The 44982-nt window shown below is 53.4% G+C and carries 38 protein-coding genes; 17 read left to right on the forward strand and 21 right to left on the reverse strand.

The features are described 5' to 3' along the window. Window positions 1-47: 47 nt before the first annotated feature. The 3 genes from dinG (at window position 48) to JSN25_RS12620 (ending at window position 4489) form a co-directional block, all read left to right on the forward strand. Window positions 48-2198, forward strand: a complete 2151-nt coding sequence (dinG, locus tag JSN25_RS12610) for an ATP-dependent DNA helicase DinG (protein WP_204524982.1) — start codon at window positions 48-50, stop codon at window positions 2196-2198. Window positions 2199-2226: 28 nt separating this feature from the next. Beyond that, complete coding sequence (gene ybiB, locus JSN25_RS12615) at window positions 2227-3195, forward strand: DNA-binding protein YbiB (protein WP_204524983.1); 969 nt, start codon at window positions 2227-2229, stop codon at window positions 3193-3195. Window positions 3196-3358: 163 nt separating this feature from the next. Beyond that, entirely contained in the window at window positions 3359-4489 is a 1131-nt protein-coding gene (locus JSN25_RS12620; RefSeq protein ID WP_204524984.1) for a malate/lactate/ureidoglycolate dehydrogenase, read from the forward strand. Between the two features lie 52 nt (window positions 4490-4541). Here JSN25_RS12620 and ybiJ read toward each other — a convergent pair whose 3' ends face one another. The 3 genes from ybiJ to mcbA all read right to left on the reverse strand — a co-directional run bounded on the left by ybiJ (window position 4542) and on the right by mcbA (window position 5774). Next, a complete protein-coding gene (gene ybiJ / locus JSN25_RS12625) occupies window positions 4542-4802 on the reverse strand; it encodes a DUF1471 family protein YbiJ (protein ID WP_006685371.1) in 261 nt (86 codons plus the stop codon). Window positions 4803-5103: 301 nt separating this feature from the next. Beyond that, entirely contained in the window at window positions 5104-5370 is a 267-nt protein-coding gene (locus JSN25_RS12630) for a DksA/TraR family C4-type zinc finger protein (protein WP_150344823.1), read from the reverse strand. A gap of 143 nt (window positions 5371-5513) precedes the next feature. Then, a complete protein-coding gene (gene mcbA, locus JSN25_RS12635; RefSeq protein ID WP_069323210.1) occupies window positions 5514-5774 on the reverse strand; it encodes a DUF1471 family periplasmic protein McbA in 261 nt (86 codons plus the stop codon). A 211-nt stretch (window positions 5775-5985) separates the two neighbouring features. On the opposite strand from mcbA, the gene rlmF reads away from it, so the two are divergent. Next, window positions 5986-6912, forward strand: a complete 927-nt coding sequence (gene rlmF / locus JSN25_RS12640; RefSeq protein WP_087857593.1) for a 23S rRNA (adenine(1618)-N(6))-methyltransferase RlmF — start codon at window positions 5986-5988, stop codon at window positions 6910-6912. Here the strand turns inward: rlmF and ybiO are convergent. The 6 genes from ybiO to rhtA all read right to left on the reverse strand — a co-directional run bounded on the left by ybiO (window position 6909) and on the right by rhtA (window position 13585). Further along, window positions 6909-9146: a mechanosensitive channel protein gene (ybiO, locus tag JSN25_RS12645; RefSeq protein WP_038639109.1), complete on the reverse strand. Its 2238-nt coding sequence runs from the start codon at window positions 9144-9146 to the stop codon at window positions 6909-6911. The two genes, rlmF and ybiO, sit on opposite strands and share 4 nt — an antisense overlap. 117 nt (window positions 9147-9263) lie before the next feature. Continuing rightward, window positions 9264-9986 carry a glutamine ABC transporter ATP-binding protein GlnQ gene (gene glnQ, locus JSN25_RS12650; RefSeq protein WP_042309588.1) on the reverse strand — a complete coding sequence of 241 codons (723 nt, stop codon included), beginning with the start codon at window positions 9984-9986 and terminating at the stop codon, window positions 9264-9266. After that, a complete protein-coding gene (gene glnP / locus JSN25_RS12655; RefSeq protein WP_006685364.1) occupies window positions 9983-10642 on the reverse strand; it encodes a glutamine ABC transporter permease GlnP in 660 nt (219 codons plus the stop codon). The genes glnQ and glnP overlap by 4 nt, the downstream gene beginning before the upstream one ends. A 136-nt stretch (window positions 10643-10778) precedes the next feature. Beyond that, a complete protein-coding gene (gene glnH / locus JSN25_RS12660) occupies window positions 10779-11525 on the reverse strand; it encodes a glutamine ABC transporter substrate-binding protein GlnH (protein ID WP_038639115.1) in 747 nt (248 codons plus the stop codon). Between the two features lie 365 nt (window positions 11526-11890). Beyond that, window positions 11891-12394 (reverse strand): DNA starvation/stationary phase protection protein Dps, encoded by a 504-nt coding sequence (gene dps, locus JSN25_RS12665; protein ID WP_038639118.1) that lies wholly within the window; start codon window positions 12392-12394, stop codon window positions 11891-11893. 303 nt (window positions 12395-12697) lie between these two features. Further along, on the reverse strand, window positions 12698-13585 hold the full coding sequence (gene rhtA, locus JSN25_RS12670; protein ID WP_042309586.1) for a threonine/homoserine exporter RhtA: 888 nt from the start codon (window positions 13583-13585) through the stop codon (window positions 12698-12700). 399 nt (window positions 13586-13984) lie between these two features. On the opposite strand from rhtA, the gene ompX reads away from it, so the two are divergent. Beyond that, the gene (gene ompX / locus JSN25_RS12675; RefSeq protein WP_003035257.1) at window positions 13985-14500 is read left to right on the forward strand and encodes an outer membrane protein OmpX; all 516 of its coding nucleotides are present in this window, start codon (window positions 13985-13987) and stop codon (window positions 14498-14500) included. Between the two features lie 63 nt (window positions 14501-14563). On the opposite strand, the gene JSN25_RS12680 is transcribed toward ompX, so the two are convergent. Both JSN25_RS12680 and mntS read right to left on the reverse strand, forming a co-directional pair. Continuing rightward, entirely contained in the window at window positions 14564-16150 is a 1587-nt protein-coding gene (locus JSN25_RS12680; RefSeq protein WP_085047461.1) for a phosphoethanolamine transferase, read from the reverse strand. Between the two features lie 276 nt (window positions 16151-16426). Beyond that, on the reverse strand, window positions 16427-16555 hold the full coding sequence (mntS, locus tag JSN25_RS12685) for a manganase accumulation protein MntS (RefSeq protein WP_003831584.1): 129 nt from the start codon (window positions 16553-16555) through the stop codon (window positions 16427-16429). Between the two features lie 186 nt (window positions 16556-16741). Here mntS and mntR point away from each other — a divergent pair, with 186 nt between their 5' ends. Together mntR and JSN25_RS12695 are read left to right on the forward strand one after the other, a co-directional pair. Continuing rightward, the gene (gene mntR, locus JSN25_RS12690) at window positions 16742-17215 is read left to right on the forward strand and encodes a manganese-binding transcriptional regulator MntR (RefSeq protein WP_038639127.1); all 474 of its coding nucleotides are present in this window, start codon (window positions 16742-16744) and stop codon (window positions 17213-17215) included. Further along, window positions 17212-18321 carry an anion transporter gene (locus JSN25_RS12695; protein WP_085047460.1) on the forward strand — a complete coding sequence of 370 codons (1110 nt, stop codon included), beginning with the start codon at window positions 17212-17214 and terminating at the stop codon, window positions 18319-18321. Before mntR ends, JSN25_RS12695 begins: the two co-directional genes overlap by 4 nt. Window positions 18322-18415: 94 nt before the next feature. Here JSN25_RS12695 and ldtB read toward each other — a convergent pair whose 3' ends face one another. Further along, window positions 18416-19336, reverse strand: coding sequence for a L,D-transpeptidase (gene ldtB / locus JSN25_RS12700; protein ID WP_038643088.1), 921 nt, complete (start codon window positions 19334-19336; stop codon window positions 18416-18418). A 232-nt stretch (window positions 19337-19568) separates the two neighbouring features. Between ldtB and JSN25_RS12705 the strand changes: the two genes are divergently transcribed. Continuing rightward, window positions 19569-21164, forward strand: coding sequence for an ABC-F family ATPase (locus JSN25_RS12705; RefSeq protein ID WP_038639134.1), 1596 nt, complete (start codon window positions 19569-19571; stop codon window positions 21162-21164). Between the two features lie 187 nt (window positions 21165-21351). On the opposite strand, the gene JSN25_RS12710 is transcribed toward JSN25_RS12705, so the two are convergent. Both JSN25_RS12710 and JSN25_RS12715 read right to left on the reverse strand, forming a co-directional pair. Further along, on the reverse strand, window positions 21352-23715 hold the full coding sequence (locus tag JSN25_RS12710; RefSeq protein ID WP_204524985.1) for a glycoside hydrolase family 31 protein: 2364 nt from the start codon (window positions 23713-23715) through the stop codon (window positions 21352-21354). Window positions 23716-23732: 17 nt separating this feature from the next. Next, the gene (locus tag JSN25_RS12715) at window positions 23733-25034 is read right to left on the reverse strand and encodes an MFS transporter (RefSeq protein ID WP_121528808.1); all 1302 of its coding nucleotides are present in this window, start codon (window positions 25032-25034) and stop codon (window positions 23733-23735) included. 288 nt (window positions 25035-25322) lie between these two features. Here JSN25_RS12715 and JSN25_RS12720 point away from each other — a divergent pair, with 288 nt between their 5' ends. Further along, on the forward strand, window positions 25323-26396 hold the full coding sequence (locus JSN25_RS12720) for a LacI family DNA-binding transcriptional regulator (protein WP_137347385.1): 1074 nt from the start codon (window positions 25323-25325) through the stop codon (window positions 26394-26396). Here the strand turns inward: JSN25_RS12720 and JSN25_RS12725 are convergent. From JSN25_RS12725 to JSN25_RS12740, 4 genes are all read right to left on the reverse strand, one after another. Next, window positions 26393-27655, reverse strand: coding sequence for a DUF1479 domain-containing protein (locus JSN25_RS12725; protein WP_204524986.1), 1263 nt, complete (start codon window positions 27653-27655; stop codon window positions 26393-26395). The two genes, JSN25_RS12720 and JSN25_RS12725, sit on opposite strands and share 4 nt — an antisense overlap. 154 nt (window positions 27656-27809) lie before the next feature. Beyond that, complete coding sequence (locus JSN25_RS12730; protein ID WP_199951422.1) at window positions 27810-28622, reverse strand: Cof-type HAD-IIB family hydrolase; 813 nt, start codon at window positions 28620-28622, stop codon at window positions 27810-27812. A gap of 222 nt (window positions 28623-28844) precedes the next feature. Then, on the reverse strand, window positions 28845-31277 hold the full coding sequence (locus JSN25_RS12735; RefSeq protein WP_204524987.1) for a glycyl radical protein: 2433 nt from the start codon (window positions 31275-31277) through the stop codon (window positions 28845-28847). A gap of 5 nt (window positions 31278-31282) precedes the next feature. After that, complete coding sequence (locus tag JSN25_RS12740) at window positions 31283-32182, reverse strand: glycyl-radical enzyme activating protein (protein WP_204524988.1); 900 nt, start codon at window positions 32180-32182, stop codon at window positions 31283-31285. 132 nt (window positions 32183-32314) lie between these two features. Here JSN25_RS12740 and fsa point away from each other — a divergent pair, with 132 nt between their 5' ends. Continuing rightward, on the forward strand, window positions 32315-32977 hold the full coding sequence (gene fsa / locus JSN25_RS12745) for a fructose-6-phosphate aldolase (protein WP_087857587.1): 663 nt from the start codon (window positions 32315-32317) through the stop codon (window positions 32975-32977). 174 nt (window positions 32978-33151) lie between these two features. Next, entirely contained in the window at window positions 33152-34081 is a 930-nt protein-coding gene (locus JSN25_RS12750) for an Rpn family recombination-promoting nuclease/putative transposase (protein ID WP_204524989.1), read from the forward strand. Between the two features lie 48 nt (window positions 34082-34129). On the opposite strand, the gene moeB is transcribed toward JSN25_RS12750, so the two are convergent. Continuing rightward, complete coding sequence (gene moeB / locus JSN25_RS12755; protein WP_204524990.1) at window positions 34130-34879, reverse strand: molybdopterin-synthase adenylyltransferase MoeB; 750 nt, start codon at window positions 34877-34879, stop codon at window positions 34130-34132. Next, on the reverse strand, window positions 34879-36114 hold the full coding sequence (gene moeA, locus JSN25_RS12760) for a molybdopterin molybdotransferase MoeA (protein WP_085047453.1): 1236 nt from the start codon (window positions 36112-36114) through the stop codon (window positions 34879-34881). Before moeA ends, moeB begins: the two co-directional genes overlap by 1 nt. A gap of 175 nt (window positions 36115-36289) precedes the next feature. Between moeA and JSN25_RS12765 the strand changes: the two genes are divergently transcribed. From JSN25_RS12765 to gsiD, 6 genes are all read left to right on the forward strand, one after another. After that, window positions 36290-37078, forward strand: a complete 789-nt coding sequence (locus JSN25_RS12765) for an aminoglycoside adenylyltransferase family protein (protein ID WP_085047452.1) — start codon at window positions 36290-36292, stop codon at window positions 37076-37078. A gap of 189 nt (window positions 37079-37267) precedes the next feature. Continuing rightward, window positions 37268-38233, forward strand: a complete 966-nt coding sequence (gene iaaA, locus JSN25_RS12770; protein WP_069323360.1) for a beta-aspartyl-peptidase — start codon at window positions 37268-37270, stop codon at window positions 38231-38233. Continuing rightward, window positions 38220-40091, forward strand: a complete 1872-nt coding sequence (gsiA, locus tag JSN25_RS12775) for a glutathione ABC transporter ATP-binding protein GsiA (RefSeq protein ID WP_204524991.1) — start codon at window positions 38220-38222, stop codon at window positions 40089-40091. The genes iaaA and gsiA overlap by 14 nt, the downstream gene beginning before the upstream one ends. A gap of 28 nt (window positions 40092-40119) precedes the next feature. Next, a complete protein-coding gene (gsiB, locus tag JSN25_RS12780) occupies window positions 40120-41658 on the forward strand; it encodes a glutathione ABC transporter substrate-binding protein GsiB (RefSeq protein ID WP_150344831.1) in 1539 nt (512 codons plus the stop codon). Between the two features lie 46 nt (window positions 41659-41704). Next, window positions 41705-42625 (forward strand): glutathione ABC transporter permease GsiC, encoded by a 921-nt coding sequence (gene gsiC / locus JSN25_RS12785; protein ID WP_069323225.1) that lies wholly within the window; start codon window positions 41705-41707, stop codon window positions 42623-42625. Between the two features lie 2 nt (window positions 42626-42627). Continuing rightward, window positions 42628-43539: a glutathione ABC transporter permease GsiD gene (gene gsiD / locus JSN25_RS12790; protein ID WP_069323226.1), complete on the forward strand. Its 912-nt coding sequence runs from the start codon at window positions 42628-42630 to the stop codon at window positions 43537-43539. Between the two features lie 54 nt (window positions 43540-43593). Here gsiD and rimO read toward each other — a convergent pair whose 3' ends face one another. After that, window positions 43594-44901, reverse strand: coding sequence for a 30S ribosomal protein S12 methylthiotransferase RimO (gene rimO, locus JSN25_RS12795; protein WP_204524992.1), 1308 nt, complete (start codon window positions 44899-44901; stop codon window positions 43594-43596). Window positions 44902-44982: the final 81 nt, after the last annotated feature.

The raw sequence follows: 44982 nt of genomic DNA on the forward strand, positions 1-44982 counted from the left end.
GAAAGTGCCACAATAGTGGCTGTTTATACAGTATTTCAGGTTTTCTCATGGCACTTACGGCTGCGCTGAAAGCGCAAATTGCCGCCTGGTACAAGGCGCTTCAGGAACAGATCCCCGACTTTATCCCCCGCGCACCGCAGCGGCAGATGATTGCTGACGTTGCGAAAACGCTCTCCGGGGAAGAAGGGCGGCATCTGGCGATTGAAGCGCCGACTGGGGTGGGGAAAACCCTGTCCTATTTAATTCCGGGAATCGCCATTGCCCGGGAAGAACAAAAAACGCTGGTGGTGAGTACCGCCAACGTCGCCTTGCAGGATCAGATCTACAGCAAAGATCTGCCGTTACTGCGCAAAATTATTCCTGACCTGCGTTTTACCGCCGCGTTCGGTCGTGGGCGCTATGTCTGCCCGCGTAACTTAGCGGCGCTTGCCAGTACCGAACCTAATCAGCAGGATCTGCTGGCTTTTCTCGACGATGACCTGACGCCAAATAACCAGGAAGAGCAAAAGCGCTGCGCCAGGCTGAAAGGCGACCTCGACACCTATAAATGGGACGGGCTGCGCGATCACACGGATATCGCTATTGATGACGGACTTTGGCAACGCCTGAGCACCGATAAGGCCAGCTGTCTGAATCGTAATTGTCACTATTATCGTGAATGTCCTTTTTTTGTCGCCCGCCGTGAGATTCAGGAAGCCGAAGTGGTGGTTGCCAACCATGCGCTGGTGATGGCCGCCATGGAAAGTGAAGCTGTTTTGCCGGAGCCGAAAAACCTGCTGCTGGTGCTTGATGAAGGACACCACTTGCCGGACGTTGCGCGCGATGCGCTGGAGATGAGTGCGGAAATCAGCGCCCCCTGGTATCGACTGCAGTTGGATCTGTTTTGTAAGTTAGTGGCTACCTGCCTTGAGCAGTTTCGCCCCAAAACCACGCCGCCGTTGGCAAATGCCGAGCGTCTGAACGGCCACTGCGAAGAACTGTATGAACTGATTTCTTCACTTAACAATATTCTTAATCTGTATATGCCTGCCACCCAGGAAGCAGAACACCGTTTTGCGATGGGTGAACTGCCAGCGGAAGTAATGGAGATATGTCAGCGCCTGGCGAAGCTCACAGAAATGCTGCGCGGTCTGGCTGAACTGTTCCTCAACGATCTCAGCGAAAAAACCGGCACTCACGATATTGTGCGTCTGCATCGGGTTATTTTGCAGATGAACCGGGCGCTGGGTATGTTCGAAGCGCAAAGCAAGCTGTGGCGGCTGGCCTCGCTGGCGCAGTCGTCAGGCGCTCCGGTGAGTAAATGGGCGACGCGTGAAGTGCGTGACGGGCAGAGCCACGTCTGGTTCCACTGCGTGGGGATCCGCGTGAGCGATCAACTGGAAAGACTGCTGTGGCGCAGCGTACCACATATTATCGTTACCTCCGCCACGCTGCGCTCGCTCAACAGCTTTTCGCGTCTACAGGAGATGAGCGGCCTCAAAGAAAAGGCCGGTGACCGCTTCGTCGCGCTGGATTCTCCGTTTAATCATGTTGAGCAAGGCAAAATTGTTATTCCTCAGATGCGCTACGAACCGTTGATAGAGAACGAAGAGCAGCATATTGCGGAAATGGCTGCCTATTTCCGCGAACAGCTGGAAAGCAAAAAGCATCAGGGCATGCTGGTGCTGTTTGCCAGCGGTCGGGCGATGCAGCGTTTTCTTGAGCACGTCGCCGATCTACGTCTGCTGTTGCTGGTCCAGGGCGATCAGCCGCGCTATCGTCTGGTGGAGCTACACCGCAAACGGGTACAAAACGGTGAGCGTAGCGTGCTGGTGGGTCTGCAATCTTTTGCCGAAGGTCTGGATTTGAAAGGCGACCTGCTGACGCAGGTGCATATTCATAAAATCGCCTTTCCGCCAATCGACAGCCCGGTAGTGATCACCGAGGGTGAGTGGCTGAAAAGCCTGAATCGTTATCCTTTCGAAGTGCAGAGTTTACCGGCCGCATCGTTTAATTTAATCCAGCAGGTCGGGCGACTCATCCGTAGCCACGGCTGCTGGGGGGAAGTCGTTATTTATGACAAGCGTTTATTGACCAAAAACTACGGCAAGCGTTTACTGAATGCGTTACCCATATTTGCGATAGAGCAACCTGCTGTGCCAGACGTTATAGTAAAACCAAAAGAAAAAGCGAAACCCACGCGCCGCCGCAGGCGTTAACGATGTGAGCAACAGCAAGGAGTTATCGATGGATTACCGCAAAATCATCAAAGAGATTGGGCGAGGGAAAAATCACGCGCGTGACCTGGATAAGGATACTGCTCGCGGACTGTATACCCATATGCTGAACGGCGATGTACCGGAGCTTGAGATGGGCGGCGTACTGATTGCGCTACGTATTAAAGGCGAGGGTGAAGCGGAGATGCTGGGCTTTTACGAAGCGATGCAGAATCATACTATTCGCTTGACGCCGCCGGTTGCTAAACCCATGCCCATTGTTATTCCCAGCTATAATGGCGCACGCAAGCAGGCGAATCTGACTCCGTTGCTGGCAATTTTACTGCACAAGCTGGGCTTCCCGGTAGTGGTGCACGGCGTCAGTGAAGATTCAACCCGCGTGCTGACAGAAACCATTTTCGAACTGATGGGCATTACGCCAACGCGGCATGCGGGGCAGGCACAGGCAAAACTCGATGGTCATGAGCCGGTGTTTATCCCGGTGAGCGCGCTGTGTCCTCCGCTGGAGAAACAGCTGGCGATGCGCTGGAGAATGGGCGTGCGTAACAGCGCGCATACGCTGGCTAAACTCGCCACGCCGTTTGCTGAAGATGCCGCGCTGCGTCTTGCCAGCGTGTCGCATCCGGAATATGTATCGCGCGTGGCGAAATTCTTTAGCGACATCGGTGGCCGTGGCCTGTTGATGCACGGTACAGAAGGCGAGGTGTATGCCAACCCGCAGCGCTGTCCGCAGATAAGCCTGATCGATTCATCCGCTGTGCGAGTGTTGCAGGAGCGTCAGAGTGAGATGCCCGACGAGCCGGTACCGCTGCCAGTGGCAAAAGATCCGGAAACTACCGCGCGCTGGATTGAACGTTGTCTGGCCGGTAGCGAGCCTGTTCCGGCCTCGTTGAAAATTCAGATGGCCTGCTGCCTGGTCGCAACCGGCGAATCTTCCTCGCTGGCTGAAGGCCTTGCTCGCGTCGGGCAAAGCTTCTAATTTTCTTGTTCCCCCCGACAGGTCATTTACCAGGCCTGTCGGTTCATCCTTTGCATCAACGTGAAATTTCTGCACGTTTATTGATCTCCTGACTGCCGTGGCGCAGCATAGTTTGTTGAAAAATAAGAAACACAACAAACACGCGACACAACAGGAGATAACAATGAACAGTGGACATCGCTTCCATGTGCCAACGCTGCACGCCTTTATTCAGGCCGTTTTTCACCAGATGGGGAGTAACGAGCAGGAAGCGCGGCTGGTGGCCGATCATCTGATTGCCTCTAACCTCGCCGGGCACGACTCCCACGGCATCGGCATGATCCCAAGCTATATTCGCTCCTTCTCGCAGGGACATCTGCAGATCAACCGTCATGCCAAAGTGGTTAAAGATGCGGGGGCGGTGATTACGCTTGATGGCGATTGCGCATTTGGTCAGGTGGCGGCGCACGAGGCAATGACGCTTGGGATTGAAAAAGCGCGCCAGTACGGTATCGCCGCCGTGGCGTTACACAATTCGCACCATATCGGACGCATTGGTTACTGGGCGGAACAATGTGCGGCGGCAGGTTTTGTCTCGGTACACTTTGTGAATGTGGTGGGCATACCGATGATCGCGCCGTTCCACGGCCACGATAGCCGTTTTGGCACCAACCCTTTCTGCGTCGTTTTTCCGCGTAAAGATACTTTCCCGTTGTTGTTGGACTATGCAACCAGCGCCATCGCTTTTGGCAAAACCCGCGTGGCATGGCATAAGGGGGAACCGGTGGCTCCGGGATGTCTGATTGATGCCGAAGGAGCGCCGACCACCGATCCTGCTGTGATGCAGGTCTCTCCGCTGGGGTCGTTGCTGACCTTCGCTCAACACAAGGGTTATGCGTTGGCGGCGATGTGCGAAATTATGGGCGGCGCGCTTTCTGGTGGTAAAACCACACATGAGGAGAGCCTGCAGACCAGTGCGGACGCCATCATTAACTGTATGACCACCCTTATTATTAACCCGGAACTGTTCGGCGCGCCGGATTGCGATAACCAGGTCGCGGCATTTACTGAGTGGGTAAAAGCGTCCCCACATGCCGATGACGCCCCGATCCTGTTGCCAGGTGAGTGGGAGGTGAATACTCGTGAGGAAAGGCTGGAACAAGGTATTCCGCTGGATGCCGGAAGCTGGCAGGCAATCTGCGAGGCGGCGTTGCAAATAGGGATGCCCGACACCGTGTTACAGGAATTCCGTCAACGGCTGAAGCACCAGGCAAAAAAAAGCCCGTCCAGTGGCGGACGGGCAAACAAAGGGTAACAAACAGGGTCAATGAGGGTTGGAGCATTGGGTCGTACAGGTAATCTTTCGGTTATTTATAGATAACCGCGGTGCCGCTCATTTTGTCGTTGCCGACAGCAGAGGTGATGTTGTAGCCCGTTGCGCCGGCAGCGGCGGCTTTCTCAGCCAGTTTTGCTTCCAGACCGTCCAGCGTGGTGGCGCCATCAGCAGATACCACACCAATTTTATTCATGCTTTGTGCCTGAGTGGAGGAAACCGGCTCGGCAGCGAAAACGCCAAATGACAGGGTAGAAAGGGCGATGGCGGCAACGGCAAATTTAATATTTTTCATGATTAATCTCTCGCAGGTTTGTTCTGTTAGTCAGTGTTCTGGTAAGAAGACGTTGTTTCGTCGATGTGAGAAGTATCACGTTTTTTTATGCGAGAGAAAATCGAATAGAATTGACGGCGTCAATCAAAAAAATTGAATGACAAATAACTTATTGAATATTAATAAATTCGAAAGAGGGATTTACAGTTCTTGTCACTGCGCTTTACAGTGAAAGCGACAACGGCACATTTTGCTACACAGCATGCGAAAAAGCGTGCTCGTAAAGGAAATTATCTGCGCTGAAACGTTTGGTAAAGATAAGTCAACGTAGCTGGCTGTCTTTCGAACCTCTGCGATTATATCCTGAAAATGCTGAGCTATGTGAATCTTTATCCTGCTGACAGGCTATGCATAAGCGTACGCCTGGCACTGCCTCACGTCTGGCCTGCGGGATAGGATTACCGCACTCTTCGCATTCATACAGACTTTCCCCGGTCGGTAATTCACCACGTGCGCGGGCAACAGCATCTTCAATAGTATTGTTGATCTGCTCGTTAACTGCGTCGTCATTTGCCCATCCGGATGCCATATGTACCTCCTGTTATTGTCTACAGAATAAGTATAGCGAATATGATGGCTGAAAAACGACCACACACCAGCGGTATCAGATTTCAGACCATTCGCGCAGGAAACTGCATTCGTGATGAATGCAGTTGGGCTGAAGTGGAGGGGTTACTTATAGATAGTGGCGCTACCGTACATCTGGTTTTTACCGCCCGCAGAGTTAACGACAAAGCCTTTTGCGCCTTGTTCTTTTGCTTTCTCTGCCAGCTTGTCTTCGAGATCGCTCAGGTTAGTGGCGCCGGTAGCGAATACTGTACCTGAGGCCTGGAGCTGACCGGTTGCTGGGCTGGTGTTGGGCTGTGCGGCAAAGGACGCAAACGTCATACCGGTTAGTACGGTAGCGGCAAGTAATGTGAGGCATTTCTTCATGGTGATATCCTCTGAGAAACAACAGGTGGTGCCTGATAAGTTTAGGCCGCCAGCGGAAGACATTAACCGCAAAAAACTGGTGATAACATGTCTGTTTTTTGAACAATCGGTAAGGCAACGTACAGGCATAAAAAATCAAATATCCTTGTTGTGTGTGTTTACCGCGTGGCGTTATGCGGGTATCTTACGCCGCTGTTAAAAGGAGAATGCTATGTCCCCCCAGAAACCGGGATTACACCCGCGTAACCGCCACAATGGCCGTTATGATCTTGCGACTTTATGCCAGGTTACACCCGAGTTGACGCAATTTCTCACCCTCACGCCCGGCGGCGAGCAGAGCGTTAACTTCGCCAATCCGCAGGCAGTGAAGGCGCTCAATAAAGCACTGCTGGCGCATTTTTATGCGGTGAAAAACTGGGATATTCCAGACGGTTTTCTGTGTCCGCCAGTTCCTGGTCGTGCGGACTACATTCACCATCTGGCCGACCTGTTAGGTGAAACGACAGGAACTATTCCGGTAAATGCGAGCGTGCTGGATGTAGGGGTTGGGGCAAACTGCATTTATCCGCTGATTGGCGTGCATGAATACGGCTGGCGATTCACCGGTAGCGAAACCAGTAGCGAAGCGTTTAACAGCGCTCAGGCGATTGTTAACGCCAATCCGGGGTTGACTCGCGCAATTCGTTTGCGCCGGCAAAAAGATGCAGCGTCAATCTTCACCGGTATCATTCATAAAAATGAGCAGTATGAAGCCACAGTATGCAACCCGCCATTCCATGATTCTGCGGCCTCAGCCCGCGCCGGAAGCGAACGTAAGCGTCGTAATCTGGGTCAGGACAAAGATGATGCGCTGAACTTTGGCGGACAGCAGCAGGAGCTGTGGTGTGAAGGCGGCGAAGTGGCGTTCATCAAGAAAATGATCGCCGAAAGCCAGGCCTTTGGCCGTCAGGTGATGTGGTTTACCACGCTGGTTTCGCGCGGTGAGAATTTACCTCCGCTGTATCACGCATTAACGGATGCGGGCGCGGTGAAAGTGGTTAAGAAAGAGATGGCCCAGGGGCAAAAGCAGAGCCGCTTTATTGCCTGGACCTTTATGGATAATGATCAGCGTCGTCGTTTTATGGCGCGTAAACGCTAGAGCGTTGGCTCCCCTGGCGGCAGTTGTTCGCTTGCCGCCGACGGAGGGCCATTCACCGGTGCAGGCAAGACCTGATACGTCTGTACCGGGGCGCGTACGTTGGCCAGATCGAAGTGTTTTTTCACCTGGCTGTCGAGCGCGAAACGTACCGTCCACTGTTTCAGCGGCAGGGTCGTAAATGAGACCCGTAGCGTGAAAGCCGTATTGGTTAACCCCACGATCCCGGCAAACGACGGCTCGCCGATAATAAGCCCGCGAATATCGTCCTTTTCCATCAGCTCAGCGACAGCGTCTTTCAACGCCTGATTGGCTTTATCCGCATCTTCATGACGGTCGACATCGTAATTGGCGACGACTGAGCCAATGCCACGCACAAAGTTGGCGAAGGTGGTTATCGATGACCAGGGAATGATATGGTACGCCCCGGTATCCTGACGCACCCCCACAGAACGAATGGACATCCTTTCAACCGTACCGGTGAGTGGACCGATAGTGACTAAATCCCCGGTGTTCATACCATTTTCGAACTGAATGAAGATCCCGGTGATAATGTCTTTTACCAGCGTTTGCGAGCCAAAAGAGATCGCCAGCCCCAGCGCCCCGGCCCCGGCCAGCAAGGGGGCGATGTTGACGCCAATTTCGGACAGCACAATCATGATAGTAATAGTGCTGATAATCACCGCCAGCGCATTGCGGAACAGCGTTAACAGCGTGCGGGTACGGGCACTGGGCAATGGGCGACCGTGTATATCGGAAGCCAGACGATTTTCAATCAGGCTGGCAAGGATCGTCCAGCCAATGGCGGAGAAGAAAAGAATCAGCGCGATACGAATCAGGATATCCACCGTTTTCTCTCCGGCGCCGTAATGCAGCCAGTTCCAGAAGTCGAACAATCCCCAGGCATTGAGCAGCAGCATCACCGCGACGCACACCGTCAGGATCCGGGCCACGCTTAACGCCGTCGACAGCCAGCCATTCAGCCGTTTTTGTAATTCCGGGTAGCTGCGCTGGGTATGTGGCGACAGGGTAATCGTTTTGGCTATCCAACGCGAAAGCATGCCGGAAACAAAGGCGGCAATGCCGATAATCACCAGGCTGCGTAACGTTGCGCCCATCATGAATTTCAGACTGTTGCCAGGGTCAAACAGCGAGAAGAAAAACAGCACAATGAAGTAAGCGCTGGCCAGCCAATGCCATACCAGCGCGAAGGCGCGGATAAACAGGCTGAAAAAGGCTAGCGATCTTTCCGCCAGATTGAGCAAATGCTGCGTGATCTCTTTCTTATTTCTGAAAATCAGATACAGCGCCCATAGCGTGATACACAGCATGATGATGACGTTTGCCATCGCACCGACCTGCACGTTGACCTGATTTGAGATAATAGGAACGGCAACAATCAGTCCGTAACCAATCAGGCTGCTTAATGAACTCAAACGGCGATTCCAGTAGCGCGCGCCGTCATCCTGAATGTTAAACGGGCGTAGCTCCGCTACCGTCGGGCAAAATATCAGACGTAAAATCGCTTTGAAGAACTCAATCAGCGCAAAGGCATTGAGGAACAGACTTTGCTGGAAAGCGATGGTGCGGCTCCCGGCGTTCATTCGATCGCTCAGAATCTGCCCTATAAACAACGTCAGCGCCAGCAGTAATAAATCGATAATAAATGCGCCGACGATCATCGCCGGAAGCTGTAGCCAGTTGCTGCGTTCGCGGTTTTTCCGTCGCGCCCATTGCCCCATTTTGCGATACAGCGGCAGCGCGCACAGGCGGATCAGCCAGTAAAACCCAAACACTGACGCTGCCAGCATTAAAAAATGGGTCAGGGCATTGGTGAAGGTTTGCGGGTTAAAGGTTTTATGCGGGGCGTCGGTGATGTTGCGGTAAAGCTGGGCAAAGCGGTCGGAAAGAACTTCACTATAGTGACGACTGACATCTGTCACGTTTTCCAACACCGTTTTTTCTTCAGTTAGCGTGGGGGGTACAATCACCGGCACGGGTTCGGGAGGAGGCGTTGCCGCGACTTTGCGCAATTGACCAATCAACTCCTGGCGCGATGCTTCATTGTCCAGTACGTCAGCCAGCGCGGCGTAAGCGGCTTTCTTTTGCTCAACATCAGGCTCTTTTGCGGGGGTGGCTTGCGGGTCGGCTGAAGTCGATGTTGTGACGCCGGGTATCGTCACCGCGTGAGACGGTATGCTCAGCAGACAAAAGAAGACCAACAGGATCCAGCGCATGACTCCTCCCATGAGAAAATAAATTCAAAAGGATAAGTATAGATGCCAGAGCGTAAGAGAATGGAAATGAGAGGATTCTGGTGAAAACCTCCCTTCGGGCGAAGGGAGGTCAATGCATCAGGAGACGTGCTGCAAGAATTCCTGTAAACGCTGGCTGGGTGGATTTTCAATCAGGGCTTGCGGATTACCGTCTTCGGCAATACGTCCCTTATCAATGAAAATCAGACGTGAGGCCACTTTTTCGGCAAAGCCGATTTCGTGGGTCACAATCACCATGGTCATTCCTTCTTCCGCCAGATCCTGCATGACTTTCAGAACTTCGTGACGCAGTTCAGGGTCAAGCGCCGAGGTTGGCTCATCAAACAGCATCATTTTCGGCTTTACTGCCAGTGCACGGGCAATAGCCACACGCTGTTGTTGACCGCCGGACAGTTCAGAAGGGTAGTGATGCGCGCGCTCGGCCAGGCCGACCTTCGCCAGCAATTCTTTCGCCAACTTCTCTGCCTGTTCTTTATTCGCCCCGCGTACGCGCTGCGGCCCAAACATGACGTTTTCCAGCGCCGTCAGGTGGGGAAACAGGTAGAACTGCTGAAACACCATCCCGGCTTCCTGGCGAATTAACCGCTCATCGACCTTGGGATCGTTGACTTTCAGACCGTCGACGATCAGATCGCCAGAGGTTATCTCTTCCAGCTTGTTAATGCAGCGCAGCAGAGTAGATTTACCGGAACCGGACGGCCCGATGATGACCACGACTTCGCCCTGCTTAATGTTCAGATCAATATTGTGCAGCACCTGGGTAGGACCAAAGTGCTTAGAAACGTTTTTAAATTCAATCACAGGATTTTCATCCTTCTTTCCAGACGACGCAGAATGAAGCTCAGCACCAGCGTAATGATCAGATAGAACACCGCAACGGCGCTCCAGATTTCCAGTGCGCGGAAGTTACCGGCAATGATTTCCTGGCCCTGGCGGGTCAGTTCAGCGACGCCAATGACGATAAACAGCGAGGTATCTTTAATGCTGATGATCCACTGGTTGCCCAGCGGCGGCAGCATACGACGCAGCGCGAGAGGCAAAATAACGTGACGGATAGTCTCTGTACGTGAAAGTCCAAGCGCCAGTCCGGCTTCACTGAATCCTTTATGGATTGAGAGCACCGCGCCGCGGGTGATTTCCGCAATATAGGCACCGGAGTTGATCATAATGGTGACAACGGCGGCGCTAAAGGGGTCAATACGTAAATCGTTAAACGCCATTGGCAGGGCGAAGTAGATAAACATCACTTGCACAACGATTGGTGTACCGCGAATGACTTCGATAAACACCAGCGCTACGTGGTTGGCTATCCAACCGCCGAAAGTACGCGCAAACCCTGCTGCAAGCCCGATTACCAGGCCGCCAGCCAGACCGAGGATCGAGATCCATAAGGTCATTTTGGCGCCTTCAATCAAAAGCGGGATGGCGGGCCAGATGGCACTCCAGTCAAACTGCATATGTCGTTCCTGTTACCGTGGTGTAAATATTCAAATGCCCGTTTTGCCAGATACGCTGTGCTTATCCGGTTACAGGTCTCAAAAATCCTGGGAAAGGCCCGGTATGCATCGCGCCACCGGGCATCACTGCCAGTTATTATTTAGGTTCAGTACCGAACCATTTTTTGTAGATCTCGTTATAAGTACCGTTCTCTTTCAGCGTTTTCAGCGCGCCGTTCACTTTCTCACGCAGGTCATTGCTGCCTTTCGGGAAGGCGATACCGTACTGCTGAGCTTCCAGCGAGTCACCTACGGCTTTGAACTGGCCGTTACCCGCGGTTTTGATGAAATAAAGAATGTTTGGCGTGTCATGCAGCACGGCGTCTGCGCGGTTGGTACCCAGTTCCATATAGGCGTTATCGATATTTGGGAACTGACGCAGGTCTTTGGTTTTGATGTTAGCTTTTGCGTAATCAACGGAACCGGTGCCGCTCTTCACAGCAACGACTTTACCATCCAGGTCTTTCACGCTTTTAACGTCGTTATTATTCGCTTTGACCATCACTAACAGACCGCTTTTGTAGTAGCCGTCAGAGAAGTCGATCGCTTTTTTACGCTCGTCGGTGATGGTGATACCCGCCAGTGCCAGGTCGACGTTTTTGGTTTGCAGAGCCGGGATGATGCCGCTGAAATCCATTGGTTTCAGTTCATAATCCAGCTTCAATTCTTTGGCGACGGCAGCCCACAGATCCACATCAAATCCAACGTATTTGTCACCCTGTTTGAATTCAAATGGAACAAACGCGGTGTCAGTTGCGACAACCAGTTTCTTATCTGCGGCATGGGAGGACACCGCAAAAGCCAGGGTAAGTGCAGCCAGTGAAACTTTTAATACAGACTTCATAGGATTTCCTTTTATATCCACGGGGCGATCCCCTGCGAGAACATATGGCTTAATGAAAAAATCGTGCCACTTTTGCAACTCATTGTTTTAAAAAGAAGGTATTTCTTTTCTCTGCACAATAAGTAGGGCAAAGCGGAGAATCTGCACTATTTTGGGGCACTCATTTGGTGCGTACCTGACACGGTGCAAACGGTATGACTATTTAGCGTAAAAATTGTTGATAAAACAATCTTTCGTTAACGATTGTGTGAGGTGATTATTACAATTAATTTACTTTGGAGTGACGAATGATCAATGTTATGCACCATAGATGTGCAAAACCCCCGCCGGAGCGAGGGTTTTATAGGTAATTCTTATGCCTACAGTTATTCAATGTTGGCTTCGATAAACCACAGGAATTTGTCGAGATCGCGTGACGCAGCGGTGAAGATATCCGCTGTATCTTCGTCTTTTGCTTCGCTAATGGCTTTACGTACGCTGTTGGCGACCACTGCATAACGATCGGCCAGCTCTTTTAAGTGGTCCTGTACGCTATGGATATCCAGCGGATAGCTTTTCAGCGGCGTTTTGCTGTTAATGACCTGGGTTGTACCCAATGCCACACCACCTAACTGTACGGCGCGCTCAGCCATGGTATCGAGATGATCGGTCAGGGCAGTACGGAAGCCATCCAGCATTTCATGGACAGCAATAAAGTTCGCGCCGCGCATGTTCCAGTGAGCCTGTTTAGTGATCAACGACAGGTCGATGAACTGGATCACTTGCTGATTCAGCAGTTCTACCGTTGCTTTCTTTTCGCTGTCTGTCACATCGTTGCGAGTATAAACGAGGGCGGATGCTTTTGTTTTTACCAGTTTTGCGGTACTCATATTTTCATATCCTCTTGATATTTATGTCCCAACTCTTCAACGGAAATAAGTATAGCGCTAATTTTGGATTTATTTTTCCGGTGTTACCTATTACTTTAATAGCGAAGAGATGAGCGGATAATAAAAATATATTGAAATCATGAGGATACATGGTTTGATTGTCATTCAATGTTATTTTTATGTTAATGTGGAAATTAAAAGAAATAGGCGAATGAGAAAAATCTATTTATTAGAAAAATTATCACGCAGATTTACAATTGGATATTCTGCATGATTATGCAAACCATGCAGAATATTAAGGGGTTAATTCACGTCAACTTGCTTAATTTGCGGTTCTTTGCGAATAGTGAGTGTAGAACCCATTGATGCGGCAATAATCGCCCCCAGGGCCAGCGTCTGGATAAGCGTTAGGGTTTCACCGAGGAAGATCATTCCCGAAACCGCAGCCAGCGCGGGTTCCATGCTCATTAACGTACCAAAAGTCCGCGTTGGCAATCGCGTTAGTGCGATCATCTCTAATGAGTAGGGGAGCGCGGTGGAGAGTACGGCCACAGCCAGGCCCAACGGCAGTATTGACCAGTGCCACAGGGCATCGCCGGCCTGAATTGCGCCAATGGGAACAAAAATCAGCGCGGCGATTAATGAACCCACCGCTACGGTTGCCGGACCGTGTTCCGCGCCGGCACGCTGCCCGGTGAGAATATAAACGGCCCAACAGGCGCCAGCTCCCAGCGCCAGCGCTGCGCCGGTTAAATCCACATGAGAAACGTCCTGGCCAAGCGGTAACAGGAACCAAAGCCCAAGAACGGCCAGCGCGACCCAAATAAAATCTACAGGGCGTCGGGATGAAAACAGCGCCACTGCAAGCGGGCCGGTAAACTCCAGCGCCACGGCAATTCCCAGCGGGACAGTCTGAATAGACAGATAAAAGAGGTAGTTCATCCCGCCAAGAGACAGACCATAAAACAGCAGCGGCAGGCGCTGTTCTTTGGCAAAACGTAAACGCCAGGGTTTAAAGAAGGCGATAAGGATGAGTGTGCCCAGTGCGAGGCGCAGCGCGGTAACGCCAGGCGCACCGACGAGAGGGAACAGCGATTTTGCCAGAGATGCTCCGCTTTGAATGGAGGACATAGCAATAAGCAAAACTAAAATAGGTAACCAAACTGGCGCTTTTCGTAACGACCCCGGCATCCTTTCTCCTGACAAATGATGGTACATCTCTTCATCTGCGCGGCGTTACGACGCGGATGGCAAAATGTATAGAAAAGTAAAACAGCGAGTGTAATGGAAATACACTCAACTGGTTGAGTATTGGTTGAAAAAAAAATTCTTCAGATCCGTACAATGGTACGAAATTGGTGGATTAATAATCTGCGTGATTAGGAATTATCTGGATGAATGTGTCGTATTGTGCGCGCAATAATGGCTCATTAGATTAAAAAAGTGGTGTAAATTGAAAGGTATAGCTGGCTTGTGAAATGTTTTGTTACATGAAAGAGCCCGTTAGACACCGCGAATCGCAAAGAGTTTCCCATTAATTTTTGTTATATTTAAAACTTAGGATTTACTTGAAGCACATTTGAGGTGGTTATGAAAAAAATTGCATGTCTTTCAGCACTGGCCGCTGTTCTGGCTTTCTCCGCAGGTACTGCTGTAGCTGCTACTTCTACCGTTACTGGTGGTTACGCTCAGAGTGATGCTCAGGGCGCAGCGAACAAAATGAACGGTTTCAACCTGAAGTATCGCTACGAGCAGGACAACAACCCGCTGGGTGTAATCGGTTCCTTCACTTACACTGAAAAAGACCGTACCGATGCTTCTGGCGACTACAACAAAACCCAGTACTACGGCATCACTGCGGGTCCGGCTTACCGTCTGAACGACTGGGCAAGCATCTACGGTGTAGTGGGTGTTGGTTACGGTAAATTCCAGAACGCAGCATCTCCGGCTGACAACCACACCACCAGCGACTACGGTTTCTCTTACGGTGCTGGTCTGCAGTTCAACCCGATCGAAAACGTTGCTCTGGACTTCTCCTATGAGCAGAGCCGTATTCGTAGCGTTGACGTTGGCACCTGGATCGCTGGCGTGGGTTACCGCTTCTAATCACTTCGGTGATATAAAAAATCCGCCTTTTGAGGCGGATTTTTTTTGCGTGTAATTTAGAGATTAACGAGATTTGGTCTCAAAGATATCGGTACCCAGATGGTTGTAATCCACCTTCTGCAGTTTGAAGTTGGTGATATACACCGGTCCGGCTTTCTTCTCTGAGATAAAACGGTAGCTGTTGGTAATTTCCTTCGCGCTGATCCCCGTCCATTGAGAGAAAAAGCTGAGGAAATCATTGGCAGAGCGACGGGCTTTGATCACCCGATGCGCTTTATCATCGCTCGACAGCACCATAAAAGGCACCTGGAAATTCTGCTGGAACCGATCGTCATGCGCCAGGTACTGCACCTCTTTTCCCCGCTCTTTAAAGGCGAGGCCATGATCGGAGAAATAGACCATCGAGAAGCTATTGCCGCTGTTACGTAATTGCTCGTAAAGCTGGCGCAGCAGGTCATCCGTCTGCGTCATGGTGTACAGATAACAAGATGTCTCTTTTGACTGAACGAAGGTCTCGTATTTTCCTTGCGTACGGTCGCAGGCCTGGGGATGTGAACCCATTAAATGCAGCACGATGAGCTGCGGCTGAGTGCGCTCGGTTGCCAGCACCTGGGCGGTCATCTTTAAAAGTTCTTCGTCACGGGTATTTTTATCCGCTTCGAAATCACCATTTTTGAGGAAGTGCACTTCATCAGCCCGCTTTGCGATACTGGCGATAGCCGTATCGTATTCACCAATCTGCCCCTGATTGGAAAACCACCACGTCTGGAATCCCGCGCGGTTAGCCAGAGTGACAAAGTTATCCTGGAACTGCGGCTTATTATCAACGACCCGATTAAGCGTTAAGCCAAGCGATTTTTGCGTTGAACCGCTTGCGGCAATGTAATCTGCGAACAGATAGCCGTTAACGGAACTGGCAAACGGGGTGTTATCCCAGTGACCACCAAACGCGCCTAATGCATCGCGGCGGGCGCTTTCACCAATGACCACGACATAGGTGTGATACTTTGGCTTCACGGCGGTTACTGTCCAGCTGTCTTTCACACTCGACAGCTTCGCCATGCGCTCCTGTTCATCGAGCACTTCGTTATTATTGACGATCACGTCTTTGGCGAAGCGGAAAACCGGATAACCGGTGTCCTTAAGCTTGAACACGCCGCCCCAGGCCAGGTTTTGTACCGGGGTAACAAAAAACGCGATGACGCTAAACAACAAACACAGACTGTCGTACTTATTCCAACTGCGCTTCTGCGCTTCTTTTTTACGGCGTACGGCGATAACGCCGAGGGCAAAAATAAATACCCCAACCAGATAATTGTACCAGGGGAAGATGGTCAGGATCTCGGTGGACTCTTCCATATTGGTTGAATGCAGCGCCAGCAACGTATTGAAGTTAGGCGAACCGTAAGCCTGACCAAACGGAAAGTACATTGCCGCAATAAGTGAGCAAATGCCGATCAGCACTTTCTGCGCGCGCGGCGCGCTGCGCCACAGCAGTATTAATATACAGGTGAAAGCAACGCTGTAGAGCAAGCTAAGCGGATAGCCCAACGCCAGGTTGATCAGCATAGACTGTAAGAAATAGAGGCCAGTCCACGGACTAATGGCCCGGCTACGAGCAATGATTGAATCTTTGAGGGTTAAATTCATACGCCACTAATGCAAAAACGCCATGTGCTTACCCTGGCGTTAAGGGTCATTGCCTGCCTGAGAGAGCGAGAAGAGGGATAGGGTCCGCATCCGCGAGCCGCAATATACGCAGGGCTGCGAAAAGATAGAGTGTGCATGAGAGAAGGTCAACTACTACAAGGAAATTGTTTTGCGAGAGAGGTGGCAAAACTGACAAAAAGCAGGGTTATTGGGACGAAAAACACTACTGTACCCAGATGACAGCAGGGAAAGGAAGCGGCGTACCGCGACGCCGCATTATTTTTCTGAAGGTTTATCCTGCTCTGGTTTGCTGTTGATCATGTCACACAGCATAGAGATCAGCATCAACCGTACTTTAAAGGGAGAATGGCTAAACACGCGTATACACCTCTTAAATTCATTCATATAAACCTCCTGACTTCACGATCCCATCAGTCCTTGAGGGATGTCTTTATTATATACAGATATAGCACAGGCTATATTATATAGCTATTGCTAAAACGTTAATTTTTTGTGCCCACGCAACTCTGGTTTACAATGAGCGCTCTCTAATCAGATGCCGTTAACGCGTCACAGTAACGAGGAAGCAGAATGAGTCGTCGCGCAGGTACGCCAACAACAAAAAAAGTGACGCAATTGGTGAATGTCGAAGAACACGTTGAAGGATTTCGTCAGGTCCGGGAGGCGCATCGCCGCGAGCTGATTGATGACTACGTAGAGCTGATTTCCGATCTCATTATTGAGGTGGGTGAAGCGCGCCAGGTTGACATGGCTGCCCGACTCGGGGTTTCCCAGCCGACGGTTGCCAAAATGTTGAAGCGCCTTGCTTCCGTCGGGTTGATTGAAATGATCCCCTGGCGCGGTGTGTTTTTAACCGCAGAAGGCGAACGTCTGGCCCAGGAGAGCCGGGAGCGTCATCAGATTGTGGAAAATTTCCTGTTGATGTTAGGTATCAGCCCGGAAATTGCCCGCCGTGACGCAGAGGGAATGGAGCACCACGTCAGTAAGGAAACGCTGGAGGCTTTTAGCCGTTTTACGCAACAGCAAGGATCTGGCTCTGAATGAGTTTTCCTTTACTACGCGCCTTGCAGCGCGATCGTTTTTTCCAGCTGTTAATCATCGTCGGGGTTGTACTGAGCGTGTTCACGCCATTTACGCCCCGTTCCTGGCCTGGAGCGATTGACTGGCACACCATTATTACGCTTAGCGGCCTGATGTTACTGACCAAAGGCGTTGAATTAAGCGGTTACTTCGATGTGTTAGGGCGCAAGATGACCCGCCGCTTTCACACTGAACGCCAATTGGCGATATTTATGGTGCTGGCGGCGGCGCTGCTGTCGACGTTTCTGACCAACGATGTGGCATTGTTTATTGTTGTCCCGCTGACCATCACCCTGAAAAAATTGTGCGCCATTCCGGTGAATCGCCTGATTATCTTTGAGGCGCTGGCGGTAAACGCCGGATCGTTGCTGACGCCAATCGGCAATCCGCAAAATATCCTGATGTGGGGGCGCTCCGGGTTGTCATTTACCGCGTTTACGTGGCAAATGGCGCCGCTCGCGGGTGCCATGATGCTGACGCTGGTGGTGCTGTGCTGGTTCAGTTTCCCGAACAAAGCATTGCACTATCATACCGGGACGCGCGCGCCAGACTGGCAACCACGCCTGGTGTGGAGCTGTCTGGCGCTGTATATCATCTTTCTGACGGCGCTGGAGTTAAAACAAGAGCTGTGGGGTCTGGCGATTGTGGCGGCGGGGTTCATGGTTCTGGCGCGTCGCGTCATCCTCAGCGTGGACTGGACGCTGCTGCTGGTATTTATGGCGATGTTTATCGATGTGTATTTGCTGACGCAGCTACCGGCATTGCAGGGGATAACGCACCAGATTGGCACGCTCTCAGCGCCGGGTCTCTGGTTGACGGCCATTGGCCTGTCGCAGTTTATCAGTAATGTTCCCAGTACGATTTTGTTGCTGAACTACGTTCCGCCGACGCTGCTGCTGGCCTGGGCAGTTAATGTGGGTGGATTTGGTCTGCTGCCGGGATCGCTGGCGAATCTTATCGCTTTACGCATGGCAAACGATCGACGGATCTGGTGGCGTTTTCATTGGTATTCGTTGCCGATGCTGATATGGGCGGCGCTGGTAGGGTATGTTTTGCTGCAGATGATGTAATTGATATGGTGTGCCGGATGGCGGCTGGCGCCTGATCCGGCCTACTGCGTTGGTAGGCCCGATAAGCGTAGCGCCATCGGGCATGTATAGCAGATTAGTTCAGACGAACCGGCATACCAGAACGGTTCTGTACCGCCTGCTCAACGACGGACTGATCGACATCAGACTGACCGGTGACGCTGGTAATGCTCTTGTTCAGCGTAATCGGTACGATTTCCCCGCCTTCAAACTGTGCTTCCGTGGTGGACAGCGGGTTGTGTACCTCGATGTAGCGGCTGCCGTCTGGTTCGGTAGTGGCTTTCACCGGCTCATCGATAAACTGTACGCGAGTGCCGACCGGCACATTTTCAAACAGGAATTTGATGTCGTCGTTACGCAGACGGACACAACCGTGGCTGACACGTAAACCAACGCCGAAGTTAGCATTGGTGCCGTGAATAGCATACAGACGGCCGATATACAGTGCGTACAGCCCCATCGGGTTATCCGGGCCTGCCGGAACCACGGCTGGCAGCGGTTCGCCCGCAGCGCGGTATTCCGCATGCATTTTCGCCGTTGGCGTCCAGGTTGGGCCCGCTTTCTTACGTTCTACTTTGGTGGTCCAGTTGATCGGCGTGTCTTTGCCTAACTGGCCGATACCGATCGGCAGAACGATAACGGTGTTGGTGCCTTTCGGGTAGTAGTACAGACGCATTTCAGCGCTGTTGATAACAATACCTTCATGCACGGTATCCGGCAGGATCAACTGCTGAGGAATGTTCAGTACGGTGCCGCCCTTCGGCAGGAAAGTATCCACGCCAGGGTTCGCTTCCAGCATGTTAGACAGACCCATCTGATATTCTGCCGCAAAATACTCCAGCGGTTGGGTATTGCCTTCAGGAATGGTGATGACCTGGTTTTGGCCAATCAAACGGCTACCATCGGTAGGCAGCGGGTACGTGACGGCTGAGGCAGTGTTGCAAAAACCAACTACTGCAAGTGCCGCCGCGAAAAGCGTTGTCAATTTCATATTCATCTTCATGTATGCGAGATTCAGTGCCAGGCAGGCGAGTGGGTTGAGATTTATGTAGTGTTGGGCACGCATTATATGTGCAATCTGAGCAACAAGGAATTCGGATGTGTACTAAATCACATTTTTTTCCTTTTGCTTTCACTTTCCCCCTTCAGCATGAAGGGGCGATCTTATCGTAGACTTATGGCATAATAAGCGGTTTGTCACATATTTCTTTCTCTTTCAGGATACGCCAGTGTTAGTTTCCAGCAACGTCACCATGCAGTTTGGCAGTAAGCCGCTGTTTGAAAATATTTCCGTCAAATTTGGCGGCGGCAACCGTTACGGCCTGATTGGCGCGAACGGTAGCGGTAAATCCACTTTTATGAAAATTCTCGGCGGTGATCTCGAACCGACGCTGGGTAACGTTTCCCTCGATCCGAATGAGCGCATCGGTAAGCTGCGTCAGGATCAGTTCGCCTTTGAAGAGTTCACCGTGCTTGACACCGTGATCATGGGGCATGCTGAACTGTGGGCAGTGAAGCAGGAGCGCGATCGTATATACGCGCTGGCCGAAATGAGTGAAGAAGACGGCTATAAAGTGGCTGACCTCGAAGTTCAGTACGGTGAAATGGACGGTTATTCTGCTGAAGCGCGTGCGGGCGAACTGCTGCTGGGCGTGGGTATTCCGGTAGAACAACATTACGGGCCGATGAGCGAAGTCGCACCCGGCTGGAAGCTGCGTGTGCTTCTGGCGCAGGCGCTGTTCTCTAACCCGGACATTCTGCTGCTCGACGAACCAACGAACAACCTGGATATCGACACCATCCGCTGGCTGGAGCAGACGCTGAACGAACGTGACAGCACCATGATCATCATTTCGCACGACCGTCACTTCCTGAACATGGTCTGCACGCACATGGCGGATCTGGACTACGGCGAACTGCGTGTTTATCCGGGGAACTACGACGAATACATGACGGCGGCCACCCAGGCGCGTGAACGTCTGCTGGCCGATAACGCCAAGAAGAAAGCGCAGATTGCTGACCTGCAATCTTTCGTCAGCCGCTTTAGCGCCAACGCCTCAAAATCTCGTCAGGCGACTTCCCGCGCCCGTCAGATCGATAAAATTAAACTGGAAGAAGTTAAAGCTTCCAGCCGTCAGAACCCGTTCATTCGCTTCGAGCAGGATAAGAAACTGTTCCGTAACGCGCTGGAAGTGGAAGCGCTTACTAAAGGTTTTGATGAAGGCCCGCTGTTTAAAAACTTCAATCTGCTGCTCGAGGTGGGTGAGAAGATTGCCATTCTGGGCGCCAACGGCGTGGGTAAATCCACTATGCTGAAAACGCTGGTCGGTGATTTGCAGCCGGATAACGGTACCGTGAAGTGGTCCGAAAACGCGCAAGTTGGTTACTATGCGCAGGATCATGAATATGAGTTCGAAAACGATCTGACCGTATTCGAGTGGATGAGCCAGTGGAAACAAGAAGGCGATGATGAACAGGTTGTGCGCAGCTTCCTCGGTCGTCTGCTGTTCAGCCAGGACGATATCAAGAAGCCTGCAAAAGTGCTCTCCGGTGGTGAAAAAGGGCGCATGCTGTTCGGTAAGCTGATGATGCAGAAACCGAATATTCTGGTAATGGATGAACCAACTAACCACCTGGATATGGAATCGATTGAGTCGCTGAACATGGCGCTGGAAATGTATCAGGGCACGTTGATTTTCGTTTCTCACGACCGTGAGTTCGTCAGTTCTCTGGCAACCCGTGTGATTGAAATTACGCCGGAGCGCGTGATCGACTTCACCGGTAACTACGAAGATTACCTGCGTAGTAAAGGTATCGACGGCTAATTTCCCGTCGTCTTTCACGCTGCAGATGTGTTGGCTTCACCTGTTCACCCCGGTCACTTACTAATGTAAGCTCCCGGGGATTCACAGGTTTGCCGCCTTCCTGCAGCGCGAAATACTTAGGGAAAGGCGTCGAGCCTTTATTTCCTCTCCCTGTGGGAGAGGGGTAGGGTGAGGGCATCAGGCAGCACTACACCAGCCACTCGCCCCCTTCAACCCCATTCACCAGCAGCTTACGTTTTTCCCCCGCCGGTAACGACACCTTCAGCGCCTTCCACGCCGGATGATAATCCCCACGCGCGTTGACCTTCAGATTGATCGCTGCGCCATCACACACCATCTCCCATTCCACCCACAGCGCATTGCCATTCTGGTAGCCCCAGCTTTCGCCGTCATCTTCAAACAGCAGGCCGGAGGTTGTGCCGACGCCTTTCACCGGGAACAGCTTCAGCTCACGGGTGTTGTCTTTTTCAGCAGACACGTGGGTAATGCGTTCGCTTAGCGGAAGAGCAGCACCTGCGCGTACCAGCAGCGGCAGTTTTTCCAGCGGCGCGTCGAGAACGATCGATTGCCCGCCAGCGAACCACTCGTTGGTATAAAAATCGTACCAACCGGTTTCGTTATCCGGCAGCCAGACGCGACGCTCGCGCTGCCCGGCTTCGACGACGCTTGCCACCAGCAGGTCGCGGCCCAGCAGGAAGTCATCGCACTCTTCAAAGGTCTGCGCATCGTGCTCGTGATCGAGGAAGGTCGGGCGCAGCATCGGCTCGTCGTCGGCATGCGCCTGCCAGAGCAGGGTGTAAAGATACGGCAGCAGGCGATAGCGCAGTTCAATGGCTCCACGAATGGCAGGCGTCACGCCCGGATACATCCACGGCTCGTTCACCGTGTGGTCATCATTCCAAGAGTGAATGGTAAAGCGCGGATGCATCACGCCGTTTTGTACCCAGCGGACAAACAGCTCGGCGTCCGGTTTGTCGCCGGAGAAACCGCCGACGTCGTGACCGACGTTGAACAGCCCGGACAAGCTCATCCCCAGCCCCATGCGGGTGTTGAAGCGCAGGGTGTCCCAACTGGTGCGGTTATCACCGCTCCAGGTCTGCACGTAGCGCTGCATCCCGGCGCAGCCGGAACGGGAGATGAGATACGGGCGCTTCTCCGGGGCGAAACGCTGCTGCGCTTCCAGCGAGGCGCGCATCATCAGCAGCGGCATCACCGGGCGAATGTGCTTGATAGCGATCTCCTGGCCGAAGCCATGGCAGCGCGCTTCGCCGTCCCACACTTCAAACTCGTTGTTGTCGTTCCAGGTGGCGTCGATCCCCATCTCCAGCAACTGCGTGGTCACGCCTTCCTGCCACCACTGGATAGTCTGCGGGTTGGTAAAGTCAAGGTTAGAGCCTTCATCATCCCAGAAGCTGGAACGTTCTGGCGCATCGGTTTCTGAATCGCGAATAAACAGGCCGCGTTCTGCCACTTCGTTATAACGCGGGTGATCCTGCAACAGGCACGGTTTGATATTGGCCGCCAGTTTCAGCCCCGCGTCGTGGAACGCCTGGCTCATCACCTTCGGCTGCGGCACCTTGTCGTAGTTCCAGTTAAAGACGTAGCGCTTGCCGTTGATCGAGGTGTAGCCGGACGAGAGCTGGAACGAGTCGCACGGAATAGCGTGGTCTGCGCACAGGCGGATGAAGTTCATGAGCTGGTTCTGCGCGTCCGGTGCGTCGGTGTAATGCATGGTCGAGCCGCTGTAGCCCAGGCTCCATTTGGGTCCGAACAGCGTTTTGCCGGTCAGACGGACAAAGGCTTTGGTGACGTCCAGCACGCGCTTGCCGGTAAAGATGTAGTAATCAATATCACCGGCTTCCGCCTGCCAGCGGCGATAGGCGGTGTGGTAGTTATCGATTTCGTTACCCAAATCCAGCCAGCAACTGCTCAGGTTGTCGTAGAACAGGCCGTAGCTCACATCATGACGGCGGGCGATAGTGAATGGGATGTGCTTGTACAGCGGGTCAGTGCTGACTGCGTTATAGCCCATCGCATCGAGGTTGCGCATTTCATAGCGTTTACCGTTACGCTGCAGATCGCCCGCTTTCTCGCCCAGGCCGTAGAAACGCTCATCCTTAGAGCGGCTCAGATAGTGCGCCACGCCGTCGCCGTGGGCATTCAGCAGGTAGGCGCTGGTTGGACGGTCATTGACCAGCGGCTGCCACTCGCCCGCCTCATTGCGGTAGTGCCACTCCAGCCACAGCGGCTGGTGGACGGTCACGCGTAGCTGTTCGGTTGCCACGGTTAGCGCACCATCCTGCTGCGTCAGGTTCCAGGCCGGGCAGGAGAAACCGCTTATGTCGTCACGATGGCGGCCTTCCCACGGCACGTCTTTTTCCGGTGCGATACTCCAGGTGCGGTCCAGCGCCAGCTCGCCTTTGCGCTTAACCAGCACGCGGAAAAGATTCTCTTCCAGCACATACAGACACAGACGGTGCTGGTTATCGACCAGCAGTTCAAGATGGTTTGCTGACTGCTTGTCTACGATCCAGTTTTTCAGGGTTTTCATATGTAATACATCCACTATCAGGCGCGTTTAGCGCGACGTTCAGCAATAAATGCTACCAGGAAGACAGCGCCAATCAGGTCAAAGAAGCCCATGGCAATAAACAGCGGGTTAAAGCCGATTTTGTCGGCGGTTACGCCGATTAACAGCGAGAACAGGAAGCTGGCGATCCACGCAGCAGAGCCGCGCATGCCGTTGACAGTCGCCATCTGGCCTTTGTCGAACGACTCCACGACCAGGGCGCTCAGCATGCAGGAGATGATCTGGTGCCCGAAGCCGCCGATGGAGATCAGCACGATGGTGATATACGGGTCGCGGGTGATGGCTACGATGCCCAGAGAGATCATCAGGAACGCGCCCGTCACGGAGCTTGCTACCACAGAGTTAACGCGGGAGCAGCCGAACAGACGGGTATACAGACGCGTCAGGTAACCACTCACCACGCTACCGAGGTCGGCGGCGAGGAACGGCAGCCAGGCAAACATCGCAATCTGCTTCAAATCCATACCGTGCTCTTTGGCAAGGTACAGCGGCACCCAGAAGCTCAGCACTGCCCAGGCGGGCTCCGCCATAAAGGCCGGGATGGCGATGCCGTAGAAGCGTTTGTTTTTTGAGACGGTCTTCAGCGCAGTCAGGAAGGGCAGTTTGACCGCTGGCGGTTCGTTATCCTGCTTAATAAACGCCAGCTCGTCCTTACTCAGGTTCGGGTGCTGTTCCGGATTGTGGTAGAACGCCCACCACAGGATCACCCATAGCAGCGCCAGCACGCCGGTAAACATAAACGCGCCCTGCCAGCCGAACGAGGCGTGAGCAAAGTAGATGATAGGCGGTGCCAGCATCGCGCCGATGGAGAAACCCACACCCGCCCAACCTGCGGCAACAGGACGTTCTGATTTCGGGAACCATTCGCCAATGGTTTTGGCGTTCGCCGGGGTCGCAGCCGCTTCGGTCGCTCCCATAAAGAAGCGAAGAATGGCCAGGTGTAGCCAACTTCCGGCGCCCGCGTGGAAAATACACATCAGCGCCCATATCGCGGCGCAGATCATAAAGCCAATCTTCAGGCCGATAACGTCGATCAGCCAGCCGCACAGGGGCTGGAAAATGGTGTAGGCAATCTGAAACGCGCCGACGATCCAGGAGTATTGCTCGGTGGTGATGCCGAGGCTCTCTTTCAACTCCGGAGCGAGAATACCTAACGAGTTTCGGGTGATGTAGTTAACGGTGACGCCAAGTAAGAACAGCACCAGGATGTACCAGCGCAGGTTCTTGATGACGCGACGGGTGTTGCTTGTCGCAACGGTGTTATTGATGTCCTGACTCATTTTACTCTCCACAAGACGGACGGTAAGGGGACGGAGGTTCAGGTGTCACACAAATTTTTATGTATTTGATTTCTATGCGTTTTAAATACGTAAGTTGATATACAACTAGTATGGAAGTGGTGTGACAAGTTCACCTTAAGGGAGAACATGAGCGGGAAATAGTCGTTTTTGTGCAAAATTTCTCATAAATAACGTAAGTCATTTGGCATGATGGCTCCCATGCCAGTTATTTACTGATAAATACGCCATGAAAATTTTTTCATTTTGCAAATGGAGCCAGATCACAAAATGGACAAAAGGCTAAAAATTACCGAAATCGCAGCCCGTACTCAGCTCTCTATCAGCACGGTTTCCCGCGTGCTGGCGGGGAAGGCCAACACCAGTGAGAAAGCACGGGCAAAGGTGTTGGCATGCGCGCGGGAGCTGGGGGTGATTGACGGCATGGCGGCCGGGCGTTTGCTGCTTAACTCTCTGGTGGTTTTTGCGCCGCAGCGGGCGTTTGACGAGCGGTCCGACATCTTTTACTACCGCGTGATCCAGAGCGTGAGTAAAGGCCTGGCATCCCACGAGGTTCGCCTGCGCTATTGCGCGCTGGAAGAGAATGATAGCGATGCGCAGTTGTTTCTGACGCGAATGAACGAGCCGGACACCCAGGCCGCCATTCTTCTCGGTATCGACGATCCTCATATCCACGATCTGGCGGTGGATGTCGCTAAACCCTGCATGTTAATTAACTGCCGGGACCGGCACATGCGCCTGCCCGCCGTCACGCCCGATCACCGCGCCATTGGCGAACGGGCGGCGGAATATCTGTTCGAAATGGGGCACCGGGAGGTGCTGAATGTAATGTGTCTGCGCCGCTACACTATGGAGCTGCGCCTGTCGGGGATCCGCGACGCGTGGCAGTCACACAACCTGAAATTTAATGACCTGCGCGATCTGCTGGTGGTGCCGAGCTTTAGCGCTCGTGAAACGGAGGAGCTGGTAAATGCCTGGCTTATTGAGCGGCAGGGTAAGGATCTGCCGACTGCATTTTTAGTTGGCGGCGATTTTATGGCGGCGGGTACCATCAGTGCCCTGCAAAAACACGGCCTGCGCGTACCTCAGGACGTCTCTGTCATGAGCATCGACGGCTTTAATCTGGCGGCGATTCAGGATGTACCCTTAACCGCAGTGCATGTTCCCCGCGATGAACTTGGAACGGAAGCGGTATATATGCTCCAGCAGCGGCTGATGCGCCCGGATGCGCCGGTGGGGACGTTGTTGCTTAACGGCATGCTGGCCGTACGGGAATCAGTACGGCGGATACGTCAGGGGAAACGACGCACCGCCGTTGATCGGGAAGGACTGTACGACAGCTAAGCTATACCCAGCGCACGCTTACCGTGGATATTCAAATCCTCCAGCGTGAAGCGTCCTTCCCAGTCAGCTTCATAATCCTCGCGCGGGAAATCCCCCGGCGACGCGCCTTTTTCCAGCGCGGCCTTCACTTTGTGGGCGTAGGCCAGATTCTTTTCGCACATCGGCGCGGCAGGGATATACATCACATTGCCCCAGCCCTGCTGATTTTCCACCGGCGCGACGGAGTGGATCACATCGCAATGCCACCAGACGGAGTCTCCGGCGTCCAGTTGCGGAATACTGGTTAACGCCTCTATTAGCAGCGGATGCCATTGCGTGGAAATCGGCAGAACTCTGCCGGGCGCGACGCCGCAAAGCTCATCTTCCGGCACATCGTCAAGCAATGGACGTAATAGCACATAGGCCATCGCTTCAGGAATCGGGACTACGTGCAACAATCCCTGACCTGGCAACATATCGGAGAGTGCCGTCCAGCCCTGGAAGGTACGAAATACTGAACATTTAGTGGTGTTATCTACCGTGTACTCTTCAACTTCTGTGCGATGCGCCGCCTGCCATGGATCGTAATCTTCCAGCTTGCCATTGAAAACATTCGCAAAGACCTGCTGATATGCCGGCAGAAGCCAGCGCTCCAGCGCGCCGGAATCCGTATGCGCGCCCAGCCCTTTGGACGTTGTTCCCGGCTGACGACGACGTATGCGGTCAGGATAGATGACGCTGACGTCCGGGTTAAACCATTGTTTCCCTTCGCTTGTAAACGTCCACAGGCGATTAAGGAATGACTGCGCATTGGCCATTTCTTCGCTCTGACGGGCCTGCATTTGCGCCTGGGACCAGTAGATGGGGTAGATCTCCGGTCGGGATGCGCTGAGGGTGCCAAAGAAGTTATCACCGGGGCCTTTGTAGACCTCATCGAAATGGTTTCGATCCAGGTAATCGAGCATCGACTGATCCCATGCCAGCGCCTGTTCGCGGGGGAAATGTCCCTTGATGACCACGCATCCGCGACGCTTAATCTCTTCACGCTGCTCTGCGTTTACGCGTCCCGCCTTGATATCCGCATAGGACAACGTTGGCCAAACCGGAGAACCTTGCGCTTTGAGGGCGTTGATTTCCGCCACGCGAGTGGCAATGGCATCGCTCAACTGATTGAAAATCAACTGAACATCCCCAAGCTGTGCCCGCAATTGCTGTTTCATCTGACGGATTGCCGTTTTGTGATCGACGGGCAATGTGTCGCTGGTAAACGTAAAAGCCATAACCACCTCGCATTAACTTTCATTCGAAACTAATTTATCTTACACATGCAATATAAGTTAAAAATAGGTTAATGCAAGTTTAAAAACTTGATGGTGTGCACGGAATGCATTAAGCGTGAGAACCGGAGCACGCCCCGGTTAGCAGGATTAGACGTTAGTTAAAAGGAGAGGTGTTATCCAGCACCGCCTGAATCACATTCAGCGCGCCCTGATGGTTATTGTCATCGGTCTGATAGCGGGCAATCGCTTTGATGCTCTCTGCCGCATTGGCCATGGCGAAAGAGTAATGCGCCATTTTCAACATTTCTGCATCGTTGCCGCTATCGCCAATGGCGACGACGTTTTGTGGAGACAGGTTCCAGCGTTTCAGCAGGCGGCTGATACCGTTGGCTTTATGTAAGCCCGGAATAATCAAATCGATAAACCCAAAGCCGCTGGTGACGGGCTTCATTATGCCATCCAGAGCGGTATGCAGGTGATCGATAACCAACGGGATTTGTTGGTCGGGTAAGTTCAGCGAAAACTTAAACAGCACATCATCAATGTCCTGATAATCCTTCACCGGTTTCAGGCGATGGTAGTGTTTCGACATCAATGCCACGAAAGACTCAGGAGCATTCTCACTGACGTAGGCGCTTTGCAGACCACAGGCAACAAAATTGAGCTGCTTGTCTTTGAGGAGTTCGCCAATAACAATGCGTGATTCGTGACGGGTAAGCTCGCCGTGAAACAACTGCTTGCCATGCTCATAAACCAGCGCGCCATTCTCAGCGACAAACGATATTTCGTCTTTAAGCGCCGGGAAAAAGGAGATCAGCTGGAAATACTGGTTGCCGCTGGCCACGACAAATTCAATATCTCGTTTTTTCAGTTCCTGATACTGCGCCATAAAACGTGCACGATCGTATTTCTTGGCGTCGTCGAGAAAAGTTCCGTCCATATCGGTGACGATAACTTTGATGGTCATACTTGCTCCTGGCTCATAACTGCGACCAGAAACATTCTAATAACAATGTGACCTGAAGCACAAATTTAATTTCGAATGAAAGTAAAAGGCCGGGTGGCAGCTTCGCCTTACCCGGCTAAGGGGAGAGCAGTTGTAGGCCGGATAAGCGTCAGCGCATCCGGCAATGGGGAGGGTAGCGTGCCGGATGGCGGCGTGAACGCCTTATCCGGCCTACAATATTGCTTACAGCATATGCTCAGTACGCGCGATGATATCGTCCTGCGCATCCGGAGACAGGGCAGTGAAGAAGGCGGAATAGCCTGCGACACGCACCACCAGGTCACGGTATTGATCCGGGTGTTTTTTGGCTTCCAGCAGCGTTTCACGGGACACAATGTTGTACTGAATATGCCAGCCTTTGTGCTCTTCAAAGAAGGTGCGCAGCAGGATCATCAGCTTTTGTTTATCTGATTCATTCTCCAGCGTGGCCGGATTCAGCTTCTGATTTAACAACACACCGCCGAGAATGGAGCCGGTAGGCAGTTTACCCACCGAGCCAATCACCGCCGTCGGGCCGAGATGGTCCGTCCCGGAAGCCGGACTTGCGCCTTCCGCCAGCGGGGTGTGTGCTTTACGGCCATCCGGCGTTGCCATGGTTGCCGCGCCAAACGGCACGTTGGCGGAGATAGAAGAGGTCCCGGCGTAGTAATTGCCGCCAACCGGACCGCGACCATAACGTGGATTATGGTACTGTTTCAGTTCATCAATATAGGTCTGATAAGCGCGGGCCAGCAGCGTATCAACGGAATCGTCATCGTTGCCGTACTTCGGCGCGCCGTTGATCAGTCGTTGGCGTAATTGCTCGTGAGTCAGACCGTCAAAATCATCAGCCAGTGCCGCAGCTAATTGCTGCTGGCCGATAGTGCCTTGATCGAAGACCAGTTTCTTCACAGCCGCCAGGCTGTTGCCGAGGTTGGCAATACCCACCTGCAAACCTGATACCCAGTCATACTTCGCGCCGCCTTGCTTAATGCTTTTCGCGCGTTCGATACAGTCGTCTACCAGCGCCGAACAGAGAATATCGTGTACGTTCTCTTCCAGCATGGTGTCGACGACATACTCGATTTCGATGGATTTACGCGTGTAGTAGCGAATCTGTGTATCCCAGGCGTCCATCACTTCATCGAAATTGTTGAAATTGCCGGCCGAGAGCGCTTTTTCCTGCGGCAGGAAGACCTTGCCGCTGGTGGCATCGCGTCCGCCTTCCAGCGCCGCCAGCATCACACGGGCAAAGTTAATAAAGCTCATACCGGTACAACGATAGCCCCATTTGCCGCCAACGGCGGTTTCGATGCAACCAATGGCCGCATAGTCGTAGGCATCCTGCGGTTCAATGCCAAGCTTGATAAATTCAGGTATGACGATTTCATCGTTGTTAAAGGCTGGCATCCCGAAGCCGCAGCGAATGACCTGCACACAGGCATCAAGGAAATCGTTACTCATCCCCGCATGATAGCGCACGCTCAGGTTAGGCTGAGTAGAGCGCAGGCGGCCGCAGGATTCGAGAATGGCGTAGGAGAGCGGGTTGACGGCATCCACCGCCTGACCGTTAACCAGATTCTGTCCGCCAATGGTCACGTTCTGATACAGCGGGCTACCTGCCGATGCTTTGGAGTGGGAGCCGGAGCGGATTTTGTTCACTTCCAGCAGTTTCAGCCAGCAGCTGTGCAGCAGCTCAATGGCGTGTTCGCGATCCAGCGATTGATTCAGCTCCACATCACGACGGTAGAAAGGATAGAGATACTGGTCCATGCGACCAAACGACACTGAATGGCCGTTGGATTCAATTTGCAGAATCAACTGGATGAAGTAGCACAACTGCAGCGCCTGCCAGAACGTTTTAGGCGGCTCATGGGCAATCACATCACAGTTTTCCGCCATGGTCAGCAGCTCTTCGCGACGGCTGGCGCGGGTTTCCGTGGACGCCATTTTTCGTGCCAGAGCGGCAAAGCGCTCAATATGCAGACTGACGGCCTCCAGCACGATATCAATCGCTTTCAGGAACTGATCGCCATGGAGGTCTTCCAGACAAGTCAGATTGATGCGGGAGCGACGTTCATCAACTTTGTGGCGCAGGCCGTCGAGACCTTTTTCCAGCAGCAGCGGGAAGTTTACCGCCAGGTGTGCGTCGCCGGAAGTCATATTGCCTTCGGCTTTGATAATGCCGGTTTCCAGCAGACCTTTCTGCTCGTCGGTAAACATCCCGTAGCAGCGATCCTGTACGGTCTGGCCGCGCCACCACGGGCACACCTCGTGCAATACGCGTTTGTTCTCTTCACTTACCGAAAAGCCAGCGCCCGGCCTGTCGGCGAGGTCATCGATCTCTTTTTCAATCCAGGAGACGGTGTATTCCGGGAAGATCGGTGCAGCGCGCACTTCGCTCGCCTGGTTGCCGATAATCAGTTCGTCATGCTTAATCCAGATAGTACGTTCCGCCAGATGATGGGCCAGCGCCAGCGCACGGCGTACCGGGATCGGCTTATCCAGATGTTGTTGATACATCTCGGTATAGTGCTGGGCGCGCTCGGTGCAAACCGGCGGCTTCACGATGTGGATCAGGGCTGTTTTATGCGCTTTGATACGGTCGCTGAGTGTGTCCAGTTTCAGAGTGGTCATGGCGATTATCCTCGTAGGGTCGCGGTTAAACCTTTATGGCGGGCATACTGCTGAGCAAATTCGAGCAGGGCAGGCGCCTCAAGCGGTTTATCCGGTGCGTTGTAGGGTTGACTGAGTAAGTGGTATTTATTGATGCCCAGGGTGTGATAGGGCAAAAAATGGATCTCTCCGACGTGAAGCTCGTCGGCAGCAAAATCGGTAATAGCCTGGATGGCGGCTTCGTCAGCGTTGAAACCCTGAATCAGCGGTACGCGGATAATCATTTTTTTACCCGCAGCGGCCAATTTTTTCAGATTGTCTAATACACGAGAGGCACTGCCATCGGTCCACTGCTTAAACGGCGCGTCGGCGACATGTTTTAAATCAGCCAGGAACAGATCAACGTAAGGTAATGACGGCTCGATATACTTCCACGGCACATGCAGACAGGTTTCGACCGCCGTATGAATGCCCGCATCGTGGCTGGCCTTGAATAATTCTGCCGCCAGTTCTGGCTGCATAAACGGTTCGCCACCGGAGAGGGTGAGACCCCCACCGCTACGATCGTAAAACGGTTTATCACGCAGTACGGTCGCCATGATGTCGTCCACGCTTTTTACCTCTCCGCAGACGGTCAGCGCCAGGGTTGGACAGCAGTCAGTTAGCGCGGCGAAAGCGTCATCGGTCAGTTTTTCGCGATGAATAAGCAGGCCGCTCAGCGCTCGCTCAATCACCGCAGGTGCCGCCTGAGCACAGAGATCGCAACCGTCCAGACACAAACGTGCGTCGTAGAGCAGGTCCTGTGTGCGGGCGCGGCTTTCCGGATTCTGACACCAACGACAGCCCAGGGAGCATCCCTTAAGGAACACCACGGTACGGATACCGGGGCCATCATGCGTGGAATAGCGCTGGATATTGAAAATCATAAGCGACCTCTTTTCTTTCGTATAAAGATTAAATTACTTTCGAATGAAAGTTATATTGACGTGCGTCAACTAACCGTGAGGTTTCGCCGTGCTACCTTTTATTCATGCTAATTATTCGTTTGAGGAAAGGTTATGGAACTCTATTTAGATACGTCTGATGTTGCCGCTGTCAAAGCTCTGGCGCGTGTTTTGCCGTTGGCTGGGGTGACCACTAACCCGAGTATTGTGGCGGCAGGTAAAGAGAGGCTGGAAGTGTTGCTGCCGCAACTGCAGGAAGCGATGGGAGGACAAGGCCGGCTGTTTGCACAGGTGATGGCGACGACCGCCGAAGGCATGGTCAATGATGCGCGTAAACTGCGGGCAATTATCGCGGATATCGTGGTCAAAGTGCCGGTGACGGCAGAAGGTCTGGCGGCAATTAAGCTACTGAAAGAAGAAGGGATCCCGACGCTGGGTACCGCGGTATACGGTGCTGCGCAAGGGCTGCTAGCGGCGCTGGCGGGAGCGGAATATGTTGCGCCATACGTAAACCGCGTGGATGCGCAGGGGGGAGATGGTATTCAGACGGTGACCGAACTGCAAACCTTACTGAACATGCATGCGCCGCACGCCAAAGTACTGGCAGCCAGCTTCAAAACGCCGCGTCAGGCGCTGGATTGCCTGCTGGCAGGCTGCGAGTCTATCACGCTGCCGCTGGACGTGGCGCAGCAGTTTATGACCTCTCCGGCTGTGGATGCGGCGATTGTGAAGTTTGAGCAGGACTGGCAGGGGGCGTTTGGACGGACGTCGATCTAGTTTTAGGTCGGATTACTCCGGCATATTTGCGTAGGTGATTCCGTTAAAATGAATCTGTTGCAGTTAAGAGCAATAAACTGCGAATCCCCCTCGTAAAACCGGTAAAGCCTGCATGCTACCCGTCATCGCGACGGGTACATTCACGTCATCATGTTTATCAGGTGACGGACCGCCATGAAAAAAACACCTACAGCCACACCGCACGATGCGCTGTTTAAAACATTTTTAAAATACCCTGCCACAGCCCGTGATTTTATTGAAATTCATCTTCCTCCCACGCTACGGGCGCTTTGTGATCTGGCGACGTTAGAACTGCAACCTACCAGTTTTATTGAAGAAAACTTACGCGCATATTATTCAGATGTGCTTTGGTCGATGAAAACCAGTGAAGGGGAGGGTTATATCTATGTCGTGATTGAACATCAAAGTCGTCCTGATGTGCATATGTCGTTTCGCCTGATGCGTTATGCGATAGCGGCAATGCAAAGCCACCTTGACGCCGGGCATACCCGCTTACCGTTAGTCGTGCCGATGTTGTTTTATCATGGCGTCGATACGCCTTATCCCTTCTCTTTATGCTGGCTGGATGAGTTTGATAATCCGCTCCTGGCGCGCCAGCTTTATCTGTCGGCATTTTCATTGGTGGATATTACCGTGATCCCGGATGAAGAAATTATGCAGCACCGGCGTATTGCACTGCTGGAATTGATTCAAAAGCATATTCGCCAGCGCGATTTAGTAGGACTGGTGGACAATCTGGCTACGCTGCTGGTTACAGGAAGTGCTAATGACAGCCAGCTAAAAGCGCTGTTTAATTATCTGCTAATCCAGCATGGTCACAAACCGCGCTTTGGGCGATTTATGCGTAAGCTGGCGCAGCAGGTACCCGAACACAAGGAGCGTACAATGAATATTGTTGAAAAAATACGTAGGGCAGGGGAGCGAAAGGGGCTACGGAAAGGCATGCGTCAAGGTTTAGCTGAAGGTCGTCGCGAGGAAGCGCAGCGCATTGCCCACTCAATGCTGGCCGATGGTCTCCCACGGGAGCTTATCGTGAGAATCACCGGGCTATCTGAGGAAGATATTAAATCTTTGACGCATTGAATGTATGTTAATACAGCCCCGGAAAATAAATGCCGCCGGGGCTTACCGTTACTGCCCGCACACCTCACATCCCGGGTTACGCATCAGCTTCATTTCGCGAAACTGGCAGGTCATGGCGTCGTACATGACGATTTTTCCAGATGCGGGTTTACCGTAGTTTGCCAATAATTTAATGGCTTCCATGGCCTGTAATGAGCCGATCACGCCGATTAGCGGAGCCATTACGCCAGCTTCCACGCAGGTGAGGGCATTTTCACCGAACAGGCGGCTCAGGCAACGGTAGCAAGGTTCGCCTTCCTGATAGGTAAAGACGGTAATTTGTCCTTCCATGCGAATTGCCGCCCCGGAAACCAGCGGAACCTTTGCGCTAAAGCATCCGGCATTAAGCTGATTGCGGATGCTGACGTTATCCGTACAGTCCAGCACCAAATCGTATTTGGCGATCAGCGCGTGAATTTCGCTATCATCCAGCAGCGCATTCACTGGCGTAATGGCGATATAAGGGTTAATCCGCGCCAGCGCGTCGCGGGCGGATAGCACTTTCGGCTGCCCTACGGTTGCATCGCTGTGCAGCGTCTGACGCTGGAGGTTCGACACGGAAACGGTGTCAAAGTCGAGCAGCGTTAAATGTCCGATGCCTGCGCCTGCCAGGTATTGGGTCGCGGCGCAGCCAAGCCCCCCCAGACCAACGACCAGTACCCGCGCCTCCTTCAGCGCTTCCTGACCTTCAAAATCGAAGCCGCGCAGAATGATTTGCCGGTTATAGCGCATCATCTCCTGGTCGCTGAGTTCCGCCATTACAGACCTCCAAACAGCGCGTTAAACGGCTCGACTTCAACCCACTCTCCGGCTTCAACGTTACCACGATCGCGTTCCAGCACGATAAAACAGTTGCCGAGGCTAAAGGAGCTAAAAATATGTGAGCCCTGGTGTCCGGTGGTGGTGACTTCCAGTTCGCCTTCTGCGGTACGCTGCAATACGCCGCGTTGAAAATCCAGACGACCTGGCGTCTTCTTCAGACGTGACGCGGTGCGTACGCGTTGGCGAGGAGGCAACCCACAGCCCGTGTTGCCGCTGAGTTTCGCCAGCAGCGGTTGCACCAGTTGATAAAAGGTGAGGGCTGCTGACACCGGGTTACCCGGCAGGCCGCAAAACCAACTGTTGCTTAGTTTGCCAAAGGCGAACGGTTTGCCCGGTTTGATGGCCAGCTTCCAGAAGGCAATTTCTCCCAGTTCCTCCAGAATGGTTTTGGTGTAATCCGCTTCACCGACTGAAACGCCGCCGGAGCTGATAACGACATCGGCCTGACTGTCGGCTTCAATAAACGCCGCGCGTAGCGCGTTGGGATCGTCGCGAATAATCCCAAGGTTGATCACCTCGCAGCCCAACTGTTGCAGCATCAGGTGAACGGCCAGACGGTTGGTGTCATAAATCTGTCCGTCGCCCAGCGGTTGACCCGGCAGTTGCAGTTCATCACCAGTGGAGAACAACGCCACCCGGACTTTGCGCACGACAGGCGCATCAGCAATTCCGAGCGAGGCCAGAACCGGGAGCTCGGCGGTTGTCAGGCGGGTCCCGGCGGGGAAGACGACTGCACCGTTTGCAATATCTTCACCGCGCAGACGAATATTTTGTCCGCCGCGGACTTCGGCGGTAAAACGTACACCGTCATCGGTTTGTTCCGTTTGTTCCTGCATGACCACCGCTTCACAACCGGCAGGCACCGGGGCGCCGGTCATGATGCGGATACAGGTCCCCGCGGGCCATTCGCCGTGAAAAGGCTGTCCGGCAAAGGCTTTGCCTGCTACCGCAAGCGGCAAACCCGAGCGTAAATCGTCTAATCGCACCGCATAGCCATCCATTGCCGAATTATCGAATCCTGGTACATCAATGGGGGAAACGACGTCGGCGGCCAGAATGCGGCCAAAGCATTGAACCAGCGGCAGCGTTTCGACGGCGGTGAGCGGGGTAATACGCGACAGCATCTGAGAGAGAGCCGTTTCAAGCGGCATCAGTCCGGCGGTAAATTCCATGAGAAGACTCCTGCGGGCAAAATCGAATCCGGCCATTATGTCAGAAAATGGCCGCGGACAGTATGCTACCTCAGGCTTAGAATCAGATCTGATCAAGGTTTCATGCCAGAGGATAGCGCCACAGGAAAAATGCAGTATAGACTCAATATTTCCGCTCTTTTCCCCAGGGGGCTAAATGGCTACTCCTATTCCGGACGCAATTCGACGGCAGGTGAATGCCGCCAGTGCGCTCATCCGCCAGCTTTTCGAGGAGAATCTCGTGGCTATTCATCTGTATGGTTCTGCTGTCGACAGCGGTTTAAAACCTCTCAGCGACATTGATTTGTTGGTCACCATACGGGAACCAATGGATGCCCGGTTAAGAGAAACCGTGATGCGGGAATTGCTGACCATTTCAGCGCCGCCCGGGACCTCAGAACGTTACCGCGCGCTGGAAGTCACCGTTGTTGTGTACTCGCTGATCGTACCGTGGCAATTCCCACCCGTAAGAGAAATGCAGTTTGGCGAGTGGTTGCGTGAGGAGATCGGCGCCGGCGTGTTTGAACCGGCGCTGGCGGATGCTGATCTTGCCATTTTGCTGACCCAGGCCCGGCGCGCCAGCGTACCGTTGTTCGGTGAACCCGCTGATATATTTTTCAACGCCATTCCTGCCAATGATGTCTTGAAAACGTTTCGACATACTCTTGAACAGTGGCAAGAACCCGCAGATTTAGAGGGTGATGAGCGCAATATTATTCTGGCTCTGGCGCGTATCTGGTACAGCGTCGTGACCGGCGATATTGTCGCTAAGGATGAGGCCGCGTCGTGGCTCATGCCTAAATTGCCCGTTGAGCATGCTGACACGCTGCAAGCTGCATGTGCGGAATATCTGGGGGTGGCCAAAACGAACTGGGCTGAATCCATGCCGTCAGTACAACGGTTTGTATGGCATGCAAAAAAACAGATTACCGATCTGCTTGAATAGGTTATTCAACGTCGTCGGGGATTCATTCCTGTTAACTCCATCTGAATGACCTGACAGCATCGATTATGAGAGGCAGGCCTTTACCTTTACATGACGTCTGCATCTTTCTATATTCAAAAATCGAATCAATAAGTCACCGAAATTCTGATATTTATAACCCCGGAACCGGTCACCTTAATGGACGAAAAAATGGGTAAAGCAGTTATTGCAATTCACGGCGGCGCCGGGGCTATTACCCGTGCACAGCTGAGCCAGGAGCAGGAGTTGCGTTATATACAGGCGCTGTCAGATGTTGTCGAAACCGGTCAGCGGATGCTCGAAGAGGGGCGTAGCGCACTGGATGTGGTGACCGAGGCCGTGCGTCTGCTGGAAGAGTGCCCGCTGTTTAATGCCGGAATTGGCGCAGTATATACCCGTGATGAAACCCATGAGCTGGACGCCTGCGTGATGGACGGTAATACCCTGAAAGCGGGAGCCGTCGCGGGAGTAAGTCATCTGCGAAATCCAGTTCTCGCGGCACGCCTGGTGATGGAACACAGCCCACACGTCATGATGATAGGTGAGGGGGCAGAGAATTTTGCCATTGCGCAGGGTATGGAGCGCGTTTCGGCGGATATTTTCTCGACGCCAGAACGCTACGCTCAACTGCTGGCGGCGCGAACGGCGGGTGAAATGGTGCTGGATCATAACGCTACCCCACTGGATGAGAACAACAAAATGGGTACCGTGGGGGCGGTTGCGTTGGATATGTCTGGTAATCTGGCGGCGGCGACATCGACCGGCGGGATGACCAACAAATTGCCGGGCCGGGTGGGTGACAGTCCACTGGTTGGCGCAGGCTGTTATGCCAATAACGCAAACGTGGCGGTTTCCTGCACCGGAACCGGAGAAGTCTTTATTCGTGCGCTGGCGGCTTATGACATTGCGGCATTGATGGATTATGGCGGCCTGAGTTTATCTGAGGCGTGCGAGCGTGTGGTGATGGAAAAATTACCGGCGTTGGGCGGCAGTGGCGGCTTAATTGCTATCGATCATGAGGGCAATGTCGCCTTACCGTTTAACAGTGAAGGCATGTACCGTGCCTGGGGATACGCGGGCGATACGCCAACCACCGGTATTTATCGGGAAAAAGGAGATACCGTTGCCACACAGTGATGAGCTTGACGTCAGTGACGTGCTGGCAGTGAGTAACCTGAACATTGCCTTTGAACAGGAACAGCAGCCCGTGAGTGCGGTGCGTAATCTGTCATTTCGCCTGAAGCGTGGCGAAACGCTGGCGATAGTTGGCGAGTCCGGTTCAGGAAAGTCGGTCACGGCTTTGTCGCTGATGCGTCTGATAGAACAGGCTGGCGGTGAGGTGAGCTGTGATGAAATGCTCCTCCGACGCCGCAACCGCCAGGTTATTGAGCTGGGTGAACAGAGCGCATCACAGATGCGCCACGTGCGCGGCGCGGATATCGCGATGATCTTTCAGGAGCCGATGACATCGCTAAATCCGGTGTTTACCGTGGGTGAGCAGATTGCCGAGTCTATCCGCTTACACCAGGGGGCCAGTCATGAAGAGGCGATGCTGGAAGCTAAACGGATGCTCGATCAGGTCCGTATCCCTGAGGCGAAGGCGATTTTATCGCGTTATCCGCACCAGCTTTCCGGCGGCATGCGCCAGCGCGTGATGATCGCCATGGCGCTGTCGTGCCGCCCTGCGGTACTGATTGCCGATGAGCCGACCACCGCGCTGGATGTCACTATTCAGGCGCAGATCCTGCAACTCATAAAAGTGTTGCAGCAGGATATGTCGATGGGGGTGATCTTTATTACCCACGATATGGGTGTGGTGGCGGATATTGCCGACCGTGTGCTGGTAATGTATCAGGGTGAGGCGGTTGAAACCGGCAGCGTTGAGCAGATCTTTCATGCTCCCCAGCATCCCTATACTAAAGCGCTGCTGGCAGCCGTACCGCAGCTTGGCGCCATGAGCGGACAAGAGTATCCGCGCCGTTTCCCACTTATTTCTTTACACGATCCCAGTCATGTTGAACCGCAAACCGAGCAGGACACCGTGGTTGAAGGCGAGCCTATCCTACGGGTACGCAATCTGGTGACGCGTTTTCCTCTGCGCAGCGGCATTCTTAACCGGGTAACCCGTGAGGTGCATGCGGTGGAAAACGTCAGCTTTGACCTGTGGCCGGGAGAAACGCTCTCGCTGGTGGGCGAGTCGGGCTGCGGCAAGTCCACCACAGGGCGGGCGTTGCTGCGCCTGGTTGAGTCTCAGCGTGGAGAGATCATCTTCAACGGACAGCGGATTGATACCCTCGCCGCCAGCAAACTGCAGCCGCTGCGCCGGGACATTCAGTTCATCTTCCAGGACCCTTATGCATCGCTCGATCCTCGCCAGACGGTGGGATACTCCATTTTAGAGCCGTTACGGGTGCATGGATTACTGCAAGGTGATGCGGCGGCAAAACGGGTTGCCTGGCTGCTTGAGCGCGTAGGATTGCTCCCTGAGCATGCCTGGCGCTATCCGCACGAGTTTTCCGGCGGTCAGCGTCAGCGTATCTGCATTGCCCGGGCGCTGGCGCTCAATCCCAAGGTAATCATTGCCGATGAGTCGGTCTCGGCGCTGGATGTCTCGATTCGTGGGCAAATTATCAACTTGTTGCTCGACCTGCAGCGCGAAATGGGGATCGCATATCTGTTTATTTCCCACGATATGGCGGTAGTGGAGCGGATCAGTCACCGTGTGGCGGTGATGTATCTGGGGCAGATTGTCGAGATCGGCACCCGGCGGGCGGTATTTGAAAATCCACAGCATCCGTATACGCGCAAACTGATGGCGGCAGTACCGGTTGCCGAACCATCACATCATCGGCCCCAGCGCGTGCTGTTATCGGATGATATCCCCAGCAATATCCGCAAGCGCGGCGAAGAGATTTCCCCCGTGTCACTACAGTTAGTTGGCCCGGGGCATTATGTCGCGCGTCCACAACCAGAAAATGCGCTTTCGCGTTTATAACAGGCAGACAGGGTTTAAGGAGAATAACATGACAAAAATTGTTGCTCGAAAATGGCTGGTTGCTGTGGGAGTGGCCTCGGCGCTGGCCGCCGCACCGGGCTGGGCCGCCAAAGACGTGGTGGTGGCAGTGGGATCTAACTTCACCACGCTCGACCCCTATGACGCGAACGACACGTTGTCGCAGGCGGTAGCAAAGTCGTTTTATCAAGGACTGTTTGGCCTTGATAAAGAGATGAAGCTGAAAAATGTGCTGGCGGAGAGTTATACGGTTTCTGATGATGGCCTGACTTACACCCTTAAGCTGCGTCAGGGCGTGAAGTTTCAGGATGGCACTGACTTCAACGCCGATGCGGTCAAAGCTAACCTCGATCGGGCCAGTAATCCGGAAAACCATCTGAAACGCTACAACCTGTATAAGAATATTGATAAAACCGAGGTTGTCGACCCGTCGACGGTGAAGATTACGCTGAAGCAACCGTTCTCGGCATTCATCAATATTCTGGCGCACCCGGCAACGGCGATGATTTCGCCTGCCGCGCTGGAGAAATACGGTAAGGAGATCGGCTTTCATCCTGTCGGCACCGGACCGTATCAGCTTGAAACCTGGAATCAGACGGATTTTGTGAAGGTTAAGAAGTTCGCGGGCTACTGGCAGCAAGGGTTGCCAAAGCTTGACACGATTACCTGGCGTCCGGTGACCGACAACAACACGCGTGCGGCCATGCTGCAGACCGGGGAGGCGCAGTTTGCCTTCCCGATTCCTTACGAGCAGGCGGCGTTACTGGCGAAGAACAAAAACCTGGAACTGGTGGCCAGCCCGTCTATCATGCAGCGTTATATCAGCATGAACGTCACGCAAAAACCGTTCGATAACCCGAAGGCGCGTGAGGCGCTGAATTATGCCATCAACCGTCAGGCGCTGGTGAAAGTCGCTTTTGCCGGGTACGCGACGCCTGCCACCGGTGTTCTCCCGCCATCGATTGCCTATGCGCAAAGCTATACGCCGTGGCCTTACGATCCGGCGAAAGCGCGCGAGTTGCTGAAAGAAGCGGGTTACCCTAATGGTTTTACCACCACGCTATGGTCTTCGCATAACCACAGTACCGCGCAGAAAGTACTGCAATTTACCCAGCAGCAGTTGGCACAGGTGGGCATTAAGGCGCAGGTAACGGCGATGGACGCTGGTCAGCGAGCGGCGGAAGTTGAAGGTAAAGCGCAGAAAGAGAGCGGAGTGCGGATGTTCTACACCGGCTGGTCTGCTTCTACAGGTGAAGCGGACTGGGCGCTGTCGCCGCTATTTGCATCACAAAACTGGCCGCCGACGCTGTTTAATACGGCGTTCTACAGCAATAAGCAGGTGGACAGTGATTTAGCCGCGGCTCTGCAAACCAACGATCCGGCGCAGAAAGCGAAGCTCTACAAAGATGCGCAGGATATCATCTGGAAAGAGTCGCCGTGGATCCCGCTGGTAGTGGAAAAACTGATTTCGGCGCACAGCACCAGGTTGACGGGATTCTGGATCATGCCGGATACCGGATTTAGCTTTGATGATGCGGATTTAAAATAAGCGATGCATTCGGCCCCGTAATGTAGGGGCCGGCGAAGGGAGCGTGATGCTTAACTATGTTTTCAAGCGCCTGCTGGGGTTGATCCCAACGCTGTTGATTGTGGCGGTGCTGGTGTTTTTATTTGTTCACCTGCTACCCGGCGATCCGGCCCGGCTGATTGCCGGACCGGAAGCTGACGCTGAGGTGATTGAACTGGTGCGTAAGCAACTGGGCTTGGACCAACCGCTGCATATTCAGTTCTGGCATTACATGACCAACGTGTTGCAAGGCGATTTTGGAACCTCGATGGTTTCTCGCCGCCCGGTTGCGGAAGAGATTGCCAGCCGTTTTATGCCATCGCTATGGCTGACAATTGCCAGTATGGCGTGGGCAGTGTTATTTGGCATGACGGCGGGGATTATCGCCGCCGTGTGGCGTAATCGCTGGCCGGACAGGTTAAGTATGACGCTGGCGGTCACCGGGATCTCTTTTCCGGCTTTTGCGCTCGGCATGCTGCTTATGCAGATATTTTCCGTTGAACTCGGCTGGTTGCCCACCGTGGGCGCTGACACCTGGCTGCACTATATCCTCCCGTCAATTACGCTGGGGGCGGCGGTGGCTGCGGTGCTGGCCCGCTTTACCCGTGCTTCGTTTGTCGATGTGCTCAGTGAAGATTATATGCGCACCGCGCGAGCTAAAGGGGTGAGTGAAACCTGGGTGGTGTTAAAACATGGTCTGCGTAACGCGATGATCCCGGTGGTTACCATGATGGGGCTACAGTTTGGTTTTTTACTCGGCGGCTCAATCGTGGTTGAGAAGGTGTTTAACTGGCCAGGGCTTGGACGACTGTTAGTGGACTCAGTCGAAATGCGCGACTACCCGGTGATACAGGCCGAGGTGCTGTTATTCTCTCTGGAGTTTATTCTTATTAATTTAGTGGTGGATGTACTCTACGCCGCCATTAATCCGGCTATCAGGTACAAGTAAGGATGCGATTTTTTAACTGGCGCCGACAGGCGATTTTAAATGCGATGCCCCTTGTTAAGCCAGAGCAGATTCGCACGCCGTGGCATGAGTTCTGGCGTCGTTTCCGCCGCCAGCGCATGGCGATGATCGCGGGATTGTTTGTCCTTATCCTGATTATGGTGGCGATTTTTGCCCGCTGGCTGACGCCATTTGATGCCGAAAACTACTTCGATTATGACCGTCTGAATGACGGGCCGTCGATGCTGCACTGGTTCGGCGTTGACTCCCTGGGACGGGATATCTTTAGCCGTGTGCTGGTTGGCGCGCAAATCTCGCTGGCGGCAGGGGTCTTTGCCGTATTTATTGGCGCGACGATTGGCACCGTGTTGGGATTGCTGGCGGGATACTACGAAGGCTGGTGGGATCGACTGATTATGCGCATCTGCGATGTACTGTTCGCCTTTCCGGGTATTTTGCTGGCGATCGCTGTGGTGGCAGTGCTGGGCAGCGGTATTGCCAACGTGATTATTGCCGTGGCTATTTTTTCTATTCCGGCCTTTGCGCGCCTGGTGCGTGGGAATACGCTAGTGCTGAAGCAGCAGACCTTTATTGAATCTGCGCGCAGTATTGGCGCCAGCGATGCAACCATCATCTTTAACCATATTCTGCCGGGAACGGTCTCATCGATTGTGGTCTTTTTTACCATGCGAATTGGCACGTCGATTATCTCTGCCGCGAGCTTGTCATTTCTGGGATTGGGCGCGCAGCCGCCGACCCCGGAGTGGGGGGCAATGCTCAATGAGGCGCGGGCCGATATGGTGATTGCGCCGCATGTGGCGATTTTCCCGGCGGTGGCGATATTTCTGACGGTGCTGGCGTTTAACTTACTGGGCGATGGCCTGCGCGACGCGCTGGACCCGAAGATAAAAGGATAAACCACAGGCCGGATAAGACGTAACGCTTATCCGGCCTACGTTGGGTTACGCTATTTAAACGCGGGTGCCCCACAGATCGTATTCATCTGCGTTTTCGACCTTCACGCGGATGATATCGCCAGGTTTCACCCTGGTTTCGCCATTCAGGTATACCGCGCCATCGATTTCCGGGGCGTCAGCCATACTGCGACCAATCGCGCCTTCTTCGTCAACTTCATCAACGATAACCAGAAATTCGCGGCCCACTTTCTCCTGCAAGCGTTCAGCAGAGATCTGCTGTTGCAACTGCATAAAGCGGTTCCAGCGTTCTTCTTTCACCTCTTCCGGGATTTGATCCGGCAGATCATTGGCGCCAGCGCCTTCTACCGGGCTGTACTTAAAGCAGCCGACGCGATCCAGGCGTGCTTCCTTCAGGAAGTCGAGCAACATCTGGAAGTCTTCTTCTGTTTCACCCGGGAAACCAACAATGAAGGTGGAGCGCAGCGTCAGTTCAGGACAAATTTCACGCCACTGCTTGATGCGCGCCAGCTGTCTGTCCACGGAGCCTGGGCGTTTCATCAGCTTGAGAATACGCGGGCTGGCATGCTGCAGCGGGATGTCCAGATACGGCAGAATTTTGCCTTCCGCCATCAACGGGATCACGTCATCAACGTGCGGGTAGGGATAGACGTAATGCAGACGCGTCCAGATCCCCAGTTTTGATAACTGTTCGCACAGATCAACCATGCTGGTTTTGACCGGCTCGCCGTTATGGAAACCGGTGCGATGCTTCACATCCACGCCGTACGCGGACGTATCCTGAGAAATGACCAGTATCTCTTTCACGCCCGCATCTACCAGACGCTTGGCTTCGCTGAGTACGTCGCCGATCGGACGACTCACCAGATCGCCACGCATCGACGGAATAATGCAGAACGTGCAGCGGTGGTTGCAGCCTTCAGAAATTTTCAGATAGGCATAATGGCGCGGAGTCAGCTTGACGCCCTGCTCAGGAACCAGACTCTGGAACGGGTTATGCTTTGGTTTTGGCACATAGTGGTGAACGTGCTCCAGAACCTGTTCATAGCTGTGCGGACCGGTGATTTCCAGCACTTTCGGGTGGACTTCACGGATCTGATCGACTTTCGCGCCCAGACAGCCGGTAACGATCACCTTGCCGTTTTCGTTTAACGCTTCGCCGATTGCTTCCAGGGACTCCTGAACCGCGCTGTCGATAAAGCCGCAGGTGTTAACGATAACCATATCCGCGTCGTCGTAGCTTGGCACAACATCATAGCCTTCGGTACGAAGTTCGGTCAGGATGCGCTCAGAATCGACGAGGTTTTTCGGACAACCTAGTGATATAAAACCAATTTTTGCCATTTTCTTATACTGTACATTGCTCGTAATCGGGGGATTATACAGATGCCGTCACGGTACATCTATATCTGATCGGCATAAGAC

The organism is Citrobacter cronae (assembly GCF_016893685.1).
Taxonomy (GTDB): domain Bacteria; phylum Pseudomonadota; class Gammaproteobacteria; order Enterobacterales; family Enterobacteriaceae; genus Citrobacter; species Citrobacter werkmanii.

Excerpts from the sequence above, each read along its gene's own strand:
- dinG (WP_204524982.1), top strand. The coding sequence starts at position 48 with ATGGCACTTACGGCTGCGCTGAAAGCGCAAATTGCCGCCTGGTACAAG.
- ybiB (WP_204524983.1), top strand. The coding sequence starts at position 2,227 with ATGGATTACCGCAAAATCATCAAAGAGATTGGGCGAGGGAAAAATCAC.
- JSN25_RS12620 (WP_204524984.1), top strand. The coding sequence starts at position 3,359 with ATGAACAGTGGACATCGCTTCCATGTGCCAACGCTGCACGCCTTTATT.
- ybiJ (WP_006685371.1), bottom strand. The coding sequence starts at position 4,802 with ATGAAAAATATTAAATTTGCCGTTGCCGCCATCGCCCTTTCTACCCTG.
- JSN25_RS12630 (WP_150344823.1), bottom strand. The coding sequence starts at position 5,370 with ATGGCATCCGGATGGGCAAATGACGACGCAGTTAACGAGCAGATCAAC.
- mcbA (WP_069323210.1), bottom strand. The coding sequence starts at position 5,774 with ATGAAGAAATGCCTCACATTACTTGCCGCTACCGTACTAACCGGTATG.
- rlmF (WP_087857593.1), top strand. The coding sequence starts at position 5,986 with ATGTCCCCCCAGAAACCGGGATTACACCCGCGTAACCGCCACAATGGC.
- ybiO (WP_038639109.1), bottom strand. The coding sequence starts at position 9,146 with ATGCGCTGGATCCTGTTGGTCTTCTTTTGTCTGCTGAGCATACCGTCT.
- glnP (WP_006685364.1), bottom strand. The coding sequence starts at position 10,642 with ATGCAGTTTGACTGGAGTGCCATCTGGCCCGCCATCCCGCTTTTGATT.
- glnH (WP_038639115.1), bottom strand. The coding sequence starts at position 11,525 with ATGAAGTCTGTATTAAAAGTTTCACTGGCTGCACTTACCCTGGCTTTT.
- dps (WP_038639118.1), bottom strand. The coding sequence starts at position 12,394 with ATGAGTACCGCAAAACTGGTAAAAACAAAAGCATCCGCCCTCGTTTAT.
- rhtA (WP_042309586.1), bottom strand. The coding sequence starts at position 13,585 with ATGCCGGGGTCGTTACGAAAAGCGCCAGTTTGGTTACCTATTTTAGTT.
- ompX (WP_003035257.1), top strand. The coding sequence starts at position 13,985 with ATGAAAAAAATTGCATGTCTTTCAGCACTGGCCGCTGTTCTGGCTTTC.
- JSN25_RS12680 (WP_085047461.1), bottom strand. The coding sequence starts at position 16,150 with ATGAATTTAACCCTCAAAGATTCAATCATTGCTCGTAGCCGGGCCATT.
- mntS (WP_003831584.1), bottom strand. The coding sequence starts at position 16,555 with ATGAATGAATTTAAGAGGTGTATACGCGTGTTTAGCCATTCTCCCTTT.
- mntR (WP_038639127.1), top strand. The coding sequence starts at position 16,742 with ATGAGTCGTCGCGCAGGTACGCCAACAACAAAAAAAGTGACGCAATTG.
- JSN25_RS12695 (WP_085047460.1), top strand. The coding sequence starts at position 17,212 with ATGAGTTTTCCTTTACTACGCGCCTTGCAGCGCGATCGTTTTTTCCAG.
- ldtB (WP_038643088.1), bottom strand. The coding sequence starts at position 19,336 with ATGAATATGAAATTGACAACGCTTTTCGCGGCGGCACTTGCAGTAGTT.
- JSN25_RS12710 (WP_204524985.1), bottom strand. The coding sequence starts at position 23,715 with ATGAAAACCCTGAAAAACTGGATCGTAGACAAGCAGTCAGCAAACCAT.
- JSN25_RS12715 (WP_121528808.1), bottom strand. The coding sequence starts at position 25,034 with ATGAGTCAGGACATCAATAACACCGTTGCGACAAGCAACACCCGTCGC.
- JSN25_RS12720 (WP_137347385.1), top strand. The coding sequence starts at position 25,323 with ATGGACAAAAGGCTAAAAATTACCGAAATCGCAGCCCGTACTCAGCTC.
- JSN25_RS12725 (WP_204524986.1), bottom strand. The coding sequence starts at position 27,655 with ATGGCTTTTACGTTTACCAGCGACACATTGCCCGTCGATCACAAAACG.
- JSN25_RS12730 (WP_199951422.1), bottom strand. The coding sequence starts at position 28,622 with ATGACCATCAAAGTTATCGTCACCGATATGGACGGAACTTTTCTCGAC.
- JSN25_RS12735 (WP_204524987.1), bottom strand. The coding sequence starts at position 31,277 with ATGACCACTCTGAAACTGGACACACTCAGCGACCGTATCAAAGCGCAT.
- JSN25_RS12740 (WP_204524988.1), bottom strand. The coding sequence starts at position 32,182 with ATGATTTTCAATATCCAGCGCTATTCCACGCATGATGGCCCCGGTATC.
- fsa (WP_087857587.1), top strand. The coding sequence starts at position 32,315 with ATGGAACTCTATTTAGATACGTCTGATGTTGCCGCTGTCAAAGCTCTG.
- JSN25_RS12750 (WP_204524989.1), top strand. The coding sequence starts at position 33,152 with ATGAAAAAAACACCTACAGCCACACCGCACGATGCGCTGTTTAAAACA.
- moeB (WP_204524990.1), bottom strand. The coding sequence starts at position 34,879 with ATGGCGGAACTCAGCGACCAGGAGATGATGCGCTATAACCGGCAAATC.
- moeA (WP_085047453.1), bottom strand. The coding sequence starts at position 36,114 with ATGGAATTTACCGCCGGACTGATGCCGCTTGAAACGGCTCTCTCTCAG.
- JSN25_RS12765 (WP_085047452.1), top strand. The coding sequence starts at position 36,290 with ATGGCTACTCCTATTCCGGACGCAATTCGACGGCAGGTGAATGCCGCC.
- iaaA (WP_069323360.1), top strand. The coding sequence starts at position 37,268 with ATGGGTAAAGCAGTTATTGCAATTCACGGCGGCGCCGGGGCTATTACC.
- gsiB (WP_150344831.1), top strand. The coding sequence starts at position 40,120 with ATGACAAAAATTGTTGCTCGAAAATGGCTGGTTGCTGTGGGAGTGGCC.
- gsiC (WP_069323225.1), top strand. The coding sequence starts at position 41,705 with ATGCTTAACTATGTTTTCAAGCGCCTGCTGGGGTTGATCCCAACGCTG.
- gsiD (WP_069323226.1), top strand. The coding sequence starts at position 42,628 with ATGCGATTTTTTAACTGGCGCCGACAGGCGATTTTAAATGCGATGCCC.
- rimO (WP_204524992.1), bottom strand. The coding sequence starts at position 44,901 with ATGGCAAAAATTGGTTTTATATCACTAGGTTGTCCGAAAAACCTCGTC.